Origin of the sequence: Clostridium beijerinckii, assembly GCF_036699995.1 — a bacterium.
GTDB lineage: Bacteria > Bacillota > Clostridia > Clostridiales > Clostridiaceae > Clostridium > Clostridium helianthi.
The window spans coordinates 930,001-987,671 of the sequence record NZ_CP144906.1 but is presented as its reverse complement, the minus strand read 5'-3'; the positions used below and the strand labels follow the sequence as shown (position 1 = coordinate 987,671).

Here is a 57,671-nt window from a genome sequence, read left to right as displayed (position 1 = left end):
TACTCAATATATATATCCGAAAACTCTATATCTACCTTTTCCTCTAATAAATTTGTTTCCCAATCTTCATTATTAAATTTATTTTCATACGATTGCTGAGCCATAGGCATAATTATTGTGAATTCATTTCCCTTATTATTTGATGTGAGCCGTATAGTTCCTTCTTGAAGTTCAACTAGGGCTTTAGTTAAAAATAACCCTAAACCGCTTCCTTCTTTTAGTCTATTAAAAGTTTTATTCAGTTTAGTAAATTTATCAAAAATATATGGAATGGTTTCTTTATCAATTTTCAAGCCATCATTTTTAACTTTTATAGCAACTTTGTTACCCATATAAAGCTCTACACTCACATTTATTTTCCCCTCTTGCTTTCCATATTTAACAGAATTAGAAAGAATATTCAACATAATTCTTGTTATCATTTCCTTATCACACTTAACATAAATTTCTTCTTCCTGTGCATCAAATGTCAGAGTATTATTTATTAATTTTATGTACTTATTAGAAGCCATCGAAACCTCTTCTACAATGTTAACTATGTTATGTATTTTTAAATTCGGAATTAGATATCCCTCTGAAATTTTATTAGCATCTATAAAATTATTAATAGTCCTTATAAGCCTTAAACAATTTTGTTTTATAATCCGCCTATTTTTATTTACTCCATCTAAATTATTTTCATTAAAATAAATTTGATTGACCTGCAATGCAGAAAATATAAGATTTATAGGCGTTTTCAGTTCATGAGAAATATTAGAGAAAAATTCTTTTTTTATTTCATCCTCTTGCAAATATTCTTCAAGAATTTCTCTCATCTTTTTATTTTCTTTAATTTCACTTATATCATGTATGTAAAGAATCTTGCTTATTTCATCTATGGAAGCCAAAAATATTTCAACTTCGAAATCAGTATGTTTCATTTTTATGCATGGAATATAATTGCCCGCTCTCTTAATATCTTCAAGCGTTATATCAAAATACATTTTTACAAACTCATTTATTTCTATTCCTAAGATCTCATCATTAGTTATGTCTAAAGTTTTTAATGTCCTTTTATTTATATGTCGAAGTCTATCTAGGTAAAATAGAAATACACCACCATAAATAGAATCAATTAATTCATTATTCCTATCTCCGCTCTTTTGGATCATTACATTTATTTCATTTAATATAGAGTTCCTTTTCCTTAATATAGAGTTAAGTTCTTTCTTGGTTTTAGTTGCATTTCCTATATTATTATTAAGTTCTTTTAATGAACTGTCCACTACTTTACTTATTATGTAATCATAAAATTTATATAAAGTAATACATTTAACAATTAATACAAATTCAGAAACTTTAACGTAGCCCATATAAAAACATATAAATCCCAAGTAATTAAATAATATAGAAAAAATATAAAATATTATTTGTCTAAATTCATCAATGGTAAATTGCCTTCTTTTAGATAAAGTATCTTGTACTGTAGATATACACAAACCTATACTTAACAAAACACTTATAGTAATGCACCATATAAAAAGTGATACTTCATAAGGATTATGTATTCCATTTCCTCCATTGAAGCCAATAACAAGCATTATAATGATTAGTATTTCTGATATACATATTATAAGACTCTTTCTATCATTATTTTTAACCACAAGTCCTATTTTTATTATGCAGTATTCTAAAGTAGCATGCATACTATAAAGAAGTATGAAGTAACTTTTAGAAATATCCTTAAATAATATTATTATCTCAGTAACATTTATAGCTAGTATCATAATAAGTATTAAATATATCATTTTAAATCTTGCTACAAAACCTTTGCCTACAAACTTACCTCTTATTATATATACATAAATAAACGCAAAAATCATAGATATTGCAATTATATTATTTAATAGCAAATAAAAATTAACATTATCAGAAATAATAGAGCATAAAATTATTAGTACCGTTAAAAATGCATACTTCTGCATGTTTCTAATTCCCCTAATTTTTATCTTTATTTTGTCCAATACTAAGAAACTATTATACATCTCTATATCTATATCCCTTTCCTAAATTCAATACTTACAGTTGTCCCTAAATCACTATTTCTTTTTATTTCTATTTTTCCGCCTTGTAGTTCAATTAATTGCTTTACTACAAAAAGCCCTATGCCTGTCCCACTTTTTCGGTCAGGATTACAATTTCCTCCAATTGAATATCTATTAAATGCTTCATATATAAATTCTTCATCTATTCCAATTCCATTATCTTCTACAGATATATTAACCTTATCATCAAATTCATTTACCACCACACATATTTGTCCACCATCTTTGGTAAACTTCACAGCATTAGAAACTAAATTTAGAATTATCCTATACATAAATTCACGATCAATATCTAAGTAACACTCTTCAGTGTTAGTATCAAAAATTAAATCTATATTATTTAACTTCACATATTCTACTAATGACATTACATTGTCCTCTATGACCTCAACTATGTTCATATTCTCTAATCTTGGCGTTAAATAATGGGAATTTATCTTTGAATTATCTATTAAATTATTGGTTAATTTAATTAAAGAGATACAGTTTTGCTTGGATATATCATTATATTTCTTTAAAATATCAAAGTCTTCTTTTTGAACATATATTTTTTCTACCTGCATTGCCGAATATATTACATTTATTGGCGTTTTCAAATCATGACTTATATTTGAAAGAAATTCTCTCCTAATACTTTCTTCAATTTGTTTATTCTCAACTTCTTTCCTTATTTCATCCACAAGAACTTTAGAAGTTCTATCTTTAATCAATAGCAACTTCCATGATAAATTTTCATAATAAGGCAAAAATTCTGCTTTTATAAATTTTTTTTGATTTCCTATATAAAGGATTGCATTATAATCCTTATTTTCTGTATTGTTATTTATAAAATCAATATAATTGCTTATTTTTTTATTTATTATTTCTCTTTTTTTTGAGATTCCTGAAATCTTTAGAAATTGCTTATTCACAAATAATATTCTATCATTCTCTGCATTCAGAATTATAATTGGATGTGGCATGAACCTAAATAATGTTGAATATAAATACTCTTTGCTTTTTAATAAATTTATTGAACTCTCCAACTTGGTATTCCCTAATTCTATTTCATGATTTAGTTCATCTAATTCCCCATTTTTATAATTCAATGAACTTGATAAGGCCCTATATGGATCTTTAACCAACCTAGATATAATAAAATTCCAAAGCATTGTAAAGTTTGCAAAATGTATAACTTCAATTAATGCCTCTTTTATATATTGGCTATTGTTAAATGCATATATATTAATTAAAAATATCAGAACCGTTGAGGATATGTAAACTTTTATAATGCTCCATCCATGTTCCCTTAAGTAGTTTGATTTTTTTAAGTTCATAACTATTTTTATAAATGCTGGTATCTCAATAACCGTATACATAATTTTCACAAAGAGTATAGTCAAATTAGAAAAATGACTCAGTAAAGTGCATGTAATAATTAAAATTAATATTCCATAACTTTCTATCTTTAATTTTCTTCTTTCAAAATAATATTCAGTTAATACATAACTAGCAAAAGTTTCTATTAGTAATATACTCTCTCTGCTTAAATTTATATAATTTTTAATTTCCATTAAATTATTTGCATCATAAATTTTCATTATAAATCCAAACGCTGATATAAAAATCATTAGTGAGAAAAATATTATTATTATCTTCGAAACATATCTCTTGTAAAATCTTCTCACTTGCTTTAATAATACAAATAAAGTTATACTTAGGGTTATGTAATAAATTCTAAAAATTAAAGGTATATGTACATTAGCATCATTAACAATAAATTTTAATATAAAATATAAAAATATACTTGCTATATAAATATATATGATTATAGATTTACTCATAACAAAATCATTTGATTGTCTTTTATACTTTTCCATTTTTCCCCCTATTTTATGAAACTATAACCTTATTATATCATTTTCTTCTATTATGCCACCTTACTTTTATAAATAAATGTATACAATTAATTTTTTACAGAAAAAAATAGCCAGCAATCAGTTGTGTTGACTATTTATTCCAATTAATAATAATTTTATTTTAACAACTATTAATGTCTCAATATTCCACTCTTCTTTAACTTCTCCATAAAATTAACTGTAATACTGTTCATAAATCCTTTTAATAATATTCCAGCAATTAATGAAACAAACATATATATAGACAAAACTACTATATCTTTAATCAATATTGAATACACTATTCCCGCCATAATCTGCCTCATACCACTAATTGCATATGTGAAAGGTAAAAAAGGAAACAATTTTTGAAAAAATACTGGTGCAACTTCAATCGGAAAATTACCACTTGCTCCCGCCATCTGAAGTACTAATATTATAACAATTGCTGCTTTCCCTACATCGTCTAGTATACTTGCTGCAGTATATATAACAATTACAAATATAATACTTACAAATATACTATAAAAGATATACATTATAGGATGAACTGCATAAACATTTAGCATGATTATGCTACCTATACTTGCAACTAATGCTTGGCATACTCCAACTGTCAAAAATAGTAATAGTTTTCCTAAATACATTTCATATGGTTTAATCTTTGTTCCATCATCAAATTTAGGTGCTTCCAGCGATAATAAAGCAGAAGCCAGCAATCCCCCAACCCATAAACAAAGTACGGTATAAAATGGAGTCGTAGCTGTACCGTAATTAGGCCATGGAAATAATCTATTATCTTCTATTTCAACTGGGCTTGCTACAAAGTCACTTTGATTTTCCCAATTACTTGTCATCATGTCCAATAATTCATCAATTTTATCTTCTTCATCCATATCCTTGATTTTATCCGCCAATTCATGAATCTTATTTTTAGCATCTGGTAATTTATTTTTTAAACTAGTTAATTCATCATTAGTTAAATTGGTAGCATCCTGTGAAACACTTAACAATTTTTCTACTTCTGGTAATGTATTTCTACCTTCTTCAATAATAGATAAGCTATCATCTAAAACGTTTCTAGTTGAATTAATACTTTTTTCTACTCCTGAGACAATTTCTGAATCATAGTTGTCTGTAATATTTGCCACCAAACTATGTACTTCATCTACAACTTTTATAATATCCTTAAGTGTTTGAACATTTAATCCCTCATTATCTATTTTCTTAACTTCTTCATCCGATTTATCAGCTATTATTTGTAATTTATCTTCAATGGTATCTAGCTTATCAATATTATCTGAAATTATTTCACTTATATCTTTTAAATCATCTTGCATATTTTTTACTGAATTTAATTGTTTATCTAGTTTGTCTCTTATTAATTTTATAGAATCAACATTGGGAACATTATCACCAAATGAAGGTATTTTGATTTCTATATCGCTTAATTTATCAATAAGTTTCTTTATATTTCTAAGTTTATATTTAATATTATTAATTGTTTCCTCTGTCGCAATAGCAGAATCCCTTATATTTAATAACACCTTTTTAGATACTTCTGGTAATACATTCTCATCTAGATTTTTAAGTTCTACACTTGAATTATCAAGTACATTTTCTGATTTTATTAAGTCCTGCTTTACTGTTGGAGAAATGTCTGATAGTTTTCCTTGAGTATCATCTAAAACTGATTTACTATTATTTAAAAAATCACTTGATGAATCAATAGCATTAGATATTGTTGGAAGCATATCATTAGTTTTAGTCAACACATTTTTCAAATCAACTATTCCATTACTTGCATCATCTAAAAGTGTTTCTATTTCTGACACATTATCATCTAACTCATATATGTTATCAACTATTTTTCTAAGCTTAGGTCTATTGTCTTGTATATCAACTCCTCTTTCATTAAATATTCTAAACAATATTCCTGAGACTGTCTTAATTACATTTTCATCCAACTCATTTTTTACTGTTTTTATACCTGAATCTGTCATTTTAGGAGCAATCGCATTTTTCTTTTCATTTACTGTATATATTAACTTTGGCTTATTAATATTTTTTTCCAACAATGTTGTAATGTCTTCAGAAAAGTTTTCTGGAATTTCAATTGTTGCATAATACTTTTCTAGTAGCAAACCTTGCTCCGCATTTTCCTTATCTGTAAAAACCCATCCTAATTTGTCATTTTCCTTAAGTTTATCAACTAAATCTTCTCCTAAATTTATATTCTTGTCCTTAAATACAGTACCTTTATCCTCATTAATAATAGCAATCTTAATTCCAGCTGTATTGGAATAAGGGTCCCATGAAGCCTTTATATTTATCAACGAGTACATAGATGGAATAATTATCATTACTATAATCATAAGTCTTGCTACCCAATTAGTACGTATTTTATTGATATCTCTTTTATATATCTTAAATATATTCTTCATAATCAATTCCCCTAATATTGCAATATAGATTATTTTAACTACTCATTATTGAACTTTCTTTTAATTTTTCAACAATATTTATTCTTTTTGCATTTATCGGTTCTTTAGCCAAAACTCCAATAATAATTGATCCTATCATAAACATTAATAATATAATGCTATCTTTAAATAATATTGAATATATTACTCCTGCCATAATTTGTCTAACTCCACTTATTGCATATGTAAATGGTAGAAATGGAAATAGCTTTTGATATCCTGCCGGATTAACTTCTATTGGGAAATTACCACTAGTTCCAGCAACCTGTATAACAAGCAATACCACACCTATGACTATTCCTCCGTACCCAAAAAGACTAACAGCTGTGTAAATTATGCAATTAAATACAACACTTATAAATATACAATAGAATACGAACATTACTGGATGGACTGAATAAGAATGCAGTATAAACAATGCCCCTAGGCTAGCAACCAAAGCCTGGCCTATTCCTATGAATAAAAATAATGTTAGTCTACCAAAATACTTCTCGTACTTGTTTAATTCTTTATCATTTTCTATTGAATGGGACTCTGTTCCAATTAGGACTGATAATACATATCCACCAATCCATAAGCAAAGAACTGTATAAAATGGTGTTACTGTAGATCCATAATTAGGCCATGGGAATAATCTATTATCCTGAATTTCTACAGGGCTAGATAGAAAATCACTTTGAGCGTTCCAATCATTTGTTATCATATCTAATAATTCATCAATATCTTTCTTGTTATCTATTTTCTTTAGTCTCTGTGCAAGCTCATGTACATTATCTCTTATATCTGGAAACTTTTCTTTTAATTTTTTTAATTCATCATTAGATAAATCTGCTGTATTTTTGAAAGTATTCAACATCTCTTGAACATCTGGCAAAGTTCTTTTTCCTTGAGCCGATAAGTTTAACCCAGTATCAATTATCTCGCTCATTGAGTCAAACCCCTTATTAATTGTTGGTACAATTTCCGAATCATAATTATCTGCTATATCAGAAACTAAATTATGCAAATCATCTAATACCTTTCTAGTATCTGTAAGATCCTGCGTGTCCAATATTTTATCTCCACTATTTAATTTATCAATATCTTTATTAGTTCTATCAATTAATTTATCAAGATTATCATCTATATTATCTAACCTATCTATAATTTTAGAAATTGTCCTACTTTCTTGCTTTAACAAATCTCTTTGATTTTCAATTACATCTGCTTGTTTATCAAAAATTTGCTGAAGCTTTTTTATCTCATCATAGCTTTGTAGAGAGTTGTCAATTGAAGGTTTAGGAATTTCTATTTCGCTAATCTTATCAATAGCTTTTTTTATATTCTTCAATCTAGACTTAGCATCGCTAGAACTAGTCCTAATTGCTTTAGACGTATCTAATATCTGTAACAATGCTTTCTTTTCTACTTCTGGTGATATATTTTCATCAATATTTTTAAGCTCTGTACCTATAATGTCTAGTGTATTTTCACATTCAATAAGATCTTCTTTAACTTGTGGAGATTCATTCTGCAAATCTCCTTGTGTTTCATTTAGAAAACTTTGTGTATCATTTAAAAATTCAGAAGTTTCATCAATAGTGTCTGCCGCAGTTGGTATAAGCTCATTGGTTTTTATCATTAATTCAGAAGAACTTATTGTTCCATTAATTGCTTCATCTAGCATTTTCTCAAGTTCTGGCATATTATCATCTAATTTATATACTGAATCTATTATATTTCTAAGCTCAGATCTATTGTTTTGTATATCTATACCAATCTCATCACATAGTCTGAACATTATTCCAGATATACTCTTTGTTATATTCTCATCTAATTGAGTTTTGACACTTTTTACACCTGCATCAGTTATTTTAGATGCAATGACATTTTTCTTCTCATTGACAGTGTATATTAGCTTAGGTTTTGTAACCTCTTTCTTAACTATGGTTGTAACATCCTCGGAGAAATCTTGTGGTATTTCAATCATTGCATAATACTTTTCATTTGTTAAACCATCCTTTGCAGTTTCTTTGTCTACAAATACCCATCCTAATTGATCATTTTCCTTAAGCTTATCAACTAATTCATCGCCTAAATTTATACTATGTTCTTTGTATACCGTTCCCTTATCTTCATTAACAATTGCAACTTCTATTCCCTTCGTATTAGAATATGGATCCCAGGATGCCTCTATATTTATTAATGAATATAAAGATGGTATTATCATTAAAACTACTACAACAAGCGCTGCCACCCAGTTAGTAAATATATTCTTCATATCCCTTTTGAAAATATTTATTATATTCTTCATATTCAATGCTCCTGTCAGAAAATATTTCTTTGTATAAATTATATCATATAAAAATGACCAAAAGTCATTTTTTCCTTCAATAATTATTTTCCACACTTGAAACTTCATTTCCATTTTGGTGAAAATAACTATTATACATTTACCTATTCAATTAAAATGAAATGTATGATAATTTTATTTAACAACCAATCCCTTTTTAAATCTAATTTTAACTGTTCATTTATAATATTTTTTACGCCTCTGTCTTTTCTAACGTACGTGAGAAAAATTTGTCAGGCGAATATATTTTCTTTTTTATTCTCATTTAAAACGCGACCTTTTGAATCAGCATTTTCCATAATTTATACCCACAAAGGGGCACAATGTATACAGATTTCATTACAATATAAATTCCTAGAAAATAAATAAAATGCCCTTAGCTATTTATGCTAAGGGCTATAAAATTAGTTAATCAATGCTTATCTCTTCTTTCTATCTATCAGAAATTAAAATTAGCAATTACTTTTATTAAAATTTAAATGTAGATATTTTTTTAATTAATTTACTTGTGCTCTCTTTCGATTCATTTATATTTAATATTATTTTATTAGTTTTCTCATTAATTTCAACTACCTTTTCTGCTATTTCAGTAGTCCCTTCTGCTCCATCTGTGGAAGCTTCCGCAACTTGATCTATCGTTTTCAAAATATCATGTATAGATGCCAAAAGTTCCTCTGAAGTTGAACTAAAGTCCGAAACTAAACTATTAACAAATTCTGCATCCTTGCTATATTTATCTGCTACTTCCATCATAGATTTATAATCATTATCTACATTATTTGAAATAAATTTCAAAAGCTTACTTGAATTGCTTGATAAATCACCTACAGATTCTGTAACTTTATCAGTAACATTCTTTATTTCAGTAACTACATTCTTAGATTCTTCTGCAAGTTTTCTTACCTCTTCTGCAACAACTGCAAATCCTTTTCCTGCATCCCCTGCTCTAGCAGCTTCAATAGCAGCATTCAATGCCAACAAATCTGTTTGTGCGGCAATCTCTATTATAGATTCAGATAATATACTAATTCTAGCTACAATATGTGAGTTTTCAATAGCTTTTTCAAGACCTTCTTTTGTCTCTAAAAATATCGCCTTAGCTTTTTCTTGTGACTCAATCGTATTTCTCTTAACAGCATCTGCACTTTTTTGTATTCCTTCAACTGATATTAATCCATCTTGAATTTTTTCCGAGATTCCCTCTACAGCTTTTTCAATTTCATGAGATGTTGCTAACATCTCCTCTGATGATGCAGCTGTTTCTTCCATTCCCGCAGCAATACTCTCTGTACTACTTGAGACTTCTTCTATTGTACTTGATAGATCATCTGTCTTACTATTTATATCATTATTTATATGTATAACATTTTCAGTACTCTCATTGACCTCACTAATTATTAATCTTAAGTTTAATATAAATTTATTCAAGCTATTTGCAAGTCCAGCAATTTCATCCTTAGATTTAACTTTAATTTCTTGAGTTAGGTCCCCACCTTTTTCTGCAAGTGCATCTAACTCATTCTTTAAACTTTTTAGTGATGCTACTATTCCTTTAATAATCATAAATGAAATAATTATTGAAAGAATAATTAATATTGAAATAATTATTATAGATATATTCTTTACTTTTTGATATATATCACTACCTTGCTTAGAGAAAGTTTCTCCCATTTCTTGATTATACCTAGACAATTCAGTCAATGATTGTGATGCTGAACTAAAATATTCCTTTGCCTCTCCATTCATAATTTCCATGGCTTCATCAGTTCTTAAATCTCTGCTCAAGCTTATAACTTTCTCATGTACCTTCAAATATTGATTCCAATCATTTTTAGCTATCTCAAATAATTGCCTATCTTTATCATCAAAAAATGTTTTTTCATATTGTTGAATATTACTTTGGATTTCACTATTCTTCGCTTCCATATCTTTTTCTTTTTGAGCCATTTCATTTTTGTCAGTTGAGATTATATGTTCATATTCCATTATTCTAAAATCAGAAGTCATCGTGTTTATATTCCCTGAATGAATTAATCCTGGAATTAATTCTGTAGACATATTAGCTGAAACTGTATTGATCACATTTAAGTTATTAATTGAATACAAACTTAAAAGAATCATTGAAATAATAAGCATAGATATAAGTGATACTAATTTACCTTTAATAGATTTAAACATTAAAACCCTCTCCCCCTTTAATTACATAATAAATACCTAATAAATTCATATCGTATAAATACTTATTCGATGTTTTTTTACAAAAACCTTTTAATCCCATTAAAATTTTAATTTTCAGCTATCATTATAACAACTGTATTATTATTTCATTAACTTATATTAAAAACTTTCTAAATTCAAATTCCATTATATGTAATTTTAAAGATTTAATTATTCATATTAATGGGACTATAAACAATGATAAAACTTTAAAGCCAAAAATATTTTATTTATACTAATACACGTTTTTTCAAAAAAATAACACATATTTAGCTATTTTCATAACTAAATATGTGTTATATAAGCTCTTCGCTAAGTTTCTAAAATATGAAACTCAACGAAATTCATCAAATTTTGGTGCAGGTGACGGGACTTGAACCCGTACGTCCATGTGAACACTACCCCCTCAAGATAGCGTGTCTGCCATTCCACCACACCTGCAAATATAAATTACTCATTTAATGATAATCTATTCTTATTTAAAATTCAAGTAATTTTCATAAAATATTTAAGTTAATTATTAGGCAAAGACTAATAATTAACTTAAAAAATGTACATTTAGGAAACTTTTCATCAGATCAACTACCTTATCTGCCTCAAAATAATCGTCTTTTTTATCATAAAGATATTGATATATATGATAATATGTGTTTACCTTATCAACATATTTTTTTGTTTCTCCAAAAGGTATATAATCCACACTTTTTCCATCTGAAGAGTATTTTCTATTATCAAGCCATGATTGTACATTAGTTGGTCCTGCGTTATATGCCGCAATTGTTAAATCCATATCTTTATCAAAAGTATCATTCAAACGCCTAAGATACCAGCATCCCATTTTAATATTATATTCTTCATTATATAGGTCTTCTTTAGAGAATGTATTATATCCCATTTCTTTCGCTGCCCATTGTCCAGTATCAACCGTTATTTGCATCAGACCTACAGCATTTTTATGTGAATGCGCATCATCATCAAATTTACTTTCAGTTTTTATAACTGCTAGTACTAGCAATGGATCTAGATTATACTGTGAACTGTACATATCAACATACTGCTGGTACTTATAAGGAAAAAACTTTTCTTTTATAATATATCTCGAACCTATGCCAATTGCTGCTACGATTACTACTAAGAATACTATTGCACAAAAGGTTTTTCTTAGAAACTTCATTATATTCTCCTTACTTAGCATATTAGTTTTATAAAATCAATAAAATCATAAACTTGCTTCTGCAATTCAATTAAATCAGTATTATTGTCAATAATAATATTCGCAAACTCTTTCTTTTCTTCCATAGACATTTGAGAATTTATTCTACTAACAGTTTCAACTTTAGTTAATTTATCTCTATTCATAACTCTTTGAATTTGAACTGAATTATCAGCATATACAAGTACAATATAATCCATTTCCTCATGCATATTATTTTCAATTAAAGTAGGAGCATCTATTATTACTATTTTCTCATTCTTTTGTTCATACAATTTTATCTTTTCTTCAATTGATTGTTTAATATAGGGCATAATTATACTTTCATATTTGATTCTTTGTTTAGGAAATCTGAATATGTGGTTTCCAAATTCTTTCCTTCTAAATTCACCTCTCCAGTCAAAGAAACCTGCTCCAAATTGTGCCCGAACCATTTCTAATATCTTTGGATTATTTTCAAGTACTTCTTTAGCTATAGCATCTGCATCTATTATTTTTAGTCCTTCTTTACTTAAAATATTTGATACAGTGCTTTTTCCGGTGCCGATTCCACCTGTTAAACCAATTTTAACCATTTTATAAAAACCACCTTTTTTTAATTCCATAATACATTATTTGGCATCGTACCATGTATCTCCAAAATTAACATCCACATCAAGTGCTACCTTTAACTTAATTGCATTTTCCATTTCATAAGCAACTAAATTTTTAACTTCTTCAAATTCGTCTTTTTTTACATTTAAAATAAGTTCATCGTGTACTTGAAGGATTAATTCACTTTTTAATTCTTTTTCATTTAATTTATTATAAACATTCACCATCGCAAGCTTTATTATATCAGCTGCGCTTCCTTGAATTGGTGCATTCATTGCCAATCTATCACCTAAAGCCTTAACTATCTTATTTGAAGATTTTATCTCTGGAATAAATCTTCTTCTATTTAAAATTGTTAATACATATCCCTTTTCTTTAGCTTCTTCCACAACATTTTCCAGATATTCTTTAATCTTAGGATATCTTTCTAAATATATAGCCATGTATTCTTCTGCTTCTTTCTTTGTGATCTTTAAATCTTCTGCAAGACTAAATGCACTTATTCCATAAACTATTCCAAAATTAACTGCTTTTGCTCTACTTCTCATAAGAGAAGTAACCTCCCCTACTGGAACTTTAAATACTTCCGAAGCCGTTTTTGTATGAATATCACTATGATGCTCAAATGCATCTATCATATTTTCATCTCCAGCAATATGAGCCAATACCCTTAATTCTATTTGAGAATAATCACATGAAACCAGTATGTCAGTTTCTTCCATTGGTATAAATACCTTTCTTATCTCTCTGCCCATTTCATACTTTATAGGAATATTTTGCAAATTAGGTTCTGTGCTAGATAGTCTTCCCGTTGTAGTTACAGTTTGATTAAAGTTAGAATGAATACGACCATCTTCATCAACTACATTTTTTAAACCTTCTACATATGTAGAATTTATCTTTGTAATTTGCCTATAATACATTATTTTAGGTATTATATCATGCTTATTCATTAGCTTCTCTAGAACTTCTTGATTAGTTGAATATCCAGTTTTTGTTTTCTTAATAACTGGTAAATCCAATTTTTCAAATAATATTTTTCCTAGTTGCTTAGGAGAACTAATATTAAATTCCTCATCCGCTAATTCATATATTTCTTTTTGTGTCTTATCAATTTCTTTTTTAAACTTAGTCTGTAACTCATCTAACATACCTTGATTTATGTTAAATCCAATACTCTCCATGGATGAAAGCACATAAATTAATGGATGCTCCACTTCGTAATAAAGTTGATCCATATTTTCCTTATGAAGATTTTCTTTTAATTTTTCATAAACCATAGGTAAGTAACTGCAAAGAATTCCTTTAATATTGCTATCTTCGCTGTTAGGATTATCACCAATATAATGGTTAACAAGCTCTAGAATTTCGTATTTACTCTTTGATGAATCAATTAAATAAGCTGCTATCGCAGTATCAAAATCAAATCCCTTTATTTCAATTTCATTTTTATTTAAAAATGTAACAAAGTTTTTTCCATCATGAATAACTTTTTTAACATTATCATCTTCCATAAGATTTTTCAAAACTTTTAAAGCTTCTTCACTATCCTTAGAACTTATGTCTTTGAAATTTATAATAGTACCTTTATTTTCTTCCCCGAATATTAAATATTCAAGTTTTAATTTAGAATATCTAGATGCATCAGTTAAAGTATAATCTATATAAATTCTATTTCTCATCTCTGAAAATAATGCTTTTATATCTTCAATTGTAGTAATATTTCTCACTTCAATATTAGATTCTTCATGAGCTGTATCATCATTAAATTTAGATAGTATTGACTTCATCTCAAGTTTAATAAGCATCTTCTTAATTTCTAATATATTTTCTTTATTGCTAGAATTTATATCTTCCAAATTTAATTCGATTGGAACTTCTCTCATAATTGTAGCTAATTTCTTAGAAAATATTGCTTGTTCAACATTATTTTCTAAATTTTCCTTAAGTTTTTTCCCAGAAATTTTATCTATATTTTTAAGAACTTCTTCAACAGATCCATATTCCTTTATAAGCTTAAAAGCAGTCTTTTCTCCTACTCCTGGAACGCCTGGTATATTATCTGACTTATCTCCCATTAATCCTTTTACATCTATAAATTGCTCTGGAGTCACTTCAAATTCATCCATAAAGCTTTTTTTATCATAAACAGCAGTTTCACTGACACCTTTCTTAGTAATTATAATTTTAGTTTTTTCTGATGCTAGTTGAAGAGCATCACGATCTCCTGTAACTACAAATACTTCTGTATTATTGTCCTCAGCGAATTTTGATACTGTTCCAATCAAATCATCTGCCTCAAAGCCTTCTACTTCAAATATCTTAATTCCCATTAACTTAAACAGTTCTTTAATAATTGGAAATTGTTCCGCAAGTTCTGGCGGCATCTTATTCCTACCTGCTTTATAATCAGAATACTCTTTATGTCTAAAAGTTGGTGCTTTCAAATCAAAAGTAGCAATTATACTATCAGGATTAATTTCCTCCTTCATTTTAAGTAGCATATTTATAAAACCATAAATGGCATTAGTATTTATTCCATCACTATTTGTAAGAGGAGGCAAAGCATAAAAAGCCCTATTCATAAGTGAATTTGAGTCTAAAATCAATAATTTTTTCATTAAAAACCTCCTGAAATTTAACATAAAAATTTACTCAACTAGAAATATTATTATCTACTTCAAGTCATTATTTAAACTCATTATACTATATTGTATAACTTAAAGTATACATGTATCTTGTTGTGTAATGAATTTATCTCATATTATTTCCATAATTATTAGTAATAATTCTTATTTTGTATATTCTTTATTTTACTATAGTAGATAGCTTGTAAAAATTGTTATAATGTTAATTATAGATTGTAATTCTAAATTCAAAGTATTTTAAATTAACCAGTGTTATTAAAATCCACTATGTAATGAGGTGATATAATTGTTAGATAATCTTTTATCTAAATATGCTAAACTTGCTATTATCAAAGGTGTAAATATACAAAAAGATGGACTTTTAGTTATAAATAGCCCTATTGAGTGTAGTAACTTTGCAAGACTACTTGCAGATGAAGCCTATAAAGCTGGTGCTTCTGATGTAGTTATAAATTATAATGATGAAAAATTCAATAAGATACGATTTAATAATTCTTCAAAAGAAATTCTTTCTATTACGCCAAAATTTGAAAAAGATAAATATGACTATTACGTAGAAAATAATGCAGCATTTTTGAGTATTTCCGCATCTGATCCAGATATTTTCAAAGATGTAGATTCGGATAAAATATCGGCATACCAAAAAGGCAGACGTACAGCCTTAGAGAAATATCATAGCGCATGTACTTCCAACAAAAATGCTTGGTGCATAGTTTCAATTCCAACTGAAAACTGGGCAAAAAAAGTCTTTAGTGAATCCAACTCATGTGAAGCAATTGAAAAATTATGGGATGCAATTTTTACTGTTATGAGACTTAAAGAATCCGATCCTATAGATGCATGGAATAAGCACACTAACCTTCTTCATGATAAGGTATTAGAATTAAATTCCTATAAATTTAAATATCTTCGTTTTACAAATTCTCTTGGAACTGATTTAAAAATAGGATTAGTTCAAGATCATATTTGGTGTGGGGGTGAGGATATTACTCAAGATGGTCTGAAATTTATTGCCAATATGCCTACAGAAGAAGTTTATACTACCCCTAAATTGGATGACGTAAACGGAATTGTTTTTAGTTCAAAACCTTTGAGCTATTGTGGAAATTTAATAAACAATTTTTCATTAACATTTAAAAATGGTAAAGTTGTAGCTTGTTCTGCCGAAACTGGATTAGATATTTTAACCGAGCTTCTTAATACAGACGAAGGTTCAAGATATTTAGGTGAGGTTGCCTTAGTTCCATATAATTCTCCAATTTCAAATTCAAATATAATTTTTTATAATACATTATATGACGAAAATGCTTCATGCCATTTAGCTCTTGGTTCTTCATACCCTTGCTGCATAAAGAACGGAGAAAAAATGACAAGAGAAGAATCAATACTATCTGGCTCAAATGTATCGTTGATACATGTTGATTTTATGATAGGAACTAAAGATACAAATATAACTGGTATTACACCAGCTGGTGAAGAAATTAAAATTTTTAATAATGGTAATTGGGTTTAATATTTTTTAATAAAATAAAAATACAGGATTGCTTTTACAACCCTGTATTTTTATTATTTATTTTTAGGCTTGCTTCGTTCTTTATTATTAGCATATGTCTTCAATTCATTATTGAGAGCCTCCACAATATTATTGTATTTTGCCTTAAAGGCGCGCCTAGCCATAAATCTTTGAATCCATAATGACATATATCCAAAAAATTTATCTGTTGACTGTTCTTCTTCAAATACTAATTTAGTTGTGCCATCTTTTTGCCCTTTGAAGTTATATGTGGATACACATGTTGTAAAATCAGTTGAGGTAGTAATTTGATATTTTTCATTTTTTGCATATCCAGTTATTTCAACTGTACATTCTACTGGATTAGGCCTACCAGTATTTATACTCTTTTGAATCTTACATCCTGTCGCATCTTCTTCGTTAAAATCCGAAAAATCTTTCTTTGCATTTTTTATAAAAATATGGAACACATCTTCTACTGGATAATTTAATATTCCAATAGCTTTCATTTTGAATTCCCCCTCTAATGAATTTACTTTATTATTTTTCAGTAAAATATTCTATACCTATTGCTCCTCGAACTTCTCTAAGAGTATTTGCTGCCACTTCTCTAGCCTTGTTGCTACCATCCTTTAGCATTTTATATACTGCATCTATATCTTTTTCAAACTCAATTCTTCTATTTCTTATTGGTTCCAATTCAGCCTGTAAAATTTCATTTAAATATTTTTTTACTTTTACATCACCAAGACCACCACGTTTATAATGCTCTTTCATTTCTTCAACAGCATTTTTATCAGTTGCAAATACATCTAGATAAGTAAATACAGTATTTCCCTCTACTTGCCCTGGATCTTCTACTCTTATATGATTAGGGTCTGTATACATTGACATTACTTTTTTCTTAATTGTATCAGCATCATCAGATAAATATATACAATTTCCTATTGATTTACTCATTTTAGCTTTTCCATCCGTTCCAGGCAATCTTCCCGCATTAGAACTTGGAAGTACTGCTTCTGGCTCAACTAGCACCTCTCCATATATAGAGTTAAAACTTCTAACGATTTCCCTTGTTTGCTCAATCATAGGAAGTTGATCTTCTCCAACTGGTACTGTGTCTGCTTTAAATGCTGTAATATCAGCCGCTTGACTTACTGGATAAATAAGAAAACCTGCCGGAATGCTATTTTCAAAATTTTTCTGTTTTATTTCTTGCTTAACTGTTGGATTTCTTTCTAACCTTGATAAAGTAACAAGATTTAAGTAATGCATTGTTAATTCATTTAGTTCTGGTATCTGTGATTGTACAAATATATTTGATTTGCTTGGATCAATTCCAACTGCTAAATAATCAAGTGCAACTTCCGTTAAACTATTTCTTATCTTTTCAGGATTTCTTGCATTGTCTGTTAAAGCCTGCTGATCTGCAATCATTATAAAACTTTCATATAAGCCTGATTCTTGAAGTACAACTCTATTTTTTAAAGAACCTATATAGTGTCCTATATGTAATTTACCTGTTGGTCTATCTCCTGTTAATATTATTTTCTTACCCATTCCAAATTCACTCCTAAACCGCAAAACTCATTAAACTTCTGACTTAGTTTTACTTTCAACTACTTTATTAATTACATCTACTCTTTTATCTCCTAAGACATTAGCTATCTTAACTGACATATTTTTTTCTTTATATATAGCTTCTCTATTAGCATCAACAATTTTCATAATTCTTTCTTCCATCTTTTCATATGAAATTAAATCATCATAATATGTATCCACAATGTCCTTTAAACATGTTGCTAATTCTCTTGGATTTCTATAAACTGCTCTCATTTCTTACTCCTTAAATATAACAAAATAATTTTTATATAATTTATATCAATTCAAAATTCTCATCCCTTATCTGAAAATTATGAACTAACCGCATGTATTAATTTAGGTTAAAATAAATTCCACCTTAAAATTATTATTTAATATAAATCTTTAACTTAATGTTCCATAAATACTTATATTATAACAAATAAGTTTCGCTTTATTATATCATTATACATAGTAAAATTCTATATTCAAAAATAAAGACTACCTTAAAATGTAATTTTTAAGATAGCCTATAAAATTCTAATTTTCAAACCTACTGATTAACTTGCTTATTTAATACTAATTGAAAAATCATTAGGCACTATCATTACAATACATTTAGCACGTTTGACAACATTAGTAGTTACTGACCCAATCATTCTATTTAAACCTCTTTTAGTAGATTTAGTCATAACTATTACTCCTATATTTTCTTCATTTGCTTTCTTTATTATTTCATCTCCTGGATATCCAAAAGTAAAATAAGTTTCTGTATTATAATCTTTCATTTTTTCTTTAGCCGCTTGTAATATTTCTTCACCCAATTCTTGTGCAAATTTTATTTCATCAGCAACTATCATTTCATTTATCAGTACTAATTCTTTAACATTCATTATTATAATTTCAATTGAATCTTTATCGGGAAATATTTCTTTTACAAATTCTAAAGAATGCATACTTCTTTCTGTTCCGTCTATTGGTATTAACACTTTCCTTTTATTCATATATACTCCCCCTTAAATATCTCGATATTATAGTATTCTACACATTAGCAATAATATCCTCTATTTCACCTTAATGAATATATAATTTTTTACTTATCTGTATAAATTCCCATTTCTAATTTAAGTATACCCTTAAATAATCATTTTTATAAATTTATAGGGCATATCTGCATATAAAACTTTTTATATATGCAAATATACCCTTATTCTATTTATATTTTTATTCAATAATTTCTCCATTAGTCGAAATAGTTACAACTTGCCAAGGAATCATTTTATCACTTGCCTTTAATGCATTTTTCACAGCATTTTCTATTCCACCACAACATGGAACTTCCATTCTTACAACAGTAACACTTTTTATATCATTCATCTTCAAAATTGTCGTTAGTTTTTCTGAATAATCTACCTCATCTAGTTTTGGACATCCTATTAATGTAATTTTATTCCTAATGAACTTATTATGAAAATCTCCATATGCATAGGCTGTACAATCTGCTGCTATAAGTAAATTAGCATTGTTAAAATATAATGCATTTGGAGAGACAAGTTTAATTTGCACAGGCCATTGATTCAATTGTGATACTATCTCACCTTCAGTTCTCGCCTCTCTCACTTCAATCTTCTTATGTTTTAACATTCTAGATTGTGCACCTGGGCATCCAAATTGAATTGTTTGATTTTTGTTTGACTCTAATTTCTTTTGCTCCGTATTTCTTTTCTCCATGTTTATCTTTACAGCTTCTTCATCATAAGCAGCTGCTTCTCTCTCTTCGAAAGAAATAGCATTAGTTGCACATGAAGGAAGACAGTCTCCAAGCCCGTCACAATAGTCATCCCTTAATAATTTTGCCTTTCCATCTACTATACCTATAGCTCCTTCATGACAGGCACTTGCACAAACACCACATCCGTTACATTTCTCTTCATCTATTTTAATAACTCTTCTTATCATAAAATTCTCCTCCTAAATTTCACACTCATTTAAATTCACTAATCATTAAACTTTGACCATACACTAGTAATTGAAATATAGAATTTAGATAAATCAATCAACTTATAGAATTATTATAATAGAATGTTCGTATTAAATCCGTTTCATTTGATACAGAAATATTAATTATCAGTTTTTAATTTTCTAACAATGTTAAGTTTTTTAAACTAAAGTCCAATATTTTAGCTGAGTGTGTTAATGCTCCTACAGATATGTAATCAACACCTATTTCAGCTATTTCTTTAATATTATTTAGTTCAACATTTCCTGAGAATTCTATTAGGGCTCTTTTTCCTATTATTTCAACTGCCTCTTTAGCTATCTCTAAACCCATATTATCAAGCATTATTATATCTGCGCCTGCTAATAGTGCTTCCTGCACCATTTCTAAATTTTCAGTTTCTACCTCTATTTTTCTAACAAATGAAGAATTTTTTCTCGTTAGCTCTATAGCTTTTTTTATTCCGCCAGCCGCACTAATATGATTGTCTTTAATCATTACACCATCAGATAAATTAAATCTGTGATTACATCCGCCCCCAATCTTTACAGAATATTTCTCTAATATCCTTAAATTTGGTGTTGTTTTTCTTGTATCTAATAATTTTGCCTTTGTGTGTTTTATTTCTTGTATAAATCTATTCGTCAATGTAGCTATTCCACTCATCCTTTGAAGTAAATTTAGTGCAATCCTTTCCCCAACTAATAAGCTTCTTGTATTACCTTTTAGAAAAGCAATTCTGTCTTTTACATGTACATTATCTCCATCACGCTTATAAAATTCAATCTCCACATTTCCTAATAAATCAAATACTCTTTTAAATACTTCAAGGCCCGCAACTATGCCTTCCTCCTTGCAAATCAATTCTACTGTAGAGATACTTTCCTCTCCTATGATTGAATTTGTGGTTATGTCCTCGTTTGGACACTCTTCAATAAGTGCATCTTTTATTATTTTATCTATAACTAAATAATTTATCATCTAACTTTCCCCCCTTTTCTTTTATAGTTCTAACAGTTATCTCTTTATTTTCTTCTTGTAATTCGTCCCATGATTTTTCTAATCTTTCCACAGGAAAAACTTTAATTTCCAAATAATCCACAATGTTGTTAATTGATATTGCAGCTCTTCTTGAAAATACAAGTCCTTCAAGTAATGAATTACTTGCGAGTCTGTTAGCACCATGTACTCCTGTACAGCTTGTCTCTCCAACCGCATATAGGTTTTTCATAGATGTTTTAGAATCCAAATCTACTTTTATTCCTCCCATAAAAAAATGCTGAGCTGGAGAAACTTTAATACATTCCTTTGTTATATCTGTTCCTCTTTTTAAGCATTCCTCATAAATAGTTGAAAATCTATTTATTATATAGTCTTTTCCCAAAAACCTTATATCTAAATTTACATAAGGTACTTCTGTCTCTTTTATCTGATTATATACTGCTTCTGATACCACATCCCTCGGCAAAAGCTCATTTATGAATCTTTCCCCTTTTATATTTGTAAGAATTCCACCTTCCCCTCTTAGAGATTCTGATATTAAAAATTTCCTCTTATTTTCACCTTCTTCATAAAATGCTGTCGGGTGAATTTGAATATAATTCATATCCTTTAATTCTATATTGTGTCTTATTGCTGATGCTATTCCATCTCCTGTCAATATTCTCTGATTAGTTGAATTATTAAATAATCCACCTATGCCTCCAGTTGCCAATACAACAGCTTTTGCATAAACATTTATTTGCTCACCTTCTCTTATTAACAAGGCTCCAATACACTTATTTTCTTTTTCTATAATATCTACAAAATGAGTATTTTCATAAACACTTATATTTTCTCTCTTTTTCACTTTATCAATTAAAATTTTTGCAGTACTTTCTCCTGTATTATCCTTTGTATGAACTATCCTATTTACAGAATGAGCGCCTTCTTTTGTAAAGTTTAAACTTCCATCTTCATTTCTATCAAAAGCAAGTCCCATTTCAATTAATAATTCTATGTTAACCATAGATTCATTAATTAAAGTTTCAACAGCCTCCAAATCATTTTTGTATCTTCCTGCTTTTAAAGTATCCTCTATATATAGTGGAATATCCTCAACACCTTTTGCAACAGATATTCCTCCTTGTGCCAGATAAGTATTACTGCAAGTAATCTTATCTTTACATACAATCAAGACATTTAAATCTTTCCTTAAATTTAATCCACAATAAAGACCTGATACCCCTGAACCTATTATTAGAACATCAACAAACTTATTCATATTTTTCCTAATTACTTCTAACATCTTGCGATGCAAGTAAATGCATATTTTCTAACGATCTTAACGCCTTTTTTCTAACATTTTCTTCTAGAATCATTTCATTTTTCATATTCAATAAGGCATCATATAAATTTTCAAGGGTTGTCTTTTTCATGTCTTGGCAACATATTCTATCTCCTGGTATAAAGAAATTTTTATTAGGATTCCTTTTCTTTAATTCATGTAAAATTCCTTCTTCTGTCGCTATTATAAACTCGGTTCCTTCATCTCTAGTTGCATAATCTATTATCCCACTTGTGCTCCCTATATAATCTGCAATATCTCTGATTTCCTTTGTGCATTCAGGATGTACTAATACTTTTGCATTTCTATGTTTTTCTTTTTCAATCAATATATCTTCTCTGCTTACCTTATTATGACACCTACAAAATCCATCCCATAGTATGAACTCTTTTTCTGGGAAAAACTCTGATATATATTCACCTAGGTTCCTATCAGGTAAAAACATAATCTTTTTATTAGGTATCTTCTTTAATATTTTTAATGCACTTGAAGATGTCACAGCTACATCACAATGAGCTTTCACATTACACGTTGAATTTATATAACAAACTACATAGGCATCTGGATGTTTTTCCTTTAGTTCTAATAAAGCCTTGCCGCTTGCCATATCTGCCATAGAACATCCTGCACTAGGACACGGCATTAAAACAGTCTTATTCGGTGATAAAATTTTTGCACTCTCTGCCATAAATCTAACCCCGCAAAACATTATAACTTCCTCTTTGCAATCTCTAGCTATTTCACTTAAATAATAAGAATCTCCTACATAATCTGCTAAGTCTTGTATAATTCCTGGTTGGTAATAGTGTGCAAGAATAAGTGCATTCTTTTCTCTCTTTAACTTTAATATTTCTTTTGCTAAATCCATCGCCACGTTTATTTACACCTCTTTTAATTAATTTTACAGGTGTATATACACCATTGAAAATAATTATAACACCACAATTTTTAATATTCAACAGATTTCATTGCCTTATTTAACCTACAAAAAATCATTTTATTTTTCTTGACAGCTAAAAGTTATAGTTGTATTATTGTATTAACAACTTAGTACAACAATACAGTAGTACAATTTATGAAGGAGTGAGACTATGTCATGGGATTTTAATGACGATAGACCAATTTACATGCAGCTAATGGAACAAATACAACTTAGAATCGTTTCTGGCATATACAAAGCTGGCGAAAAATTGCCATCAGTTAGAGATATGGCAGGTGATGCAGCTGTTAATCCTAATACAATGCAAAAAGCATTAACAGAACTTGAGAGAACTGGTTTAGTATTTTCTCAAAGAACAAGTGGCAGATTTATTACGGAGGACGTTAATATGATTAAAAATATAAGAAATGGTTTAGCAAGAGATCAAATTGAAAAATTTCTCTACAACATGGAGAAAATCGGTTATACCAATCAAGAGACAATCCAACTTATAGAAATTATATCAAAGGAGATGAAATAATGAGTAATGCTGATAATAAAATATTGTATAACTCTAGCGAAAGTGATACAATGTCTACTTTTACAAATAGCAATATGGATAATGTCCCTATTTTAGAATGTAGAAATTTATTTAAGACTTATTCTAATACTGAGGCATTGAAAGGGATAAATCTAAAAATTAATCGTGGTAGAATTGTTGGACTTTTAGGTCCAAATGGTAGTGGTAAAAGCACACTAATAAAGTTAGCAAACGGTCTTTTAACTCCATCAAGTGGGGAAATATTAATATCAGGAAATAAACCTGGAATTGAAACAAAGAAGATTGTTTCATACCTTCCTGAAAGAACTTATCTTAATGACTGGATGAAAGTTTCAGACATCATTAATTTTTTTCAGGACTTCTACGATAATTTCAATCCTGAGAAAGCTTACAATATGTTATCGAAACTTAACATTAATCCCAATGATAAATTAAAAACCATGTCAAAGGGTACAAAAGAAAAAGTACAACTCATTTTAGTTATGAGTAGAGAGGCCGATTTGTATTTATTAGATGAACCTATCGCAGGTGTTGATCCCGCTGCCAGAGATTATATTTTAAATACAATAATCACTAATTACAATGAAAATGCCACTATAATTATATCTACTCACCTTATTTCTGACATTGAAAGAATATTAGATGATGTAGTATTTATATCATATGGGAATATATTCTTAACTAAAAGTGTTGATGAAATAAGAGAAAATGAAGGCAAGAGTGTTGATGCTCTATTTAGGGAGGTATTTAGATGTTAGGAAAATTAATGAAGTATGAGGTAAAAGCAACTGGCAGAACCCTTATACCACTTTATTTAGTATTATTAGCATTTGCTATCATTAATAAAGTTTTTATCGGAACTGGTCTATCACATAAACTTCAAGGATTTGGTTCAATCCCATTTATACTAAGCATCTTTGGATACGGATGTACTATGGCTGCTGTATTCATAGTTACCTTTTTCATAATTATCCAAAGATTTTATAAAAATCTACTTGGTGATGAAGGATATTTAATGAACACCCTTCCAGTGAGCACTATCACAAACATTACAAGCAAACTTTCAATTGCTACTTTTTGGACTATAATAAGTGGAATTGTAGCCATACTTTCAATAATTATTATGGCATTTGACCCTAGAGCTTTTGGCCAATTCTTTTCTGAAACTTTTAGGGCTCTTTCAGAAGGTTATGCTAAAATAGGAATACAAATTTATGTAATTATTATAGAATTATTAATTGCTATGGTATTTCAGTTTGTAAAATTTATTAGTATGATTTATGCTTCTATATCAATTGGGCATATATTTAGTAAGCATAGAATTCTTTCATCTTTCGGGGCATTTATAGTATTAAATTTAATTGCAGGTGCAATATCATCATCTATTGGGATAGCTTTTTCATCCTCTAGACTGCCTGATCTACTAAGAAATGTTGAATCTCTTTGGCCTATTAATTTATTTTTAATATCTATCACAGTATTTAATATAATCTTCATAATAGTTTATTTCATAATAACAAGCTATATATTAAAAAATAAATTAAATTTAGAATAAAAAATGTCATTTTAAATATATAATCTTGCTATAGTGCCGACTTGCATAAAAAGCTTAAATATAACACTAATCATTGCTAAGATAGTATATTTATTTATAAATATTAAAAAAGCGACTATTGAAATAATTTCAAATAGTCGCTTTTAATCTGCAAACTTTTTAGTCATTTTCTATGCATTTTTATAAATTGTTAAATATTTTATATTGACTTATTCCTCATTTTATTACATAATTACATATAACTTAATAGGTAAATAACTAAGATAGAGGCGCGAAATTTAAGAGTATTATTATGGAGGTAAGCTCATTGAAGTAATAAGAAAGGAACTTTCGCCGAAGTAAATGGTTGATTGCTTTAATACTATTTGCTGGGCTTGTGTAAAATATATACAAGACTGCCACAACTTATTTTGTGGAGAGCTATTTTTAATGTAAATGTCGATATTCGTCATATTTTTAAAATGTGTAACTTTCGTATTTATGTCATGAGTATGCTCTCATGGCTTTTTTTATTGTTTTAATTTTTATATTATCTTAGTTACTTGCTTATGGAAATTTAAAACCATAATGGAGGATAGAAAAATGAGTGAAGAAAATCACGAATTAAAGAGAAGTTTAAAAGCAAGACACTTAAACATGATAGCCATAGGCGGATCTATTGGTACCGGTATATTCCTTGCAATGGGTGATACTCTCCACCAAGCTGGTCCTGGTGGCGCATTAGTAGCTTATGCACTAGTAGGTATCATGGTATACTTTTTAATGACAAGCTTAGGAGAAATGGCAACTCATATGCCAATATCTGGTTCATTTAGCTCATATGCTAATAAATTTATTGATCCAGCTCTTGGATTTGCCCTTGGTTGGAACTACTGGTACAACTGGGCTATAACAATTGCAGCCGAAATGGTTGCTGGTGCTCTGTTGATGAAATACTGGTTCCCAGATGTAAATGCCCTATATTGGAGTATTTTATTTTTAGTAATTATAGTAGGACTAAATGTTCTATCATCTAAGGCATATGGTGAATCAGAATACTGGTTTGCTGGGATTAAAGTTATTACCGTTCTTATATTCATAGTGATTGGTGTTTTAATGATTGTAGGAATAATGGGTGGAGATAAAGTTGGATTTCATAACTTCACCATTGAAGATGGACCTTTCCACGGAGGAATTAAATCAATATTTTCAATTTTCTTAATTGCAGGTTTTTCATTTCAAGGTACTGAACTTATTGGAATTGCTGCAGGTGAAAGTGAAGATTCTGAGAAAAATATTCCTAAAGCTATAAAATCAATATTTTGGAGAATATTAATATTTTACCTAGGTACAATTATTGTCCTTGGAGCAATAATACCATTTACTGAAGCTGGACTTGATACAAGCCCATTTACAATGGTATTTGAAAAAGCTGGTATTGCGGGCGCTGCTTCATTGATTAATGCAATCATATTAACTTCTGTATTATCTGCCGGTAACTCTGGTATGTATGCGTCAAGTAGAATGCTTTATGCAATGGCTAAAGAAGGTATGGCTCCTAAAGCTTTTGCTAAAACAAATAATAGAGGTGTACCTATAAATGCCGTGCTTCTAACTACATTAATAGCTTCTGCTTGCTTTTTAACAGGTCTATATGCAGAGAGTACTGTTTATGTTTGGCTAGTTGCAGCATCTGGTCTTGCTGGATTTATAGCTTGGGTAGGTATAGCAATATGCCACTATAGATTTAGAAAAGCATATATTTATCAAGGAAGAGATTTAAATGAGTTAAAATATAAAGCTAGTTTATATCCATTTGGTCCAATATTAGCATTATTAATGTGTATCATTATAATAATAGGTCAAGGATATTCATACATTACTCCTGAGGCAATTGATTGGAATGGATTAATTGCAGCTTATATAGGACTTCCATTATTCTTGATCTTATACGTGGGTTATAAAATAAAGAATAAGACTAAAGTTATTCCTTTAGATAAAGTTGATTTAGACTTCTCTGATAAATAGTAACACAAAGTAAGATCATACTTTTTAAGTTTAACTTTTATTTGTACTTTCTATATTTAGCTTTAAATATTATATTTCTCTGGAAATAAGGAGAGTATCTCAAATATTTTTGAGATACTCTCCTTTCTATATTATATAATCCTATTCATTAATTATATAAGGCACAGTTACAATAACTACATTTCTCATCTTAAGTATAGATCTTCTTAAGAGTATTGATGTTTGATTATGAAGTGTCTGATGCCACCATTTATGTATGATAAATTGAGGCATTACTATTGTTATTACTTCATGTTTCTTTAACTGCTTATGTTTTTCTTCCACATACGCTAAAAGTTTCTCATTAACATTTCTGTATGGCGCATTTTCTATAACTAATTGCGCTGCTATCCCAAGCTTATTATACTTTTCTATTAGCTTCTTTGTTACTTCTTCATCTGTACTAACATGATAAACTTCTATGTTCTCACCAAGAGTTAAAGCACAATTTAAACTCTTTATGAAAGATTTATTAATTGTTTGAACTGGTACAATAACATGTTTAGTTATGGCTTCTCTTACAATTAAACTCTCTAAACCTGTTTCTATTTTTAAGTTTTCTCTAACCTTAGTATAGTGTCTTCTAACTCTTAACATTCCTGTCACGAGTATCGGTATACATACAAGCACAATCCATGCTCCATGCTTAAACTTCTCTACACCTATTATTATGCATGTCGCTGCTGTAACAGCTGCCCCTAAACCATTTATAAAAGCTTTATGTCTCCAATGCCCTTCCTTGCTCTTAGTCCATTTTCTAAACATTCCAAATTGTGATAGTGTGAATGATATAAATACACCAACTGCATATAGAGATAACAACATATGGGTACTACCATCTGCAATATAAACTAAAAGTGAAGATACTAGAAACAACAATACTATTCCATTTGAAAAACTTAATCTAGTTCCCCTTTTCCCAAGTTGTCTTGGAACATATCCATCCTTAGCCAATATTGATAACAGTAGAGGCAAGTCTGAGAATGCAGTATTAGCTGCAAGTGTAAGAATAATAGCTGTCGTAGCTTGTACTATAAAAAACATTAAGCTATTTTGTCCAAAAACTTGGATTGCTATTTGTGCTATTACTGTAATATCTTGACCTGGAACTGCTTTGTACATTGTTGAGAGATATGATATCCCACCAAATATAGTAAAAACAATACAAGCTAATGTTCCTAATACTATTTTTGCATTCTTCTGGGCTGGATTTTTAAAATTAGGTATTCCATCACTTACCGCTTCGATACCTGTCAATGCAGTACATCCCGAAGAAAAGGCCTTTAGGAATAATAACAAAGTCAAATCTCCAGCAGCTTGTGGAACTACGTATAATTGCTCCGGAGTTTCTTTCAATACTAATACTTTGAATACTCCTGTTACTATCATTATTATTATTGATAATATAAATAAATATGTTGGTATTCCAAATAACTTAGATGAATCCCTTATTCCTCTAAGATTCCCTAATGTTATTAACCCTATTACAAAAATAGCTATTAACGGTTGATACGGCAACAATGCTGGAATTGCTGATGTTATTGCAGCTGCTCCTGCACAGGTACTAACTGCAACAGTTAGCAAATAATCAATTATCAATGATGACGCTGCCACCAATCCTGGAAGCTTACCTATATTTTCGCTTGCAACAATATACGATCCGCCCCCATGAGGAAAATTATCGATTATTTGTCTATATGAAAACACTATTATTCCTAATAAAACTGTAATTGCTATTGCTATTTCTATCATCGATCCATATGCGCGCATACCAAGAATAGGTATAAGGACTAATAGTATTTCTTCACTTGCATAAGCTACCGATGAAATAGCATCGCTTGATAATATTGGCAATCCCCAAAGAACACTAAATTTTTCTTCAGCTAATTCGTTAGTTTTAAGAGCTCTTCCAATCAATAATGATTGAATTTTTTTTAACATAATTCTTCCCCCGTATTGTAAAAATTATTATGCAATTTCAAATTTATTTAACAGGTAATAAAAAGGATTTTCTCCTTCTTTTCTATTACCTGCTATTACAACATACAGATTATATATCTATATATTATTGATGTAAATATATTTATTTTTATAAATACGTTTTCAGTCCAACTTTATTTTTAAATATTTTTCGACAGTACAATATTATCTCTCCATCTTGTTGTATTCTAACTAAAAAGGAAGAAGATAACTAATTTTATACTAGCTATCTTCTTCCATCATTTATCCTGTGTTAATTTATCTTAAGAACATTTCCATATCATCTTCAACATTTGTAATTCCACCTATACCGAAGTTCTCTACTAGAACATTAGCTACATTTGGTGAAAGGAATGCTGGAAGAGTTGGTCCTAAGTGAATGTTTTTTACTCCTAAGTGTAATAGAGATAATAAAACTATTACAGCTTTTTGTTCATACCAAGCAATGTTAAATGCTATTGGTAATTCATTTATATCTTCAAGACCAAATACTTCTTTTAATTTTAGTGCAATTACTGCTAATGAATATGAATCATTACATTGTCCTGCATCTAAAACTCTTGGAATTCCACCAATATCTCCTAAATCTAATTTGTTATATTTATATTTTGCACACCCAGCTGTTAAGATAACAGTATCCTTTGGAAGCGCTGCAGCAAAATCTGTGTAGTATGATCTAGCTTTTTGTCTACCATCGCATCCTGCCATAACGAAGAATTTCTTAATTGCTCCAGTTTTTACTGCGTCAACTACTTTATCAGCTAATGCTAATACTTGGTTGTGAGCAAATCCACCAATTATTTCTCCTTCTTCAATTTGAGTTGGAGCCGCACATTTTTTAGCTTGTTCAATAATTGCTGAGAAATCCTTCTTTCCGTTTTCGTCAGCAGCTATATGAGTACAACCTTCATATCCTGATGCACCAGTAGTATATAATCTACCCTTATAGCTATCTCTTGGAGGAACTATACAGTTTGTAGTCATAAGTATTGGTCCATTAAAGCTTTCGAATTCTTCTGGTTGTTTCCACCATGCGTTTCCGTAGTTACCTACTAAGTGTGAGTATTTCTTTAAATGTGGATAATAATGAGCTGGTAACATTTCTGAGTGAGTATAAACATCTACTCCTGTTCCTTCTGTTTGAATTAATAATTGTTCTAAATCTTTTAAGTCATGTCCTGAAATTAATATTCCTGGATTTGTTCCAACTCCGATATTTACTTTTGTTATTTCTGGATTACCATAACTTTCTGTATTAGCTTTATCTAATAAAGCCATTCCATCAACACCAACTTTTCCTGTTTCCAAAGTTAATGCTATATATTCATCTATTGTTACGTTGTTATCAGCAGTTAATGATAATGCTTTTTGCATGAATGCACATATATTTTCATCTTCATATCCTAAAGCATTTGCATGTTTCATGTATGCAGATAAACCTTTTAATCCATAAGTAATAAGTTCTCTTAAACTTCTGATGTCTTCATTTTCAGTAGCTAATACACCAACAGTCTCTGCTTTAGCTTCCATTTCTTCTCTTGTTTCTGCATTATATAACGCAGCTGCACTTAAGCTTTCTTTGTTAGCTAATTTTCCTAATAATTCTTCTTTTATTTTTAAAGTATCTTTTACTCTTCCATAAAATACTTCTTTATCAAAGTTAGCATTAGTTATAGTAGTGAAAAGATTCATTGTTACTGTAGTATTAATAGCTTGTGATACAACGATACCTTCTTCTCTAGCTTTTGTTGCAACTTCTGATAACCCTCTAGTCACGTATATTAATAAATCCTGCATTTTAGCAAGGTCTGGAGTCTTACCACACACACCTTTTACAGTACATCCTGTACATCCTGCTGCTTCTTGACATTGAAAACAAAACATTTTATTATCCATATTGAAATCTCCTCCACACAATTAATTTTTATCTAATAAATTTTCATTAATTTCTATATTATTTAAGCAAATTCCCTCGAATCACCTTATGAACATATTTTACATTGAAATTATAAAATACTCTGTTTCATTTGTTACGACTCACAAATCTTTTGGAATTATTTTTATAAATACATAAAAATAACCTAGAATCCATATATACTCTAAGTCACCATAAATTAAAGTTATTGTAATGATTTTAAATATAAAAATATTTGTAGTGTTATAATAATTTAAATTTACTTACAAATAACCGAAAATGAATATATGTCTTTACTCCAGTTTTTTGTGAATATAAATTTAAAGTTTGATATATCTATACAAATATTTCTATATTCCTCAAGTTAGCAATACCTTTAGCTACGTATATTTATGCTCTTTAATACAATATACATAAAATCCATTTAATTAGGTTTCCTGTGAAATAGCAAAACAAAGAAATAGAATACATATATGTGGATCAGGCATTGAAAAATAAGCTGTTGGAATATCTTAATGGCAGGTTGTTGCACTTTTGCTTGTCCTGTGCTTGCCGCAGGAGCATGCAGAAGTGATGCAACCTTCCATTTAGATATTATCAGCGAGATTTTTCATAGTCCTGAGGAACATATATGTATTCTATTTCGATTGTTCATTTCCTCATTTTAAGTTCTTTGTGATACATTTAATTCTAGCAGAAATGTATTCCACTCCAATAGATACGTTCTTTGATGATAGTTTTTTCTGGGAATTCTACATCCTTTAATGCCCACTTTTTATATTCTTCAAATCCAACTCTATCAATTATATAACCAATATGCTCTTTTCCACCTGGAGCATCTTTGTCTATATATTCTTCAACAAATTTATAAGTATTTAATATTATTTTAATTATACTTTGCTCATCAGCCCAAATTAAGAAATCTTCTGCAAGACGAGGGTTCTTCTTACCTGATCTTCCCATAAGAACTAACTTATAATATTTTTCTTTGCTTCTTGTCCATGCTCCTGTAGGACATGCATTTGCACATTCACCACAACCAATACATTTTTCTTTATTTCTTACTATTTTATAGTTAATAGCTTCAAGTGCTCCTACTGATTTTTTCTTACAAGCTTTCACACATGCCATGCAACTTACACATCTATCAATATTATATTGTGGTTCTGTCATTCCAATTATCCCAAAGTCATGTGTTCTTGCTTTAATACAATCATTAGGACATCCTGTTAATGCGATTTTAAAATGTAAATCATTTGGGAAAATAGCTTTTTCTATTTTCTTTGCAAAATTAGTTGTATTATAATTAGCAAACGGACAAACATTGTTTCCAACACATGCTGATACATTTCTAGTTCCTGCAGCAGTATATCCTTTGCCTGGTATTTCTTGATTTATTTCTAATTTTTCAATAATTGGTTGTAACAATTCATTTACTTTATCCATATCCTCAAAGCTTATACCTGGTACTTCAAAACCTTGACGTGTTGTTATATGAACAGTTCCATCACCATACTTTTGTGATATTTCTTGTATCATTCCTAATAATTCTGCATCTAAATGCCCTCCAGGAACTCTAATTCTAGAGGCAGTTATCCCTCTTTTTTTAGTGACTCTAAAAGCATTTTTCTTGATTGCCTTTGTATTTAAATCCACAACTAACCCCTCCTAATCTATTAATAATTTGCCTTTTGAATAATTGAAAACAGGACCATCTAAACAAATATAAGTATCATCTATTTTACAGTGTCCACACTTTCCTATTCCACAACACATTTTTCTTTCTTGTGAAATCCAAATATTATTTTCATCTATACCACGTTTTAAAAACTCTGCAACAGTAAACTTCATCATAATAGGAGGTCCTACTACAATAACTGCTGCATTATTAATATCCTTTATTAGTAAATCAGGAATATATTTTGTTACCATTCCAACATTGCCATTGTATCCCTCTTCTGCATTATCAACAGTTAGAATAAGATTTATATTACTTTTCCATATTTTAATATCATCTTTGAATAAAACGTCATTAGGAGATTTAAATCCTGCAATTAGAGTGAAACTTTCTGCTTCACCTGCATTTTTTGCAAAGTAATCTACAACTCCTCTTACTGGAGAAAGACCTGTTCCCCCTGCAACAACTATTAATTCTTTTCCTTTGTAATTTTCAATATCAAAGCCATTACCATAAGGTCCTCTTAGAAATAATTTATCGCCAACATAATTATTAAATATTTCATTAGTTACTTTTCCAACACGTCTTATAGTTAAGTCTACAGTACCCTCTCCAATACCACTTACTGAAATAGGCGCTTCACCAAACTTTGGTAATGAAACTTCAAAGAACTGTCCTGGTTTTACATCACCATTAAACTCCATTCGAAAAGTATATTCTATTTCTGTATGTTTAATTACTTCTTTAATTTCCGATAAAAAAGGAATATATTCATTTTTACTCATTGTCTGCCACCTCTTTCATACCCTCTTTTAGTTTATTCACACAGTTAGAGAATGATATATATTCTGGGCAGATATCATCACATCTTCCACATCCCACGCACATATGATATCCCCATTTCTTTTTATAGTCATATACTTTGTGTAGCACTTTAAAACGCATACGTTGTCCTTTATCTAACCTAAAACTATGTCCTCCAGCCATATCTGTATATCCATCTACATGGCAAGATGCCCATACTCTTCGTCTTTCCCCTGTTTTACCATTATCAGTATAGAAGACATCCTGCATTGTAAAACAAGTACATGTAGGACAAACAAAGTTACATCTTCCGCAAGCAATACAACGAGCACTGTATTCTTTCCACATATCTGATTTCATAATATCTAAGGAAAGATTATCTGGTATAGAAACCTTTACATTATTTTCTGTTACAAAGTCTGGTTTAACATCTAAAGTTTCATCAGCTTTAAATAGATTTTCTAAAACCTCATCTTTAACATCTACGTATACATTATCGCCATCTACTTTTAAGTATGCATTATATTCATCATTTTTATTTGTTTCCATACTTACACAAAAACAATTTTCAAATGAGTTTTCACATCCCATTAAAATAAACTTTGCATTTTCTCTTATTCTCTTATAATAATAATCTTCTTGTCCATTTCTTAAATAAATATCATCCATACGTTTTACCGCGTGTAAGTCACAGCTTCTTAAGAAAATGATAGCACCTTTTTTAGGAGCATCTGCTTCCTTTATGGAATCTTCTGTGAAATAGAAAAGTGTTTGAGATATAGGAAGTAATACTTCTTTATATGAATATTGAGCCTTTTGATTAAAAACTATATCATCTATTGTTTTTATTTCGCCATAACGTACTCTATCAGTATCAGAAAAAGTACCTTCACCTTCAAATAATTTTGGTGCATATACTACATATTCTTTTGATAAATCTTCGAATACTTTATTAATATCATTTTTGCTTAATTTATATCCCATCAGCTTACTCCTTTACTTCTTTTTTGAAATTATATAATAAGGTAATGCTAGAAATACTGCTCCACCAATCATATTTCCAAGTGTTACTACACCTATGTTGTACACATAACCCATAACGCTTACACTTGCAGCTCCTGGATTAAGTAATCCAATTGTTAAAAGAGTCATATTAGCAACACTATGTTCAAAACCTGCTGTTATAAATGCAAATAAACACCAAAATATCATAATAAGCTTAGCTGATTCACTTTTTAATTTAAAACTACACCATGTAGCTAAGCAAACTAGTATATTACAAAAAATTCCACGTACTAATAATGGTAAAAATGGTACACTCATTTTAGCTGCTGATGTTTTTGCAATAAACTCTCCAACGGGTCCAGCTGTAAGTCCTGTAGAATAAAATAAATATCCTGCAATAATTGAACCAACTAAATTTCCTATAAAACAAACTATCCAAATGTTAATAGTATCTGTCCACTTTACTTCTTTTCTTAAAGAAGCAGCTGTCATAATAAAGTTGTTTCCTGTAAAAAGTTCTGATCCCGCCATAATTACTAAACTAAGGGCAACTCCAAAGGATACTCCCATGACTATTTTTGTAGCAGGTGATCCACTACCACCTAATAATCCTCCTATTGTGAATATAAGCATAATTCCCATACCTACATAAAGACCTGCAAGCATTGAACTTATGAAATATCCTAGTTTATTTGTCTTTAATAAATTAACTTTTGCCTTGGCTGCCATAATTACACTGTTAAATTCTTCACAAAACATACTATAAATTCCCCTTTCATATATACGTTTACTTATAAATTAATTATAAGTTATTTATGAATAAAGCACCGTGATATAAATCACGGTGCTTTAAAAAATTTTGATAATTTATCTTGATCAATTACTTTAATCTTTTTATTATCATACTTAATTAATTTATTGTCCAAAAGTATTTTTAGTGATCTGGATACAGTTTCTCTTTTTGAACCAAGTAAATCTGCTAGATATGTTACACTTATATTCATATTAATAGTTACTCCATCCTCACACTTAACTCCATAATCTCTGCTAAGTTTCCAAAGCTTTGCCGCAAGTTTCTTTTCCATTCTTACTACACCTGTTGCATTCTTTAGCTGCCTATACAATCTTCTTACTTTCATAGCTAATGAGAACATAACATTCTTGGTAAGGATAAAATCATCCTCCATAATCTTTAAAAATGTAGATTTATCATAACTTAATATGTAAGACTCTTCAAATATCTCACAATTTATAGACGACGGTAAATCTTGTATAATAACATCATTAATCATTTTACCTTTACCCAAAATGAATATTACACGTTTATTTCCATTCTCATTCAATTTATATAGAGATATACTTCCACTTAATACTACATATAAAGTAGATACTTCTTCCTTATCTCTAAAAAGATGATTTCCAGGCTGATACTTTTTAACTTCTCCAAAATCCTTAAGCTTGCTTAGAGATGCTTTAGAAACACCATTAAAAATTTCTAACTCCTCTAACTGTTGTTCAGAAATATTTTTCATAAATAACTCCTAATTACTTACTATAAACTTAATAGAATAATATTTATGATAGTAAGCTAACTTAACTACTCTATAATCATACAATTATTTTATATTAATAATTTTTACATATACATCTGCTTTATAAAATATCACTATATCTCATTTTAATCAAATAATTCTGCTTCTAACTCTTCAATATTTAAAATTTTAATTATATTTCTATCAAACTCAATATAATTTAGATCTCTAAGATTCATTAATTCTCTTGATAAAGATGGTCTAGGAATACCTAGTGAAGATGCAATTTCTTCTTTATTTTCTTTCAGTTTAACTATTTCACTTTTTTGGCTCTTTGCCTGTTCTAATATGTAGTTTATAACCTTATGTTTGATACTTTTAAAAGCTATACTTTTTATCTTTGAATTTAACATAAATATCTTATTACTCAATGAAGACATAAAGTTCCCTAATACTCTTTCATCACTTGTACATAATTTTAGTATGTCTGCTCTGCTTATATAAAGTATATTACATTCACTAAAAGCTATAACTGTAGATGGATATTTTGATTTCTTTGAGAATACTAATGCCTCACCAAATACATCTCCATTACTTAGTCTCTTTAGAATTATTTGTTTTCCGCTAAGGTATATTCTTTGAATTTCGACTATCCCCTCTAAAACAAAACCTAAACTATTGCATTCATCTTCTTCATTAGCAATAATTTCTCCCTTTTTATATGATCTTAAATTATATCCAATATTTAAAATAAGATCTCTAATTTCCTCAACACTTAAATCTTGAAAAAATTCATTCCCCTTTAATTTATTAAGTACATCTTCCATATAGAAATTCCTCCAAAAAATATCTAATCAAAGCGCAGACAAAATCAGTCAAAGTTACTCTAAAGATTTTAATAATTCATCTAAATTTCTTTTTAATTCAATAGCACTTTCAGTTGATATGTTAGCTTTACATACTATTTGACGTGGTACTTCTAATATGTCATCCTTTAGAAGTCTTCCTTTTTCAGTTAATTCAACAATTACTACTCTATCATCATTTGTGTCTCTATATCTTGTTATTAGTCCCATTCCTTCAATCTTCTTTAATAGTGGCGTCAATGTACCAGAATCTAAGTGCAATCTTCGTCCTATATCCTTAACCGTACTCTTTTCATCTTCCCATAATACAAGCATTGCAATATATTGTGTATATGTTAGATTGAATTTATCTAAAATTGGTTTATATAATTTTATTATTTCCCTTGATGCTGCATATAAAGAAAAGCAAACTTGATTGTCTAATTTGATACTTTCATATTTTTTTGATTTATTCATAATTCATTCTCCTATAACCGCCATATCATTTATATAAATTTAATTTTAACAAACCAAAGTAAGTTTAACTTTTTTGCTTTAGCATGTCAATTTTAATATAGCACTTTTCGTCCAATACATAAAGCTTAGTTAGATGCAATATTATAGATAACATCTCTTATTTCTATAACTTTACTATTTTTTAGAAACAGAATCTACATAACTTACTGCCGATAAAGCTGCTATATTGCCTTCTCCAGCTGACTTTATATATTGATATGGCTTTCCAACAATATCGCCAGCTGCGAAACATCCTTTAATACTCGTTCTCATTAATCTATCTACCTCAATATGGTTATCAACTATCTTTAATCCTGGTACTAATTGCCCTGGAGAAATACTATCTCTAAGTATAAAAATACCATCTGTTTCAATTTCTGAATTCTTTAACTTCAGCTTGCTTACTTTATCCTCTCCTATAATTCCAACTGGTGTATCATTTATAATTTCTATAGAAGGATCTACCTCAACTTTTTCCTTATACATAGGAATGTAATTTACTTTAGATGCTATTGATGCAATAAAATTAGCCTCTTCTTCCTCATGCTTATTATAAGAAACTATTGTAACTACTTTTCCTCTATATAACGGGGCATCACAAGTTGCACAATATCCTACTCCTTTTCCAAGAAGTCTTTCTTCTCCGTCAAATAATTTTCCATACTCAACACCTGTTGCTAATATTACCGATGTAGCTTCATACATTTTTTCATTTACCATTAAAGCAAAATAGTCTCCCATTGCATATACATTATTAATTCGCTCTTCAGTTATATTTATATCCATTTCTTCTAAATGTTTATTAAACTCTTCTTGCAATTCTTTACCGCTTTTTTTATAAAAACCTAGATAATTATTTATTTCATGAGCTTTTGCAAGCTTACTAGTAAGTTCCTTATTCCCAAATATTATAAAATTCTTTTTTCTTATTCTTGCATTCAATGCAGCTGACAAACCTGCAGGTCCACTTCCTATTATTGCTATATCATATCTTTCGCTCATCTTTTTTTCCTCCATTTACGTACATTTAATTATAAACCTATTTCTATTATAAACTATCTTATTTAAACTATATAATTATAATATATCTTCTGCACCACTTAATGTCTATTTCAAAAATGAAATAATTTAAGCATTTAACAAATTTATAATATCTTCTTTAATTTTTAATGGCTTTGTTGTTGGAGAATATCTCCCTATAACTTCTCCATCTTTATTAACTAAAAACTTAGTAAAATTCCATTTTATCTCCTTATTAAAGAATCCTCTTTTTTTATTTTTCAAGAATTCATATAGCGGATGTGCACTGGTTCCATTTACATCAATTTTCTCAAACATAGTGAAAGTAACTCCATAATTTAATTTGCAAAACGAATTTATTTCCTCATTGCTAGATGGATCTTGTTTAGCAAACTGATTGCATGGAAAACCTAATATTTCTAATCCCTGATCTTTATATTCCTTATAAATATCTTCTAACTCTTCAAATTGTGGTGTAAATCCACACTTACTCGCAGTATTTACTATTAAAACTACTTTTCCTTTATATTCTTCCATTTTTACTTCTTGACCATTCATTTTATTTGCAGAAAAACTATAAAAATTCATGATTATCTCTCCTTACATAATTATGCTTAAAAAGTAAACTTTATAAAATTAAATTTTACTCAACTTATTTTTTTAAAATTAAAACATAGTACATTTTAATATTGCACTATGTTTTTTAATGTAGAAAATATTTTATAGATTACTTTCAATTGCTTGTTGAATTTTTTCTTTTGGTAAAAATCCTATAAGTTGCTCTGCTTTTTGTCCATCTTTGAATATTATCATTGTTGGAACGCTTGAAATTTGAAACTCATTTGCTAAGTCTAAACTTTGATCTATATCAACTTTAATAAATTTAGCCTTTCCTTCCATTTCGCCTGCTAATCCTTCAAGCACTGGAGATAACATTTTACAAGGTCCACACCAAGTTGCAAAGAAATCTACAACTGTAACTCCACTCTCTATTTCATTTTTAAATTCATTAGTATCTACTATTTTCATACTTTATTCCTCCATCTTATAAATTAAACTAAAGCTTTTTTAAACATATCTCTAGCTATTTTAAACTTTTTTTATATTTACTATTCATAACAAAAATTAAATTTTTATAAATTAAATTTAACTCAATCTTTTATAATCATATTGTACTTTTTATAATATTCATTGTCAATATTTTTATTATTATTTAACTATATAAAAAATCAGCTTAAAATGCAAATATTTCTTTACACGTAAGCTGATTTATTTGAAATACAAGAATTACTCTACATATCTCACTTCACTATAACTTTAAATTCATCAAAATTTATCTTATATTCTGTTAACATATCTATAACAGTATCCCTAAAAGAATTTTGTGGAGATTTTTTTTCAACTGGTTTAATTTGCTTCATAGATTTATTACTATTTTTATTTTTTTTATACTGTTTTGTAAGTACCTCAGCTGTTTTAACAAGTAAGTCGTCCCAATTTTCAACTTCTATAACATTACTATCCAACTTTATTGCTTTAGGTTCTTTTAATGAAAAATCTTTATATATTTCAATAGCATCTTCATTAATTAAGAAATTTTTTAATTCTTGTTTTTCTTTATCTATAGACGCTTCTTTCTTAATTTCTATTAAATCCTTGCTAACCTTACAAATACTTTCTTTATCAGATTGTATATTTTTCTCATATTCATCTTGCATCCATTTAACATATTCATTTATGTTTTCAACAACACTATATATAGCTATAGACGTATCTCTATGAGCTTTACTTAATTTAAAATCTCTATCTTTTTTAATTATTTCACTTGATTTATCTTCAATGTGGTCTATTGTATTTTCTAGTATGCTTGCCAAGTTGCTCAGACCACTTTGAATTTCAATGGACATGGATGGAAAATTTTTAATTACATACTGAATCGTATCTACATCAAAAAGCGATAAATTTTTCTTTTTAGAAATTCTTTTATCAATCCCTAAATTTTCAATTTTAGTTTCATTAGTTACTTGAACTTCTTTTTCTTGAATATCATCTTTTTTAAAAAAACCCATTACTTGACAACCCCATTCATATATTATTTATACAAACATTTTACCATATTATTACATTTATGTTATCGTTTTTGGGATTTTTTTATATTATTTTTTTGTACTTTATAATATTTAATGTGATTCAAAGGACATAAAGTATAGCCCTTGTTTTATACTAAAGATATTTTATCAAGATTATTTTTTTATCTTATATCTCTATATTAATTCCTCTCTCTTTATATATGGATTTAAATATCTGTTCTTTTTAATTGTAGACTTTCCTATATTTATTGCTTCTTTAGGGCATATATTTATACAAGCCATACAGTCTGTGCATTTTCCTAACCATTTTGGTCTATTATTTTCCATCAAAATATTATCTACAGGACAAACTTTCTTGCACATATTGCAGCTAATACATTTCTCATTTACATTAAAGTTTTTGTCTTTATTTTTATAAAAATCTTTCCATATCTTATATGCTAAATTTCCAATTCCAGCTTTAAAGTTAATTTCTTTAGTATCTCTTCTCTTCACTGACTCTATAAAATCGACTATCTTACTTTCATTTTCTTTTATAGTTTCCTCAGCTCTAGCTTTAGTAGGATTTCTACTAGCTCGCATATAATTAGAAATATACCTAATGGTACAATAATTACTTATTTTAACATTACTTTTTAATAATTTATTAATTTGAATAAAGCTAGTATTTGCTCCTCCTCCTCCTGAAACTCCAATTGCAAAAATATATGCATCTTGATTTATCTTTAACTTTGAGATAAATTCATTAACCACAATCGGTAGTCCTGAACAGTGAATTGGATATATAAATCCAATAATATCTTCACAAATATCAAACTTATTTTCTTTTAACGCCCTACTCATAGATACTAATTCGCAATCTTTAAAACTTTCTTTTATCATTTTTGCTACATACAATGAGTTACCAGTCGATGTATTATAAAATATCTTCATCTAAAATTACTCCTCTACCCCTACTATATCTATTATCCATCAAATAAATATATATTTATTTGATGGATAATTTCACAAACCTTCTTTTATCTATTGCTAAGGTCTATAAATTCTTCTATATCATCTTCTATAGTTTTTAAAGAATTTCTCCAGAATTCTGTATCATTTATATCTATGCCCATAACTTTTGCTACATCGGCTATTTTATTTTTTCCTGTGATTGAAAGCAATTTTTCATAATCCTTTGAAAAAGCTCTTCCTTTTTTTAAATATTCAGCATATAATCCTTTTGCAAATAATAGTCCAAACGCATAAGGAAAATTATAATAATTATACTCTGCATCATAATAATGAGGTTTCCAAGTCCACATGTATGGGTGTAAAAAATCAGGGTCTAATCCATCTCCATATGCTTCTCTTTGAGCATTCAGCATAAGATCCTTTATTTCCTCAACATTTAGAGAACTTCCTTTTCTAGCTTCGAAAAATGATTTTTCAAATAGGAATCTAGAGTATATATCAACAATAACTTGGGTGCAATCGCTAATTTCAGTTTCAAGGATTGCTAAAGCTTCATTCTTAGGAGCATCTTTTATTGCTGCCTTTTTTATTATTGTTTCACAAAATGTAGATGCTGTTTCTGCTATCGGCATTGGATAATCTGAATTTAACGTAGTCTCATTATTTAAACACTCTCCGTGAAAACCGTGACCTAATTCATGGGCAAGAGTTACTACATCTCCAAAATTATCCCCATAGTTTAGGAGTATTCTACTCTCTCCATTGAAATGTAGATTCTCGCAAAAAGCCCCACCTACCTTTCCTTCCTTTGGTTTCACATCTATCCAATGATTATCAATTGCTTTCCTTGCAAAATCTCCTAGGTTGTCACTAAATGTTCTGAAGTTTTTTTCAACAAATTTAGTACCTTCTTCGTATGTAAACTTCATATCTGCTTCACAAACAGGTGCATATAAATCATAAAATGGTAGTCCGTTTTTATGACCTAACATTTCACCTTTTCTTCTCAAGTATTTTCTAAATACCGGAAGGCTTTCTTTCATAGCTAAAAACATTGCCTCTAAAGACTCTTCACTCATTCTTGAATCCATGAGTGTCTTTTCAAGTGGAGATTTATATCCCCTAAAATCACAAACTGTTAACACTTCACCCTTTATTCCATTTAATGCTGCAGCTACACCTTCTTCTACTTTTTTATAAGATTTTATTTCTGCTTCATATGCTTTTTTTCTTACAGTTGCATCCTTATCATAGGCCATATTTAAAACCATTGTTAATGGTATCTGCTTAATTTCATTATCTTCTTCAATTTCTACTAATAATGTGGAAATCAAATTGTCCTTAAGTTTCACCCAGGCATTTGAGCCTGTATTTTTCATATTAGCAATTATACTTTCCTCCTTATCACTGAGCAAATATTGACTTTGTTCAACTATATTTTTTAACATAAATTCATGTTCCTTAAGTAGTTTAGACTTACTTATTATTTCATCCAGACCATCTATGCTACTAATATATCTTTCAAATTTAACTGAACTTCCAATTAGATTTGTTAATTTCTTTTCTAAAATATCTGAATACCTCAATGCATTCTTATCCTTTGTATTTACGCTTAAGCTTAGATTTATAAAAATACTAATTCTACTAGATAAGTCTGTTACTTTTGTAAATTTATTTATATATTCTTCTAATTTTTCTACTAAGTTATCTTTATTTTTAGTAGCTTCTAATGCCCATTTATTGATTTCTTCAATAATATCTGTTAATTTATTTAAGTCTTGTTTAAATTCATCACTATCAAAAGATGGATATACTTCTTTTAAACTCCAATTTAATTCCATAAATATTCACTCCAAGTCTGCATTTATATTTTTTCCTAATTTTATTATATACCATTATAATATCAATTATAGGTTATAAAATATTCATTATATAATAAAAATCTAGAAGTTAACTAATAATAAATTTAGTTTACCTTCTAGATTCTTACATATACTACATGCGCTTTATATTAAAATTGTTACATGCTAAACTCTATTTTACAATTACATTTGCAATTTCCATCTGTAAATTTAATTATTGTATCCTCTCCTTGCTGAATAAGTACTCCATTATCAACATTTTCTATATTAGAAAATTTCTTTAGCACTAAAGACCATTCTCCTTCAGTACCTTTAGATTCAATAATAATATTTTTTTCATTTTTGGTGACTTCCACTTCAAGAACTTTGTTACCTTTCATGTCTACGACACTTGTGACTGTTTTCTTATTTTCTTTCAATTCGTAGGCCAAAATTGATACATTATCTCTATAATTGTAGTCCGGCTTAGAACTTTCATTTCCAACGGCAATCAAACTATTTTCTTTAACCATCATAGGTACACTTAAGTAATCATGTCTTTCTCTAATCCATCTTCCACCCTTATATTTCTTTCCGCTTATGAAGTTAGTCCACATTCCTTCTGGTAAATAGTAATTTGCTTCTCCTTCTTCATTAAAGATAGGTGCAACTAAGATAGAATCTCCAAGCATATATTGTTTATCCAGGTAATTACAAGCTAAATCACCTTGGAATTCTAACATCATAGCTCTCATAGTTGGTATCCCTCTTTTTGATGCATCATTAGCTATGTTATATAAATATGGCATTATGCTGCACTTAAGCTTAGTAAAAAATCTAACTACATCACAAGCTTCTTCATCATAAAGCCATGGTACTCTATACGAACTGCTTCCATGTAACCTGCTATGGGAAGATAATAATCCAAAGGCAACCCATCTCTTATATACATCAGCTGTTGCAGTACTCTCAAAACCTCCTATATCGTGGCTCCAGAATCCAAAGCCCGACATGCAAAGAGATAATCCACCTCTTAAACTTTCTGCCATTGATTCATAGTTCGCTTCACAGTCTCCTCCCCAATGTACTGGGAATTGTTGTCCTCCAACAGTAGCTGATCTTGCAAATACTGCTGCCTCATCGTCTCCTAAATTTTCTTTTAAAGTCTCAAATACCACCTTATTATATATTTGAGTATAATAATTGTGCATTTTATATGGATCTGATCCATCGAAATATTTAACCTCTGTTGGTATACGTTCACCAAAATCAGTCTTAAAGCAGTCTACTCCCATATCAATTAATTCTTTAAGCTTACCTGAATACCATTTGCATGCATCTGGATTTGTAAAATCTACAATTCCCATTGCAGGCTGCCATAAATCCCATTGCCACACATCACCATTAGGTTTTTTTATCAAATATCCGTGTTCCATGCCTTCATCAAATAACTTTGACTCTTGAGCAATATATGGATTTATCCAAACACATATTTTTAATCCTTTTTCCTTTAATCTTGTAAGCATTCCCTTTGGATCTGGGAATACTCTGCTATCCCATTCAAAATTACACCAATTAAAATCTTTCATCCAAAAGCAATCAAAGTGAAATACTCTAAGTGGCAGATCTCTATCCGCCATGCCATCAACAAAACTATTAACCGTTTCTTCATCATAATTTGTAGTGAAAGATGTTGTTAACCATAATCCAAATGACCACGCTGGTGGAAGTGCTGGTTTACCTGTTAGTGTTGTATAATTTTCAACTACTTCTTTCATTGATTCTCCACCAATTATAAAGTAATCTAGATATTCTCCTGGAACACTGAATTGAACTTTAGTGACTTTTTCTGAACCAACTTCAAAAGATACCCTTTCAGGATGATTTACAAATACTCCATATCCTTTATTAGTAATATAAAATGGTATGTTTTTATATGACTGCTCTGTACTTGTTCCTCCATCTTCATTCCATATATCTATGCTTTGGCCATTCTTTACTAGAGGAGTAAACCTTTCTCCAAGTCCATAAACCAATTCCCCTACAGATAATTGTAATTCTTCCTTCATGAAGATTCCTTCTTCTGGAACCTTCATAAAGACTCTTTCTTCAGCAGTATTAACATATGCTAGTCCTCTTGGCATACTAGACGTTAACTTTTTATCCCCTCTATAAAATCTCATTTGAAATACATCTTTATCTATTACAGCTTTAAGATCTCCTGATTTAAATATTATATTTTTTTCATTTTCTTCTATTAAAATATTAACCTCCTCATCTTTATAAATTTCAAAGTTTGGAGACTTTTTTTGTTGTCCCATAAAATGATATGCTCTAACTCTTATTACATTTTTCATTGGCGAAGAGATTTTATATGTTATAACTGGCCCTTTTAATGTATCTCCTCGTTGGTTTATCTTATTACATGGTGCATAAAGAGTTACAACATCCTCTTCTATTTTAGTACTATAAACTTCTTGAGGGCTAAACATCTGATATCCTGGCTTGTCTAGCCAGCATCCATTGCTAAATTTCATATTAATACACGCTCCTACTCTGTTTCCTAAAATAAGCTTTCGTCTTTAGGAACTTTATAAATTCTATTCTTTTATTTATTCTTTCTATTTAAACTATGCTAAATTATCTAACTATAACATTCCTGTTCTATTAGCCTTTTACAGACCCTGCTGAAACACCACCAACAATATACTTTTGCCCTAATATAAATATAACTAATACAGGTAACAATGTTAGTATTATATCAGCACTAACTAAATTCCATGAATTTTCAAATGCTCCGAAGAAATTATAAACAGCTAATGTCATTGGCCATTTTGCAGAATTATTTAAATAATATAAAGGCATTGTAAAGTCATTCCAAACAACCATAAAATTCAAAACAAATAAAGTTGAAATAATGGGTTTTAATAATGGAAGTATTATTTTTATAAATAATCTAATTGGTCCACATCCATCAATAACAGCTGCTTCATCAATCTCTCTAGGTATTGTTGAGATAAATCCATATGATAAAAATAGGCTAAGAGGAATGTTTATTGCTGCATAAACAAGAATAATACCTAACCTGGTATTTACAAGATTTAATGCTTGCAAAACTTTCATTAACGCAACATTGTTAATAGGTATAGCTATACCCGAAAGGATAAAGTAGTATATAAAATTATTAATACCTTTACGATTTCTTGCAATAACAAACGCTGCTGCTGCTACTACAATTACAATTATTAAAACACTACAAGTAGCATATAAAAGGCTGTTAAAAAACGATGAGACCAATTTTCCCTGTTCTATTACTGTTTTATAGTTTGCAAATACCCATTCTTTAGGCAGAGAAAGGGACATTTTATTGGATTCACCTTGAGTCTTAAAAGAATTAAGAAATAAAACTACCATTGGTATTAGTACTAATAAACTTATAAAAATTGTTACTATATTGGCTGCTACACTTCCAATTGACTTCTTTAAAGTGACCATTATGCATCTACCTCCTTATTTTCCATGGATTTAATAATGAAATATACTAATAGCAATAATCCAAAGAATAATATACTCGATAATGTAGTACCCATTGCATAATTTCCTTTAGAAAATTCCTTATACACTGCTGTGTTAATTACCCCTGTTGCATTACCTGGCCCTCCATTTGTTAATGAATAAATCATATCAAATACTCTAAATCCATATGTTACATTTAATATTGTTACATTTATAATAATTGGTTTTAATAATGGCAAGGTTATTAAACGGAACTTTTGCCAGAAACTAGCACCATCAATATTTGCCGCTTCATAATAATCAGGAGAAATAGACATCAATCCTGCAATAATTACAACCATTATGTACCCCATACCTTTCCAAGTATCTACAGACATGACAGTTGCAAAAACAATTTTTAAATCAGTCAGCCAGTTCATAGCCAAGAAATCCATTCCTACAGATTTAAGAAAATTATTTACAAATCCTGTATCTGGATGTAGCATACTTTTGAAAACAAGTCCTACTACTAAATAAGACATTACTTGAGGAGAAAAGATAACCATTCTATGAAAGTTTTTTAGTTTGATAAATTTTTGTGTTAATAGTAGAGCTAAAGCTAGCCCAACTACAGTTTTCATGATTGTTGTAACTGTAGTAAATAATACCGTATTCCACAAATATGCACGGTATTCCGGTTTCCCCTTAAATACTTCAGCATAATTTTTGAATCCTATGAAATTGATCTTGTCGGTAAAATTGTTCCAATCTGTAAATGAATAAAATATACCTATAATTCCTGGTAAAAAGCAAAGTAAGAAAAATATTAATAGAGCCCCGCTTGTAAAGTACCACGGATATAATTTTTTTCTGTCCATTCAAATCCCTCCATTTTAATAAAATAAGGTTTCAAAAGGAGAAACCTTATTTTCATATAACCGTAATTATTTATCCCAATCAGGATCTTTTTGCAATTTAGCTTGTTCTGTTCTTCTATTCATAATTGTTTCTAATACTTGCTTTGGAGTTGATGAACCACTATACATAGCCTCTAAGTCTTTTCCAATATCCATCCATTGGCTGTCAATATATTTAACACCAGCTTGCATAACCATTCCTTTTTGCAATGAATCAATGTATGCTTGGTCCTCTTTTGAATATTTTGATTTTACTTCAGGCCAGCATAATTCTGATAATCCTGGTTGTCCATCTAAACGCTTTTGTAAATTCTCAGGTCTTGCTAGGAAATCAAAGAATTTCTTTGCTTCTTCTACATGCTTTCCATTTTTATTTATAAAATATGCATTACTTGCAGGATTCACACCAATTGTTTGGTTATCTCCCCAAGGCATTGCAAATATACCTAACTTATTAACGTCAAAATCAGGGAAATCCGACTTCACTTCATTTCTCCATGCTGATTCTGCTATAAACATTGCAGCTTTTCCTTTTGCCATTGCTTCTTTTGCATTTTCTACTGAATTACTTAAGTAATTATCTCCATAAAACCCTAAATCAGCACATTCTTTTAATTCATTGATTATAGTTTGTAATTCAGGTATAGAATCTAAATCAACTTCATTTTTATTAAGCTTATTATATAAGTCTGGATGCTTTTGTTGATACATTGCTCCTGTTTCAAATAATGGAAGCACTTGATGCCATCCATTTTGAGTTCCTTCATAAATTGGAGTAACTCCTGAATCTTTTATTTTTTGACATACATTTTTGAATTCTTGATAATTAGTTGGTATTTTCAAACCTAATTTTTCAAATATCTCTTTATTGTAAACATAGAAATACATTTTTTTACCTGGGAAGGTAATGCCATAAACTTTGCTATTGTATGAGATTGAAGGAAGAACATTAGGGTCCATTCTCTTTACCCATTCTTCACTTGATACATCTAATACATATTTTTCAGGATTAACTCTTGTTACTAGATTTAAAGGATCGGCATCCGCGCAGAAAATATCTGGTGCTTCACCAGAATCCAACTTTACTTTAAGTAAATCACGCCATTGAGCATCTGGAGAAATTTGAAAATCAATTTTAATTCCTGTTTCTTTTTCAAAATCCTTTGCCAAATCCTGTACAACTCCAGATGTTGGAAGACCAGATTGATGAGATCCAAATGTTAATGTAACTGAATCTCCACTTCCCGATGCACTTTTACTTCCATCTCCACTGCTGCTTCCACACCCTACAAAAGCACTCCCTATCAATACTGTCATACAAACCGTACTGACTAATTTTAATAAACGTTTACTCATTAACTATACCCCCATTAATATAAATATTTAGTGCACATTTCTGATATGCTTTACATTGGCTACATGCTTATAATATCACTAAGTATATTAATTAGACATAGATAAAAAAGAACTCCGTTTTGCACTTTTTTGAACATTATTATATAATGTGTTTTGGAGAGGAGGATTATAATGAATTATAAATTACGTTATTCTCAAAAGACATACTTATTTTCTATTTATGGGTTACTAGTAGCCTTATTATTGTTTTTATTCTTTCTTTGTTTTTATTACTTTTATAGTGATAATATTTATAAAACAGCAAAAACAAAATCTGAAACTATCAGTGCCTCTATTCATAAATCAGTATCAACCGAATTAAATAATATGTCCACAATATCCATGAATATTGTCTACTCGAATGCTATAAAAAAGAATTTTACTAGTTTTACGCATAATAACACAGATACAATAAATCTCGAACATTTTACCCAATCTAGAGAAAACTTTTTAGCTATATATGATATTATTACTGCTATAATCGGACCCTTTCAATCTGCCAGCCAAGTTAATCTTTATACACAAAATGGAATATGTATAGGATCAGGTTTCTTTCAAGGAGTAATCAATGTGGATTTGAATACTGTACCATGGTATAAGGATACATTAGATAAAAATGGTGAAAAAAATATTTTTCTTACTGATAAATTATCATACTCTCCTATTAAAATTGAAAATATGTCAAACCACCATTATCTTTCACTTTCACGTGTATTCTTTAATCGAAATAATGAACCAGAAGGTATTGTTGAAGTAGTACAAGATTGCAACACTATATTCTCTCTAATTTCAGAGTTAAAGCAAAAAAACCCTTCAACATCATTCTATATATATAATGAACATAATGAGTTAGTTTACCCCTATTCATCTGCCCCAGAAGATAATATAAATTATACTAATACTATACAAGAACACAATTTAAGTCCATCAGTTGGGTATTTTATTAATATAGATAGCAAGCATGATGTGCTGATGTCGTATCAAAAAGTCGATTCATATAATTGGACAATCATTGCTGTTGAACCTAAGGAAGTTGTTTTCAGATCCTTGCACTCTTTTAAAGAAGGTTTTATTATTATAGCTATAATTTCAATCATTTTTACACTATTTTTGTGTTTTATGATTTCAAGTAGATTAACTCAACCTTTAAGTACTTTAACCAATTCTACAAAGATGGTAACTATAGACAGAGTATTAAATGAAAATGAAACTCTATTGGTTCCAATTAATAGTAATATACTTGAAATTTCTGAGCTCTATCAATCGTTTTGTGATATGTATGAAAAATTAAGAGATTCTTCTCATGAAATTTTATTATTAAAATCAGAAGAAACTCGTGCAAAACTACAAGCGACCCAATCTCTTATTAATCCACACTTTTTATATAACAGTTTAACAAATATAAGTATCATGGCTGAAGAAGATATGAATAACGAAATAATTAATATATGCCATGCATTGTGTGATTATTTCCGTTATATTACAACATGCGATGAAACTGCTGTTCCTTTATCTTTAGAAATATCATATACGGAAAAGTACATTGAATGTATGAAAATGCGATATGGAAGTGACTTTATTTATACTTCAAATATTGATGAATCAACAAAGAACATTTTAATTCCTAAACTAATAATACAACCTATAGTAGAAAATGCTTTTAAATATGGATTTAGCTCCTCACCACCTTGGATTTTAGATATCAAATCTTCTATAACAAATGATCAAAAGTGGCTTATATATATCGAAGATAATGGTGGTTGTTTAAGTGATCAAGATAAAGAGAAATTATTATCTAATCTCTATAATTTAAACAGAACTAAAGAACTAAAATCATTAGGAATTGGTGGAATGGGACTTAAAAATGTATATCTAAGATTACAACTTTTATATGGTACTGAAGCTATATTTTCGATTGATAATTCTCAAAAAAATAAAACAATTTTTATAATCGGTGGGCCCGTACATCTAAATAAGGAGGATTTTTATGAACAATACACACACCTATAAACTTATTGTTGTTGAAGATGAACATCTTATAAGACAAAATATAATAAAAAAAATTAATTCTTTATCTATTCCTTTTGAATTAGTAGGTGAAGCTAGCAATGGAGAAATTGCCATTCCTCTCATAGAACAACAATGTCCATCTCTAGTTATTACTGATATAAGAATGCCTCAATACGATGGATTAGAATTAATTAAATATCTCTACAAAAATCATCCTCATATAAAGACTATAGTATTAAGTGGATACAATGATTTTAAATATGCTCAGACTGCATTAAAATATGGTGTAAAAGATTTTTTATTAAAACCAGTAAAAATAGAGGAACTTAGCACTGCTTTACAAAGCATTCTTGTTATGCTTGAATCTGAAAATAAAGAATTCTCTTCATTTTCAATTGATCATCACAGCCTGAAACCCGAAAGCTTAAGCCAACTACTTGAAAATTATTTGCTTAGCAACTATGCCTCCGTAACATCAATAACTGAAATTTCTGAGAAATTTGGATTTACAAATGAATATATAAGTAAGATTTTTAAAAAATATACTGGAGTAACTCCTATAAAATATATAACTAGAATTCGCATTAATGAAGCCAAACAGCTTTTAATTAATCAGCCTGACTTGGAAATAAAAAAGGTGGGTGAATTAATTGGTTATAAAGATGCCTTCTATTTTAGCAGAGTATTTAAATCTAATGTAGGTGTGTATCCTAGCGACTATAGAATAAAACATTTAAATTATAACTAATAATTCTATATTGTTCTCATAATATTGTATTTTACACCATATTAATTACTATCATGAATTTATCACTCCAAAGAAAAATAGAAGGCAAACTCTCATATTGACTGTTTGCCTTCTGCCTCTTAAGTAACTAACCAAAAACTTTTTCTTAGAACTAAGTTGAATAATTATTTTTTTTATTAACTAAATGATTCCTAACTTTCAAATGCTTGAGATAAGTCATAAATTATATCATCAATATGTTCTGTTCCTATTGAAAGACGGATTGTATTTGGTTTAATTCCTGACTCTGCTAGTTCAGTTTCATTCATTTGAGAATGTGTTGTACTAGCTGGGTGAATTACTAATGATTTAACATCAGCTACATTTGCAAGTAGTGAGAATATTTGTAGTTTATCAATAAATTCCTGTGCTTCCTTTGCTCCACCCTTAATTTCAAATGTGAATATAGAACCTGCTCCCTTAGGGAAATATTTTTTATATAAAGCATTATCAGCGCTCTCTGGTAGCGATGGATGATTAACACTTTCAACCTTTGGATGATTCTTTAAAAATTCTACAACTTTTAAAGCATTCTCAACATGACGTTCAACTCTAAGTGAAAGAGTTTCTAAACCTTGTAATAATATAAATGCATTAAATGGACTTATGCATGCACCCGTATCTCTTAATAAAATAGCACGAATTCTTGTCACATATGCGGCAGCCCCAACTGCTTCTGCGAACTTAATTCCATGATAACTTGGATCTGCTTCTGATAATTGTGGGAACTTTCCTGAACCTATCCAGTCAAACTTTCCTGAGTCCACAATAACTCCACCTAATGATGTACCATGCCCCCCAATAAATTTAGTTGCTGAATGAACAACTATATCTGCTCCATGTTCAATCGGTCTAAATAAGTATGGTGTTCCAAATGTATTGTCCACTATTAGTGGTATTTTATGCTTATGTGCAATTTCTGCTAATGCTTCAACATCTAAAATATTTGAGTTTGGATTTCCAAGTGATTCGATTAAAATTGCTTTGGTATTATCTTGAATTGCATTTTCAAAATTTGATAGGTCAGATGGATCTACAAATGTTGTTGTAACACCGTTTGTAGGAAACGTATGTGCTAACAAATTATAAGATCCTCCATATATAGTTTTTTCTGCAACTATGTGATCACCAGCTTTAGTTATATTTTGCAATGCATATGTTATTGCTGCTGCTCCAGATGCTACCGCAAGAGCTGCTACTCCACCTTCCAAAGCTGCAACACGTTTTTCAAAAACATCTTGTGTTGAATTTGTTAAACGACCATATATATTTCCAGCATCAGCTAGTCCAAATCTTGCTGCTGCATGTGCAGAATTTTTAAATACATATGAAGTTGTTTGGTAAATTGGCACTGCTCTAGAATCTGTTGCTGAATCAGGTTGTTCTTGCCCTACATGAAGTTGAAGTGTTTCAAATTTTAATTTTCTTTCTTGATTACTCATAATTTGTTGCCCCCATTTTATATAATTTTTATTTTTAATATATTTACTATGATTTGTACGTTACCCTAATTTTCTAGATATTATATTTAGCTTTGAATTTGATTTTTATCACGATCCTAGAGAAATATACAAATAATTAGACATTTAGATAATAAAAGAGCTACTTTCTAGATAAGAAAGTAGCAAAAAAATATGTACATTCTTATCTTTCAGATAAAATATCTGCAGGAATTAGCACCTTAAATTAAAATAGATTTTTAATTCAGGTTGCTAGGCATCATAGGGCCAGTCCCTCCGCCTTTCTTGATAAAAATTATTATATTATATTATTCTTAGTTGTTTACTATGATATAAAGTATACATTTTATTGTTATATATGTCAACAGTATTTTAAATTTTGCATCTATTTTTTATCAATTAGTTATTTTATCTAGAATTCCCAGTTATATATTCTAAATAAACCCAGTCGCAATATTTCTTTTCTACTTTACAAATATTTAATCTTGATAGATAATAATTATTATAAAAGACATGGAGGTATTAAAATGGAAAGTTTAACTTTAGAAGAAGGAATGAAAGCTCCTGATTTTACATTAGTAGGATCTGATAAAAAAGAACATAAATTAAGTGATTATTTAAATAAAAAAGTCATCTTGTATTTTTATCCTAAAGATAATACTCCTGGCTGTTCACAAGAAGCACAAGATTTTAAAAATGGTTTGGATGATTTTGAAATGAAAAATGCTGTTATTTTAGGTATAAGCAGAGATTCTCTAACGTCTCATGATAAATTTATTGCAAAATATAAATTGCCCTTCATTCTTCTTTCAGATGAAAAAGAGGAGGTATGTAATCTCTACGGCGTATTAAAGGAAAAAAATATGTTTGGGAAGAAATCCATAGGTATTGAAAGAAGTACATTCGTAATAGATGAAAATGGGATTATATCAAAGATTTATAGGAAGGTTAAGGTTACAGGACATATAGAACAATTAAAATGTTCTATACAATAATTTAATTATTTAAAATATTTTATGATAATAAATAAAAAAAGATAGTTATTACAACTATCTTTTTTGCTTACCTCGCAACGTCCTACTCTGCCACACAGTCTCCCATGCAGTACCATCGGCGCTATAGACCTTAACTTTCCTGTTCGGAATGGGAAGGAGTGTTACCTCTATGCCATCATCACGAGATTAAGTGAGTTCCCAAATCTATAATTTGGTCGAACGAACTTATGCAAATCACTTTTGCGATTTGTATTCCTTATTCGTGTAAATTAGTACTCAGCGAACGAATGTGAGTCGAGTTTCCTTTGAAAAAAGACTCTTAGTTTACGCTTATACTACAATTACATTAATCTATTACTGTAATTATTCCTTTTTGAAAAAACTTTGTTCTTTCAAAATTGCACACAGTTTCTTTAATGTATATTACAACTTGACTATATTGGTCAAGCCCTCGACCTATTAGTATCAGTCAGCTAAATATGTTACCATACTTACACCTCTGACCTATCAACCTTGTAGTCTTCAAGGGGTCTTACTAGCTTATGCTATGGGAAATCTCATCTTGAGGTGGGCTTCACACTTAGATGCTTTCAGCGTTTATCCCTTCCCGACTTAGCTACCCAGCTATGCTTCTGGCGAAACAACTGGTACACCATAGGTCAGTCCATCCCGGTCCTCTCGTACTAAGGACAGCTCCTCTCAAATTTCCTACGCCCGCGACGGATAGGGACCGAACTGTCTCACGACGTTCTGAACCCAGCTCGCGTGCCGCTTTAATGGGCGAACAGCCCAACCCTTGGGACCTACTTCAGCCCCAGGATGCGACGAGCCGACATCGAGGTGCCAAACCTCCCCGTCGATGTGAACTCTTGGGGGAGATCAGCCTGTTATCCCCGAGGTAGCTTTTATCCGTTGAGCGATGGCCCTCCCACGAGGTACCACCGGATCACTAAGCCCGACTTTCGTCCCTGCTCCACTTGTAGGTGTCGCAGTCAGGCTCCCTTCTGCCTTTACACTCTTCGAACGATTTCCGACCGTTCTGAGGGAACCTTTGGGCGCCTCCGTTACATTTTAGGAGGCGACCGCCCCAGTCAAACTGCCCACCTAACAATGTCCTGTCACCAGTTTCATGGCATCCAGTTAGAACTTCAATACTATCAGGGTGGTATCCCAACAACGACTCCACCAAGGCTGACGCCCTAGTTTCCCAGTCTCCCACCTATCCTGTACAGACAATACCGAAATTCAATGCTAAGCTACAGTAAAGCTCTACGGGGTCTTTCCGTCCAATCGCGGGTAGCGAGCATCTTCACTCGCACTACAACTTCGCCGGATTTGCAGTTGAGACAGTGCACAAGTCATTACGCCATTCGTGCGGGTCAGAACTTACCTGACAAGGAATTTCGCTACCTTAGGACCGTTATAGTTACGGCCGCCGTTTACTGGGGCTTAAGTTCACACCTTCGCGATATTTCGCTAAGTGTTCCCCTTAACCTTCCAGCACCGGGCAGGCGTCAGCCCCTATACATCAGCTTTCGCTTTAGCAGAGACCTGTGTTTTTGTTAAACAGTTGCTTGTGCCTATTCTCTGCGGCCTGATTTCTCAGGCACCCCTTCTCCCGAAGTTACGGGGTCAATTTGCCTAGTTCCTTAACTGCAATTCTTCCGTCGGCCTTAGGATTCTCTCCTCATCTACCTGTGTCGGTTTGCGGTACGGGCACTACTTCTCTCTCTAGATGCTTTTCTTGGAAGCATGGAATCAGATACTTCGGTTCCGTAGAACCTTCCCCATCACGCCTCAGAATTGTTGGAACGGATTTGCCAATCCCAACTCCCTAAACGCTTAGACTAGCATCCAATAGCTAGCACATCCTATCCTTCTCCGTCACACCATCGATAATAACGATTATAGTGGTATTGGAATATCAACCAATTGTCCATCGACTACGCCTTTCGGCCTCGCCTTAGGTCCCGACTAACCCTGAGAAGACAAACTTTACTCAGGAAACCTTAGATATTCGGCCTGTAGGATTCTCGCCTACATCTCGCTACTAATGCCAACATTCTCACTCGTAATCAGTCCACCGCTCCTTACGGTACGACTTCAGCCCGATTACGACGCTCCTCTACCGCTCACGTAAAACGTGAACCCGTAGCTTCGGTGGTAAGTTTGAGCCCCGGACATTTTCGGCGCAGGATCTCTTGACTAGTGAGCTATTACGCACTCTTTTAATGAGTGGCTGCTTCTAAGCCAACATCCTAGTTGTCTTAGAAATCCCACATCCTTTTCCACTTAACTTACACTTTGGGACCTTAGCTGACGATCTGGGCTGTTTCCCTTTTGACCATGGAACTTATCTTTCATAGTCTGACTGCCGGACTGATAGTATGTGGCATTCGGAGTTTGATAAGGTTCGGTAAGCGCTATGCCCCCTAGCCTATTCAGTGCTCTACCTCCACTACTCACATTTTCCGACGCTAGCC

General features: G+C 29.9%; 44 protein-coding genes, 1 tRNA gene, 2 rRNA genes and 2 riboswitches (2 of these 49 only partly in view). Of the genes, 8 read left to right on the top strand and 39 right to left on the bottom strand.

Annotated features, from left to right (window positions below):
- From PZA12_RS04715 to polA, 9 genes are all read right to left on the bottom strand, one after another.
- A protein-coding gene (locus PZA12_RS04715) for a sensor histidine kinase (RefSeq protein WP_242964518.1) crosses the window boundary here: on the bottom strand, positions 1-1,964 show its 5' portion. 1 nt of this gene lie to the left of the window's left edge; the window shows 1,964 of its 1,965 coding nt (coding positions 1-1,964); the start codon lies at positions 1,962-1,964; its stop codon straddles the left edge of the window (only 2 of its three bases are visible, at positions 1-2).
- A gap of 68 nt (positions 1,965-2,032) precedes the next feature.
- The gene (locus PZA12_RS04710; protein ID WP_078116580.1) at positions 2,033-3,943 is read right to left on the bottom strand and encodes a sensor histidine kinase; all 1,911 of its coding nucleotides are present in this window, start codon (positions 3,941-3,943) and stop codon (positions 2,033-2,035) included.
- Between the two features lie 170 nt (positions 3,944-4,113).
- On the bottom strand, positions 4,114-6,405 hold the full coding sequence (locus PZA12_RS04705) for a YhgE/Pip domain-containing protein (RefSeq protein ID WP_078116581.1): 2,292 nt from the start codon (positions 6,403-6,405) through the stop codon (positions 4,114-4,116).
- 34 nt (positions 6,406-6,439) lie between these two features.
- The gene (locus PZA12_RS04700) at positions 6,440-8,737 is read right to left on the bottom strand and encodes a YhgE/Pip domain-containing protein (RefSeq protein WP_078116582.1); all 2,298 of its coding nucleotides are present in this window, start codon (positions 8,735-8,737) and stop codon (positions 6,440-6,442) included.
- Between the two features lie 507 nt (positions 8,738-9,244).
- Positions 9,245-10,954, bottom strand: a complete 1,710-nt coding sequence (locus tag PZA12_RS04695) for a methyl-accepting chemotaxis protein (protein ID WP_103698784.1) — start codon at positions 10,952-10,954, stop codon at positions 9,245-9,247.
- A 394-nt stretch (positions 10,955-11,348) separates the two neighbouring features.
- Positions 11,349-11,434, bottom strand: a tRNA-Leu gene (locus PZA12_RS04690).
- Between the two features lie 97 nt (positions 11,435-11,531).
- The gene (locus tag PZA12_RS04685) at positions 11,532-12,167 is read right to left on the bottom strand and encodes a lytic transglycosylase domain-containing protein (protein ID WP_011968147.1); all 636 of its coding nucleotides are present in this window, start codon (positions 12,165-12,167) and stop codon (positions 11,532-11,534) included.
- Between the two features lie 14 nt (positions 12,168-12,181).
- Complete coding sequence (coaE, locus tag PZA12_RS04680; protein WP_077838056.1) at positions 12,182-12,781, bottom strand: dephospho-CoA kinase; 600 nt, start codon at positions 12,779-12,781, stop codon at positions 12,182-12,184.
- A gap of 36 nt (positions 12,782-12,817) precedes the next feature.
- Positions 12,818-15,421: a DNA polymerase I gene (gene polA / locus PZA12_RS04675; RefSeq protein ID WP_078116584.1), complete on the bottom strand. Its 2,604-nt coding sequence runs from the start codon at positions 15,419-15,421 to the stop codon at positions 12,818-12,820.
- A gap of 313 nt (positions 15,422-15,734) precedes the next feature.
- Here polA and PZA12_RS04670 point away from each other — a divergent pair, with 313 nt between their 5' ends.
- Positions 15,735-16,961, top strand: coding sequence for an aminopeptidase (locus PZA12_RS04670; protein WP_078116585.1), 1,227 nt, complete (start codon positions 15,735-15,737; stop codon positions 16,959-16,961).
- A gap of 53 nt (positions 16,962-17,014) precedes the next feature.
- On the opposite strand, the gene PZA12_RS04665 is transcribed toward PZA12_RS04670, so the two are convergent.
- The 8 genes from PZA12_RS04665 to nadA all read right to left on the bottom strand — a co-directional run bounded on the left by PZA12_RS04665 (position 17,015) and on the right by nadA (position 23,735).
- Positions 17,015-17,470 (bottom strand): DUF3284 domain-containing protein, encoded by a 456-nt coding sequence (locus PZA12_RS04665; RefSeq protein WP_011968143.1) that lies wholly within the window; start codon positions 17,468-17,470, stop codon positions 17,015-17,017.
- 31 nt (positions 17,471-17,501) lie between these two features.
- On the bottom strand, positions 17,502-18,521 hold the full coding sequence (gene trpS / locus PZA12_RS04660) for a tryptophan--tRNA ligase (RefSeq protein WP_078116586.1): 1,020 nt from the start codon (positions 18,519-18,521) through the stop codon (positions 17,502-17,504).
- 30 nt (positions 18,522-18,551) lie between these two features.
- Positions 18,552-18,797 (bottom strand): TIGR04540 family protein, encoded by a 246-nt coding sequence (locus PZA12_RS04655; RefSeq protein WP_011968141.1) that lies wholly within the window; start codon positions 18,795-18,797, stop codon positions 18,552-18,554.
- A 314-nt stretch (positions 18,798-19,111) separates the two neighbouring features.
- The gene (locus tag PZA12_RS04650) at positions 19,112-19,546 is read right to left on the bottom strand and encodes a universal stress protein (RefSeq protein ID WP_077842888.1); all 435 of its coding nucleotides are present in this window, start codon (positions 19,544-19,546) and stop codon (positions 19,112-19,114) included.
- Positions 19,547-19,766: 220 nt separating this feature from the next.
- Entirely contained in the window at positions 19,767-20,501 is a 735-nt protein-coding gene (locus PZA12_RS04645) for an ATP-binding protein (protein WP_078116587.1), read from the bottom strand.
- A gap of 175 nt (positions 20,502-20,676) precedes the next feature.
- A complete protein-coding gene (gene nadC, locus PZA12_RS04640; protein ID WP_103698783.1) occupies positions 20,677-21,522 on the bottom strand; it encodes a carboxylating nicotinate-nucleotide diphosphorylase in 846 nt (281 codons plus the stop codon).
- Positions 21,497-22,804, bottom strand: coding sequence for an L-aspartate oxidase (locus tag PZA12_RS04635; protein ID WP_078116589.1), 1,308 nt, complete (start codon positions 22,802-22,804; stop codon positions 21,497-21,499). Before PZA12_RS04635 ends, nadC begins: the two co-directional genes overlap by 26 nt.
- Before the next feature lie 7 nt (positions 22,805-22,811).
- The gene (nadA, locus tag PZA12_RS04630) at positions 22,812-23,735 is read right to left on the bottom strand and encodes a quinolinate synthase NadA (RefSeq protein ID WP_077842911.1); all 924 of its coding nucleotides are present in this window, start codon (positions 23,733-23,735) and stop codon (positions 22,812-22,814) included.
- A gap of 223 nt (positions 23,736-23,958) precedes the next feature.
- Between nadA and PZA12_RS04625 the strand changes: the two genes are divergently transcribed.
- The 4 genes from PZA12_RS04625 to PZA12_RS04610 all read left to right on the top strand — a co-directional run bounded on the left by PZA12_RS04625 (position 23,959) and on the right by PZA12_RS04610 (position 27,910).
- Positions 23,959-24,327, top strand: a complete 369-nt coding sequence (locus tag PZA12_RS04625) for a GntR family transcriptional regulator (protein WP_077842892.1) — start codon at positions 23,959-23,961, stop codon at positions 24,325-24,327.
- Between the two features lie 74 nt (positions 24,328-24,401).
- Positions 24,402-25,106: an ABC transporter ATP-binding protein gene (locus PZA12_RS04620; RefSeq protein WP_171773633.1), complete on the top strand. Its 705-nt coding sequence runs from the start codon at positions 24,402-24,404 to the stop codon at positions 25,104-25,106.
- Positions 25,100-25,903 carry an ABC transporter permease gene (locus PZA12_RS04615; RefSeq protein ID WP_077842894.1) on the top strand — a complete coding sequence of 268 codons (804 nt, stop codon included), beginning with the start codon at positions 25,100-25,102 and terminating at the stop codon, positions 25,901-25,903. Before PZA12_RS04620 ends, PZA12_RS04615 begins: the two co-directional genes overlap by 7 nt.
- Before the next feature lie 256 nt (positions 25,904-26,159).
- A riboswitch (Lysine riboswitch) is annotated at positions 26,160-26,334 on the top strand.
- A gap of 151 nt (positions 26,335-26,485) precedes the next feature.
- The gene (locus PZA12_RS04610; RefSeq protein ID WP_078116590.1) at positions 26,486-27,910 is read left to right on the top strand and encodes an amino acid permease; all 1,425 of its coding nucleotides are present in this window, start codon (positions 26,486-26,488) and stop codon (positions 27,908-27,910) included.
- A gap of 141 nt (positions 27,911-28,051) precedes the next feature.
- On the opposite strand, the gene PZA12_RS04605 is transcribed toward PZA12_RS04610, so the two are convergent.
- The 19 genes from PZA12_RS04605 to PZA12_RS04515 all read right to left on the bottom strand — a co-directional run bounded on the left by PZA12_RS04605 (position 28,052) and on the right by PZA12_RS04515 (position 49,897).
- On the bottom strand, positions 28,052-29,890 hold the full coding sequence (locus tag PZA12_RS04605) for an APC family permease (RefSeq protein ID WP_078116591.1): 1,839 nt from the start codon (positions 29,888-29,890) through the stop codon (positions 28,052-28,054).
- A gap of 297 nt (positions 29,891-30,187) precedes the next feature.
- The gene (gene hcp, locus PZA12_RS04600) at positions 30,188-31,825 is read right to left on the bottom strand and encodes a hydroxylamine reductase (protein ID WP_077842897.1); all 1,638 of its coding nucleotides are present in this window, start codon (positions 31,823-31,825) and stop codon (positions 30,188-30,190) included.
- Positions 31,826-32,534: 709 nt separating this feature from the next.
- The gene (gene asrC / locus PZA12_RS04595) at positions 32,535-33,500 is read right to left on the bottom strand and encodes a sulfite reductase subunit C (protein WP_017211747.1); all 966 of its coding nucleotides are present in this window, start codon (positions 33,498-33,500) and stop codon (positions 32,535-32,537) included.
- Positions 33,501-33,512: 12 nt separating this feature from the next.
- Positions 33,513-34,307 carry an anaerobic sulfite reductase subunit AsrB gene (asrB, locus tag PZA12_RS04590; protein ID WP_103698781.1) on the bottom strand — a complete coding sequence of 265 codons (795 nt, stop codon included), beginning with the start codon at positions 34,305-34,307 and terminating at the stop codon, positions 33,513-33,515.
- The gene (gene asrA, locus PZA12_RS04585; RefSeq protein WP_103698780.1) at positions 34,300-35,310 is read right to left on the bottom strand and encodes an anaerobic sulfite reductase subunit AsrA; all 1,011 of its coding nucleotides are present in this window, start codon (positions 35,308-35,310) and stop codon (positions 34,300-34,302) included. Before asrA ends, asrB begins: the two co-directional genes overlap by 8 nt.
- Before the next feature lie 12 nt (positions 35,311-35,322).
- On the bottom strand, positions 35,323-36,090 hold the full coding sequence (locus PZA12_RS04580; RefSeq protein WP_077838041.1) for a formate/nitrite transporter family protein: 768 nt from the start codon (positions 36,088-36,090) through the stop codon (positions 35,323-35,325).
- Positions 36,091-36,170: 80 nt separating this feature from the next.
- Positions 36,171-36,863, bottom strand: a complete 693-nt coding sequence (locus PZA12_RS04575; RefSeq protein WP_078116594.1) for a Crp/Fnr family transcriptional regulator — start codon at positions 36,861-36,863, stop codon at positions 36,171-36,173.
- Positions 36,864-37,009: 146 nt separating this feature from the next.
- Positions 37,010-37,690 (bottom strand): Crp/Fnr family transcriptional regulator, encoded by a 681-nt coding sequence (locus PZA12_RS04570; protein ID WP_103698779.1) that lies wholly within the window; start codon positions 37,688-37,690, stop codon positions 37,010-37,012.
- A 54-nt stretch (positions 37,691-37,744) separates the two neighbouring features.
- Positions 37,745-38,185: a MarR family winged helix-turn-helix transcriptional regulator gene (locus PZA12_RS04565; protein ID WP_077838038.1), complete on the bottom strand. Its 441-nt coding sequence runs from the start codon at positions 38,183-38,185 to the stop codon at positions 37,745-37,747.
- A 174-nt stretch (positions 38,186-38,359) separates the two neighbouring features.
- Entirely contained in the window at positions 38,360-39,226 is an 867-nt protein-coding gene (locus tag PZA12_RS04560; RefSeq protein ID WP_023974040.1) for an NAD(P)/FAD-dependent oxidoreductase, read from the bottom strand.
- Positions 39,227-39,352: 126 nt separating this feature from the next.
- The gene (locus PZA12_RS04555) at positions 39,353-39,832 is read right to left on the bottom strand and encodes a glutathione peroxidase (protein ID WP_077842904.1); all 480 of its coding nucleotides are present in this window, start codon (positions 39,830-39,832) and stop codon (positions 39,353-39,355) included.
- A 132-nt stretch (positions 39,833-39,964) separates the two neighbouring features.
- Positions 39,965-40,273: a thioredoxin gene (gene trxA / locus PZA12_RS04550; protein ID WP_077838036.1), complete on the bottom strand. Its 309-nt coding sequence runs from the start codon at positions 40,271-40,273 to the stop codon at positions 39,965-39,967.
- 272 nt (positions 40,274-40,545) lie between these two features.
- Positions 40,546-41,313, bottom strand: a complete 768-nt coding sequence (locus PZA12_RS04545; protein ID WP_103698778.1) for a hypothetical protein — start codon at positions 41,311-41,313, stop codon at positions 40,546-40,548.
- Positions 41,314-41,508: 195 nt separating this feature from the next.
- Positions 41,509-42,267, bottom strand: a complete 759-nt coding sequence (locus tag PZA12_RS04540) for an EFR1 family ferrodoxin (protein WP_077842906.1) — start codon at positions 42,265-42,267, stop codon at positions 41,509-41,511.
- A gap of 86 nt (positions 42,268-42,353) precedes the next feature.
- Positions 42,354-44,129 (bottom strand): M3 family oligoendopeptidase, encoded by a 1,776-nt coding sequence (locus PZA12_RS04535; protein WP_078116595.1) that lies wholly within the window; start codon positions 44,127-44,129, stop codon positions 42,354-42,356.
- A 179-nt stretch (positions 44,130-44,308) separates the two neighbouring features.
- Entirely contained in the window at positions 44,309-46,666 is a 2,358-nt protein-coding gene (gene yicI, locus PZA12_RS04530) for an alpha-xylosidase (protein ID WP_103698777.1), read from the bottom strand.
- Positions 46,667-46,796: 130 nt separating this feature from the next.
- Positions 46,797-47,624: a carbohydrate ABC transporter permease gene (locus tag PZA12_RS04525; RefSeq protein WP_077838031.1), complete on the bottom strand. Its 828-nt coding sequence runs from the start codon at positions 47,622-47,624 to the stop codon at positions 46,797-46,799.
- Positions 47,624-48,502: a carbohydrate ABC transporter permease gene (locus PZA12_RS04520; protein WP_011968114.1), complete on the bottom strand. Its 879-nt coding sequence runs from the start codon at positions 48,500-48,502 to the stop codon at positions 47,624-47,626. The genes PZA12_RS04525 and PZA12_RS04520 overlap by 1 nt, the downstream gene beginning before the upstream one ends.
- A 66-nt stretch (positions 48,503-48,568) precedes the next feature.
- Entirely contained in the window at positions 48,569-49,897 is a 1,329-nt protein-coding gene (locus PZA12_RS04515) for an ABC transporter substrate-binding protein (RefSeq protein WP_026885528.1), read from the bottom strand.
- 171 nt (positions 49,898-50,068) lie between these two features.
- Between PZA12_RS04515 and PZA12_RS04510 the strand changes: the two genes are divergently transcribed.
- Complete coding sequence (locus PZA12_RS04510; RefSeq protein ID WP_103698776.1) at positions 50,069-51,946, top strand: cache domain-containing sensor histidine kinase; 1,878 nt, start codon at positions 50,069-50,071, stop codon at positions 51,944-51,946.
- The gene (locus tag PZA12_RS04505) at positions 51,924-52,694 is read left to right on the top strand and encodes a response regulator transcription factor (RefSeq protein WP_103698775.1); all 771 of its coding nucleotides are present in this window, start codon (positions 51,924-51,926) and stop codon (positions 52,692-52,694) included. The genes PZA12_RS04510 and PZA12_RS04505 overlap by 23 nt, the downstream gene beginning before the upstream one ends.
- 191 nt (positions 52,695-52,885) lie before the next feature.
- Here the strand turns inward: PZA12_RS04505 and PZA12_RS04500 are convergent, their stop codons facing one another.
- On the bottom strand, positions 52,886-54,175 hold the full coding sequence (locus PZA12_RS04500; protein ID WP_078116599.1) for an O-acetylhomoserine aminocarboxypropyltransferase/cysteine synthase family protein: 1,290 nt from the start codon (positions 54,173-54,175) through the stop codon (positions 52,886-52,888).
- Positions 54,176-54,374: 199 nt separating this feature from the next.
- Positions 54,375-54,488: riboswitch (SAM riboswitch) on the bottom strand.
- A gap of 232 nt (positions 54,489-54,720) precedes the next feature.
- Here PZA12_RS04500 and PZA12_RS04495 point away from each other — a divergent pair.
- Positions 54,721-55,188, top strand: coding sequence for a peroxiredoxin (locus PZA12_RS04495; protein WP_103698774.1), 468 nt, complete (start codon positions 54,721-54,723; stop codon positions 55,186-55,188).
- Between the two features lie 69 nt (positions 55,189-55,257).
- Here the strand turns inward: PZA12_RS04495 and rrf are convergent.
- Positions 55,258-55,374 (bottom strand): 5S ribosomal RNA (gene rrf / locus PZA12_RS04490).
- A gap of 253 nt (positions 55,375-55,627) precedes the next feature.
- Positions 55,628-57,671, bottom strand: a 23S ribosomal RNA gene (locus tag PZA12_RS04485) (it continues 867 nt past the right edge of the window).

What these genes read in the sequence shown, in the direction of transcription:
- PZA12_RS04710 (WP_078116580.1), bottom strand. Translation starts at nt 3,943, where the DNA reads ATGGAAAAGTATAAAAGACAATCAAATGATTTTGTTATGAGTAAATCT.
- PZA12_RS04705 (WP_078116581.1), bottom strand. Translation starts at nt 6,405, where the DNA reads ATGAAGAATATATTTAAGATATATAAAAGAGATATCAATAAAATACGT.
- PZA12_RS04700 (WP_078116582.1), bottom strand. Translation starts at nt 8,737, where the DNA reads ATGAAGAATATAATAAATATTTTCAAAAGGGATATGAAGAATATATTT.
- PZA12_RS04695 (WP_103698784.1), bottom strand. Translation starts at nt 10,954, where the DNA reads ATGTTTAAATCTATTAAAGGTAAATTAGTATCACTTATATCTATGCTT.
- PZA12_RS04685 (WP_011968147.1), bottom strand. Translation starts at nt 12,167, where the DNA reads ATGAAGTTTCTAAGAAAAACCTTTTGTGCAATAGTATTCTTAGTAGTA.
- coaE (WP_077838056.1), bottom strand. Translation starts at nt 12,781, where the DNA reads ATGGTTAAAATTGGTTTAACAGGTGGAATCGGCACCGGAAAAAGCACT.
- polA (WP_078116584.1), bottom strand. Translation starts at nt 15,421, where the DNA reads ATGAAAAAATTATTGATTTTAGACTCAAATTCACTTATGAATAGGGCT.
- PZA12_RS04665 (WP_011968143.1), bottom strand. Translation starts at nt 17,470, where the DNA reads ATGAAAGCTATTGGAATATTAAATTATCCAGTAGAAGATGTGTTCCAT.
- trpS (WP_078116586.1), bottom strand. Translation starts at nt 18,521, where the DNA reads ATGGGTAAGAAAATAATATTAACAGGAGATAGACCAACAGGTAAATTA.
- PZA12_RS04655 (WP_011968141.1), bottom strand. Translation starts at nt 18,797, where the DNA reads ATGAGAGCAGTTTATAGAAATCCAAGAGAATTAGCAACATGTTTAAAG.
- PZA12_RS04650 (WP_077842888.1), bottom strand. Translation starts at nt 19,546, where the DNA reads ATGAATAAAAGGAAAGTGTTAATACCAATAGACGGAACAGAAAGAAGT.
- PZA12_RS04645 (WP_078116587.1), bottom strand. Translation starts at nt 20,501, where the DNA reads ATGATAAGAAGAGTTATTAAAATAGATGAAGAGAAATGTAACGGATGT.
- nadC (WP_103698783.1), bottom strand. Translation starts at nt 21,522, where the DNA reads ATGATAAATTATTTAGTTATAGATAAAATAATAAAAGATGCACTTATT.
- PZA12_RS04635 (WP_078116589.1), bottom strand. Translation starts at nt 22,804, where the DNA reads ATGAATAAGTTTGTTGATGTTCTAATAATAGGTTCAGGGGTATCAGGT.
- nadA (WP_077842911.1), bottom strand. Translation starts at nt 23,735, where the DNA reads ATGGATTTAGCAAAAGAAATATTAAAGTTAAAGAGAGAAAAGAATGCA.
- PZA12_RS04625 (WP_077842892.1), top strand. Translation starts at nt 23,959, where the DNA reads ATGTCATGGGATTTTAATGACGATAGACCAATTTACATGCAGCTAATG.
- PZA12_RS04620 (WP_171773633.1), top strand. Translation starts at nt 24,402, where the DNA reads ATGGATAATGTCCCTATTTTAGAATGTAGAAATTTATTTAAGACTTAT.
- PZA12_RS04615 (WP_077842894.1), top strand. Translation starts at nt 25,100, where the DNA reads ATGTTAGGAAAATTAATGAAGTATGAGGTAAAAGCAACTGGCAGAACC.
- PZA12_RS04610 (WP_078116590.1), top strand. Translation starts at nt 26,486, where the DNA reads ATGAGTGAAGAAAATCACGAATTAAAGAGAAGTTTAAAAGCAAGACAC.
- PZA12_RS04605 (WP_078116591.1), bottom strand. Translation starts at nt 29,890, where the DNA reads ATGTTAAAAAAAATTCAATCATTATTGATTGGAAGAGCTCTTAAAACT.
- hcp (WP_077842897.1), bottom strand. Translation starts at nt 31,825, where the DNA reads ATGGATAATAAAATGTTTTGTTTTCAATGTCAAGAAGCAGCAGGATGT.
- asrB (WP_103698781.1), bottom strand. Translation starts at nt 34,307, where the DNA reads ATGAGTAAAAATGAATATATTCCTTTTTTATCGGAAATTAAAGAAGTA.
- asrA (WP_103698780.1), bottom strand. Translation starts at nt 35,310, where the DNA reads ATGGGATATAAATTAAGCAAAAATGATATTAATAAAGTATTCGAAGAT.
- PZA12_RS04580 (WP_077838041.1), bottom strand. Translation starts at nt 36,090, where the DNA reads ATGTTTTGTGAAGAATTTAACAGTGTAATTATGGCAGCCAAGGCAAAA.
- PZA12_RS04575 (WP_078116594.1), bottom strand. Translation starts at nt 36,863, where the DNA reads ATGAAAAATATTTCTGAACAACAGTTAGAGGAGTTAGAAATTTTTAAT.
- PZA12_RS04570 (WP_103698779.1), bottom strand. Translation starts at nt 37,690, where the DNA reads ATGGAAGATGTACTTAATAAATTAAAGGGGAATGAATTTTTTCAAGAT.
- PZA12_RS04565 (WP_077838038.1), bottom strand. Translation starts at nt 38,185, where the DNA reads ATGAATAAATCAAAAAAATATGAAAGTATCAAATTAGACAATCAAGTT.
- PZA12_RS04560 (WP_023974040.1), bottom strand. Translation starts at nt 39,226, where the DNA reads ATGAGCGAAAGATATGATATAGCAATAATAGGAAGTGGACCTGCAGGT.
- PZA12_RS04555 (WP_077842904.1), bottom strand. Translation starts at nt 39,832, where the DNA reads ATGAATTTTTATAGTTTTTCTGCAAATAAAATGAATGGTCAAGAAGTA.
- trxA (WP_077838036.1), bottom strand. Translation starts at nt 40,273, where the DNA reads ATGAAAATAGTAGATACTAATGAATTTAAAAATGAAATAGAGAGTGGA.
- PZA12_RS04545 (WP_103698778.1), bottom strand. Translation starts at nt 41,313, where the DNA reads ATGGGTTTTTTTAAAAAAGATGATATTCAAGAAAAAGAAGTTCAAGTA.
- PZA12_RS04540 (WP_077842906.1), bottom strand. Translation starts at nt 42,267, where the DNA reads ATGAAGATATTTTATAATACATCGACTGGTAACTCATTGTATGTAGCA.
- PZA12_RS04535 (WP_078116595.1), bottom strand. Translation starts at nt 44,129, where the DNA reads ATGGAATTAAATTGGAGTTTAAAAGAAGTATATCCATCTTTTGATAGT.
- yicI (WP_103698777.1), bottom strand. Translation starts at nt 46,666, where the DNA reads ATGAAATTTAGCAATGGATGCTGGCTAGACAAGCCAGGATATCAGATG.
- PZA12_RS04525 (WP_077838031.1), bottom strand. Translation starts at nt 47,624, where the DNA reads ATGGTCACTTTAAAGAAGTCAATTGGAAGTGTAGCAGCCAATATAGTA.
- PZA12_RS04520 (WP_011968114.1), bottom strand. Translation starts at nt 48,502, where the DNA reads ATGGACAGAAAAAAATTATATCCGTGGTACTTTACAAGCGGGGCTCTA.
- PZA12_RS04515 (WP_026885528.1), bottom strand. Translation starts at nt 49,897, where the DNA reads ATGAGTAAACGTTTATTAAAATTAGTCAGTACGGTTTGTATGACAGTA.
- PZA12_RS04510 (WP_103698776.1), top strand. Translation starts at nt 50,069, where the DNA reads ATGAATTATAAATTACGTTATTCTCAAAAGACATACTTATTTTCTATT.
- PZA12_RS04505 (WP_103698775.1), top strand. Translation starts at nt 51,924, where the DNA reads ATGAACAATACACACACCTATAAACTTATTGTTGTTGAAGATGAACAT.
- PZA12_RS04500 (WP_078116599.1), bottom strand. Translation starts at nt 54,175, where the DNA reads ATGAGTAATCAAGAAAGAAAATTAAAATTTGAAACACTTCAACTTCAT.
- PZA12_RS04495 (WP_103698774.1), top strand. Translation starts at nt 54,721, where the DNA reads ATGGAAAGTTTAACTTTAGAAGAAGGAATGAAAGCTCCTGATTTTACA.